Origin of the sequence: Bradyrhizobium sp. CCBAU 53351 (genome assembly GCF_015291745.1) — a bacterium.
Taxonomy (GTDB): domain Bacteria; phylum Pseudomonadota; class Alphaproteobacteria; order Rhizobiales; family Xanthobacteraceae; genus Bradyrhizobium.
Genome location: NZ_CP030059.1, coordinates 5,147,204 through 5,204,874, shown reverse-complemented (window position 1 = coordinate 5,204,874; position 57,671 = coordinate 5,147,204). Strand labels below are relative to the sequence as shown.

At 65.7% G+C, this 57,671-nt stretch carries 46 protein-coding genes and 1 pseudogene (2 of these 47 running past the window's edge); 29 read left to right on the top strand and 18 right to left on the bottom strand.

Annotated elements, in window-relative coordinates; genetic code table 11:
- The 7 genes from XH83_RS24730 to XH83_RS24700 all read left to right on the top strand — a co-directional run.
- On the top strand, positions 1–594 hold the 3' portion of the coding sequence (locus XH83_RS24730; protein ID WP_194403315.1) for a DegT/DnrJ/EryC1/StrS aminotransferase family protein. 558 nt of this gene lie to the left of the window's left edge; the window shows 594 of its 1,152 coding nt (coding positions 559–1,152); its start codon lies beyond the left edge, outside the window; it ends in the stop codon at positions 592–594.
- Between the two features lie 241 nt (positions 595–835).
- Positions 836–2,362, top strand: coding sequence for a murein biosynthesis integral membrane protein MurJ (gene murJ, locus XH83_RS24725; RefSeq protein WP_194403314.1), 1,527 nt, complete (start codon positions 836–838; stop codon positions 2,360–2,362).
- A 151-nt stretch (positions 2,363–2,513) separates the two neighbouring features.
- Entirely contained in the window at positions 2,514–2,963 is a 450-nt protein-coding gene (locus XH83_RS24720; protein WP_194403313.1) for a cytochrome c, read from the top strand.
- 347 nt (positions 2,964–3,310) lie between these two features.
- Positions 3,311–3,700 carry a DUF1127 domain-containing protein gene (locus XH83_RS24715; protein WP_194403312.1) on the top strand — a complete coding sequence of 130 codons (390 nt, stop codon included), beginning with the start codon at positions 3,311–3,313 and terminating at the stop codon, positions 3,698–3,700.
- Between the two features lie 283 nt (positions 3,701–3,983).
- Entirely contained in the window at positions 3,984–6,293 is a 2,310-nt protein-coding gene (locus tag XH83_RS24710) for a xanthine dehydrogenase family protein molybdopterin-binding subunit (RefSeq protein WP_194403311.1), read from the top strand.
- A 148-nt stretch (positions 6,294–6,441) separates the two neighbouring features.
- The gene (locus XH83_RS24705) at positions 6,442–6,888 is read left to right on the top strand and encodes a cytochrome c (protein WP_194403310.1); all 447 of its coding nucleotides are present in this window, start codon (positions 6,442–6,444) and stop codon (positions 6,886–6,888) included.
- Positions 6,889–7,187: 299 nt separating this feature from the next.
- Complete coding sequence (locus XH83_RS24700; protein WP_194403309.1) at positions 7,188–8,471, top strand: cystathionine gamma-synthase family protein; 1,284 nt, start codon at positions 7,188–7,190, stop codon at positions 8,469–8,471.
- 73 nt (positions 8,472–8,544) lie between these two features.
- On the opposite strand, the gene XH83_RS24695 is transcribed toward XH83_RS24700, so the two are convergent.
- Positions 8,545–8,961: a CHRD domain-containing protein gene (locus tag XH83_RS24695; RefSeq protein ID WP_194403308.1), complete on the bottom strand. Its 417-nt coding sequence runs from the start codon at positions 8,959–8,961 to the stop codon at positions 8,545–8,547.
- A gap of 155 nt (positions 8,962–9,116) precedes the next feature.
- Here XH83_RS24695 and XH83_RS24690 point away from each other — a divergent pair, with 155 nt between their 5' ends.
- Complete coding sequence (locus tag XH83_RS24690) at positions 9,117–10,055, top strand: cytochrome c (protein WP_194403307.1); 939 nt, start codon at positions 9,117–9,119, stop codon at positions 10,053–10,055.
- Positions 10,056–10,064: 9 nt separating this feature from the next.
- On the opposite strand, the gene XH83_RS24685 is transcribed toward XH83_RS24690, so the two are convergent.
- Both XH83_RS24685 and XH83_RS24680 read right to left on the bottom strand, forming a co-directional pair.
- Positions 10,065–10,310 (bottom strand): Lrp/AsnC family transcriptional regulator, encoded by a 246-nt coding sequence (locus XH83_RS24685; protein ID WP_018317369.1) that lies wholly within the window; start codon positions 10,308–10,310, stop codon positions 10,065–10,067.
- A gap of 96 nt (positions 10,311–10,406) precedes the next feature.
- A complete protein-coding gene (locus XH83_RS24680) occupies positions 10,407–12,350 on the bottom strand; it encodes a PAS domain-containing sensor histidine kinase (protein ID WP_246776316.1) in 1,944 nt (647 codons plus the stop codon).
- Between the two features lie 327 nt (positions 12,351–12,677).
- On the opposite strand from XH83_RS24680, the gene thiD reads away from it, so the two are divergent.
- The 4 genes from thiD (at position 12,678) to XH83_RS24660 (ending at position 16,740) form a co-directional block, all read left to right on the top strand.
- Positions 12,678–13,478, top strand: coding sequence for a bifunctional hydroxymethylpyrimidine kinase/phosphomethylpyrimidine kinase (thiD, locus tag XH83_RS24675; protein ID WP_194403305.1), 801 nt, complete (start codon positions 12,678–12,680; stop codon positions 13,476–13,478).
- Positions 13,479–13,823: 345 nt separating this feature from the next.
- On the top strand, positions 13,824–14,636 hold the full coding sequence (locus XH83_RS24670) for a UDP-2,3-diacylglucosamine diphosphatase (RefSeq protein WP_194403304.1): 813 nt from the start codon (positions 13,824–13,826) through the stop codon (positions 14,634–14,636).
- 13 nt (positions 14,637–14,649) lie between these two features.
- A complete protein-coding gene (locus XH83_RS24665; RefSeq protein ID WP_194403303.1) occupies positions 14,650–15,693 on the top strand; it encodes a glycosyltransferase family 1 protein in 1,044 nt (347 codons plus the stop codon).
- 63 nt (positions 15,694–15,756) lie between these two features.
- Positions 15,757–16,740: a threonine/serine dehydratase gene (locus XH83_RS24660; RefSeq protein ID WP_194403302.1), complete on the top strand. Its 984-nt coding sequence runs from the start codon at positions 15,757–15,759 to the stop codon at positions 16,738–16,740.
- 176 nt (positions 16,741–16,916) lie between these two features.
- On the opposite strand, the gene XH83_RS24655 is transcribed toward XH83_RS24660, so the two are convergent.
- Positions 16,917–18,719, bottom strand: coding sequence for a caspase family protein (locus tag XH83_RS24655; RefSeq protein ID WP_194403301.1), 1,803 nt, complete (start codon positions 18,717–18,719; stop codon positions 16,917–16,919).
- 164 nt (positions 18,720–18,883) lie between these two features.
- Here XH83_RS24655 and XH83_RS24650 point away from each other — a divergent pair, with 164 nt between their 5' ends.
- Positions 18,884–19,327, top strand: a complete 444-nt coding sequence (locus XH83_RS24650) for an RbsD/FucU family protein (RefSeq protein ID WP_194403300.1) — start codon at positions 18,884–18,886, stop codon at positions 19,325–19,327.
- On the opposite strand, the gene XH83_RS24645 is transcribed toward XH83_RS24650, so the two are convergent.
- A complete protein-coding gene (locus XH83_RS24645; RefSeq protein ID WP_194403299.1) occupies positions 19,324–19,707 on the bottom strand; it encodes a glyoxalase in 384 nt (127 codons plus the stop codon). The genes XH83_RS24650 and XH83_RS24645 overlap by 4 nt on opposite strands.
- A 149-nt stretch (positions 19,708–19,856) precedes the next feature.
- On the opposite strand from XH83_RS24645, the gene XH83_RS24640 reads away from it, so the two are divergent.
- Positions 19,857–20,216 carry a hypothetical protein gene (locus XH83_RS24640; protein ID WP_194403298.1) on the top strand — a complete coding sequence of 120 codons (360 nt, stop codon included), beginning with the start codon at positions 19,857–19,859 and terminating at the stop codon, positions 20,214–20,216.
- Between the two features lie 224 nt (positions 20,217–20,440).
- On the opposite strand, the gene XH83_RS24635 is transcribed toward XH83_RS24640, so the two are convergent.
- Positions 20,441–21,892, bottom strand: coding sequence for a hypothetical protein (locus tag XH83_RS24635; RefSeq protein ID WP_194403297.1), 1,452 nt, complete (start codon positions 21,890–21,892; stop codon positions 20,441–20,443).
- A 75-nt stretch (positions 21,893–21,967) separates the two neighbouring features.
- On the opposite strand from XH83_RS24635, the gene XH83_RS24630 reads away from it, so the two are divergent.
- A complete protein-coding gene (locus XH83_RS24630) occupies positions 21,968–23,164 on the top strand; it encodes a major facilitator superfamily domain-containing protein 6 (protein ID WP_194403296.1) in 1,197 nt (398 codons plus the stop codon).
- On the opposite strand, the gene dgcA is transcribed toward XH83_RS24630, so the two are convergent.
- Positions 23,134–24,129 (bottom strand): N-acetyl-D-Glu racemase DgcA, encoded by a 996-nt coding sequence (dgcA, locus tag XH83_RS24625; RefSeq protein ID WP_194403295.1) that lies wholly within the window; start codon positions 24,127–24,129, stop codon positions 23,134–23,136. The genes XH83_RS24630 and dgcA overlap by 31 nt on opposite strands.
- Before the next feature lie 134 nt (positions 24,130–24,263).
- Between dgcA and XH83_RS24620 the strand changes: the two genes are divergently transcribed.
- The 7 genes from XH83_RS24620 (at position 24,264) to XH83_RS24590 (ending at position 33,431) form a co-directional block, all read left to right on the top strand.
- The gene (locus XH83_RS24620) at positions 24,264–25,397 is read left to right on the top strand and encodes an ABC transporter permease (protein WP_194403294.1); all 1,134 of its coding nucleotides are present in this window, start codon (positions 24,264–24,266) and stop codon (positions 25,395–25,397) included.
- Between the two features lie 2 nt (positions 25,398–25,399).
- Entirely contained in the window at positions 25,400–26,182 is a 783-nt protein-coding gene (locus tag XH83_RS24615; RefSeq protein WP_194403293.1) for an ABC transporter ATP-binding protein, read from the top strand.
- Between the two features lie 56 nt (positions 26,183–26,238).
- Positions 26,239–27,111, top strand: coding sequence for an MlaD family protein (locus tag XH83_RS24610; protein ID WP_194403292.1), 873 nt, complete (start codon positions 26,239–26,241; stop codon positions 27,109–27,111).
- Between the two features lie 322 nt (positions 27,112–27,433).
- Positions 27,434–27,610, top strand: coding sequence for a DUF3311 domain-containing protein (locus tag XH83_RS24605; protein ID WP_194403291.1), 177 nt, complete (start codon positions 27,434–27,436; stop codon positions 27,608–27,610).
- Entirely contained in the window at positions 27,600–29,093 is a 1,494-nt protein-coding gene (gene mctP / locus XH83_RS24600) for a monocarboxylate uptake permease MctP (RefSeq protein WP_194403290.1), read from the top strand. The genes XH83_RS24605 and mctP overlap by 11 nt, the downstream gene beginning before the upstream one ends.
- Positions 29,094–29,235: 142 nt before the next feature.
- A complete protein-coding gene (locus XH83_RS24595) occupies positions 29,236–32,781 on the top strand; it encodes a NahK/ErcS family hybrid sensor histidine kinase/response regulator (RefSeq protein ID WP_194403289.1) in 3,546 nt (1,181 codons plus the stop codon).
- Positions 32,778–33,431 carry a response regulator transcription factor gene (locus XH83_RS24590; RefSeq protein ID WP_194408388.1) on the top strand — a complete coding sequence of 218 codons (654 nt, stop codon included), beginning with the start codon at positions 32,778–32,780 and terminating at the stop codon, positions 33,429–33,431. Before XH83_RS24595 ends, XH83_RS24590 begins: the two co-directional genes overlap by 4 nt.
- Positions 33,432–33,503: 72 nt before the next feature.
- Here XH83_RS24590 and XH83_RS24585 read toward each other — a convergent pair whose 3' ends face one another.
- Complete coding sequence (locus XH83_RS24585) at positions 33,504–39,212, bottom strand: negative regulator of septation ring formation (RefSeq protein ID WP_194403288.1); 5,709 nt, start codon at positions 39,210–39,212, stop codon at positions 33,504–33,506.
- Positions 39,213–39,610: 398 nt separating this feature from the next.
- Here XH83_RS24585 and XH83_RS24580 point away from each other — a divergent pair, with 398 nt between their 5' ends.
- Positions 39,611–39,985 carry an Hpt domain-containing protein gene (locus XH83_RS24580; protein ID WP_194403287.1) on the top strand — a complete coding sequence of 125 codons (375 nt, stop codon included), beginning with the start codon at positions 39,611–39,613 and terminating at the stop codon, positions 39,983–39,985.
- Positions 39,986–40,149: 164 nt separating this feature from the next.
- Positions 40,150–40,470, top strand: a complete 321-nt coding sequence (locus tag XH83_RS24575; RefSeq protein WP_194403286.1) for a 2Fe-2S iron-sulfur cluster-binding protein — start codon at positions 40,150–40,152, stop codon at positions 40,468–40,470.
- Between the two features lie 44 nt (positions 40,471–40,514).
- On the opposite strand, the gene XH83_RS24570 is transcribed toward XH83_RS24575, so the two are convergent.
- Complete coding sequence (locus XH83_RS24570) at positions 40,515–40,982, bottom strand: thioesterase family protein (RefSeq protein WP_194403285.1); 468 nt, start codon at positions 40,980–40,982, stop codon at positions 40,515–40,517.
- Positions 40,983–41,164: 182 nt separating this feature from the next.
- Here XH83_RS24570 and XH83_RS24565 point away from each other — a divergent pair, with 182 nt between their 5' ends.
- From XH83_RS24565 to XH83_RS24555, 3 genes are all read left to right on the top strand, one after another.
- A complete protein-coding gene (locus XH83_RS24565; protein WP_194403284.1) occupies positions 41,165–42,193 on the top strand; it encodes an NAD(P)/FAD-dependent oxidoreductase in 1,029 nt (342 codons plus the stop codon).
- A gap of 105 nt (positions 42,194–42,298) precedes the next feature.
- On the top strand, positions 42,299–42,892 hold the full coding sequence (locus XH83_RS24560) for a DUF2147 domain-containing protein (protein WP_194403283.1): 594 nt from the start codon (positions 42,299–42,301) through the stop codon (positions 42,890–42,892).
- A 249-nt stretch (positions 42,893–43,141) separates the two neighbouring features.
- Entirely contained in the window at positions 43,142–43,498 is a 357-nt protein-coding gene (locus XH83_RS24555) for a hypothetical protein (RefSeq protein ID WP_194403282.1), read from the top strand.
- Between the two features lie 53 nt (positions 43,499–43,551).
- On the opposite strand, the gene XH83_RS24550 is transcribed toward XH83_RS24555, so the two are convergent.
- From XH83_RS24550 to XH83_RS24510, 9 genes are all read right to left on the bottom strand, one after another.
- On the bottom strand, positions 43,552–43,821 hold the full coding sequence (locus XH83_RS24550) for a hypothetical protein (RefSeq protein ID WP_194403281.1): 270 nt from the start codon (positions 43,819–43,821) through the stop codon (positions 43,552–43,554).
- A 184-nt stretch (positions 43,822–44,005) separates the two neighbouring features.
- Positions 44,006–45,547: a galactarate dehydratase gene (garD, locus tag XH83_RS24545; RefSeq protein ID WP_194403280.1), complete on the bottom strand. Its 1,542-nt coding sequence runs from the start codon at positions 45,545–45,547 to the stop codon at positions 44,006–44,008.
- Between the two features lie 138 nt (positions 45,548–45,685).
- Positions 45,686–47,134: an aldehyde dehydrogenase family protein gene (locus XH83_RS24540; protein WP_194403279.1), complete on the bottom strand. Its 1,449-nt coding sequence runs from the start codon at positions 47,132–47,134 to the stop codon at positions 45,686–45,688.
- 77 nt (positions 47,135–47,211) lie between these two features.
- On the bottom strand, positions 47,212–48,555 hold the full coding sequence (gudD, locus tag XH83_RS24535; protein ID WP_194403278.1) for a glucarate dehydratase: 1,344 nt from the start codon (positions 48,553–48,555) through the stop codon (positions 47,212–47,214).
- A 24-nt stretch (positions 48,556–48,579) separates the two neighbouring features.
- Positions 48,580–49,524 carry a 5-dehydro-4-deoxyglucarate dehydratase gene (gene kdgD, locus XH83_RS24530; protein WP_194403277.1) on the bottom strand — a complete coding sequence of 315 codons (945 nt, stop codon included), beginning with the start codon at positions 49,522–49,524 and terminating at the stop codon, positions 48,580–48,582.
- A 131-nt stretch (positions 49,525–49,655) separates the two neighbouring features.
- On the bottom strand, positions 49,656–50,561 hold the full coding sequence (locus XH83_RS24525) for a LysR substrate-binding domain-containing protein (RefSeq protein ID WP_194403276.1): 906 nt from the start codon (positions 50,559–50,561) through the stop codon (positions 49,656–49,658).
- A 125-nt stretch (positions 50,562–50,686) separates the two neighbouring features.
- A complete protein-coding gene (locus XH83_RS24520) occupies positions 50,687–52,039 on the bottom strand; it encodes an MFS transporter (protein WP_194403275.1) in 1,353 nt (450 codons plus the stop codon).
- 297 nt (positions 52,040–52,336) lie between these two features.
- Positions 52,337–54,289 (bottom strand): hypothetical protein, encoded by a 1,953-nt coding sequence (locus tag XH83_RS24515; RefSeq protein WP_194403274.1) that lies wholly within the window; start codon positions 54,287–54,289, stop codon positions 52,337–52,339.
- An 86-nt stretch (positions 54,290–54,375) separates the two neighbouring features.
- Positions 54,376–55,458 (bottom strand): YbhN family protein, encoded by a 1,083-nt coding sequence (locus XH83_RS24510; RefSeq protein ID WP_194403273.1) that lies wholly within the window; start codon positions 55,456–55,458, stop codon positions 54,376–54,378.
- 439 nt (positions 55,459–55,897) lie between these two features.
- Here XH83_RS24510 and XH83_RS24505 point away from each other — a divergent pair, with 439 nt between their 5' ends.
- Positions 55,898–56,404, top strand: coding sequence for a ferritin-like domain-containing protein (locus XH83_RS24505; RefSeq protein WP_194403272.1), 507 nt, complete (start codon positions 55,898–55,900; stop codon positions 56,402–56,404).
- Between the two features lie 137 nt (positions 56,405–56,541).
- A pseudogene (locus tag XH83_RS24500) lies at positions 56,542–57,671 on the top strand (MFS transporter); it runs 279 nt beyond the window's last position.

Here is a 57,671-nt window from a genome sequence, read left to right as displayed (position 1 = left end):
TTCGGCCTCGCCACCGCGACCAGCTTCTTCCCGGCCAAGCCGCTCGGCTGCTTCGGCGACGGTGGCGCGATCTTCACCGATGACGACGAGCTCGCGGCGATCTTGCGCAGCATCCGCGTGCACGGGCAGGGCGTCGATAAATACGACAACGTCCGCCTCGGCCTGACCGGCCGGCTCGACACCATGCAGGCCGCGGTCCTGATCGAGAAGCTGAAGATCTTCGACGACGAGATCACCGCCCGCAACAAGGTTGCGGAGCGCTACGCGCGTGGCCTCTCCAACGTCGTCACCGTGCCGCGCCTCGCGCCCGGCAACACCTCGGTCTGGGCGCAGTACACGATCCGCCTGCCCAAGGGCACCGACCGCGACGGTTTTGCCGCCGCGTTGAAGGCCCAGGGTGTGCCGACCGCGATCTATTACGGCAAGTCGATGCACCAGCAGACCGCTTACAAGCAATATCCGGTCGCCGAGGGCGGCCTGCCGGGTTGCGAGAGCCTGTCGCAGGACGTCATCAGCCTGCCAATGCACGCCTATCTGACCGAAGCCGACCAGGAGCGCGTGATCGCCGCCGTCCGCGGCGCGCTGGCGGGCTGATTTCTTTCCCTCTCCCCTTGTGGGAGGGGGTGGATCGCCGCGTAGCGGCGAGACGGGTGAGGGGTCTCTCTCCGCACGGAATGCGCGGAGAGAGACCCCTCACCCGATTGAACTTGCGTCTACCCTCGGTGCTGCCCTCGCCCACAAGGGGAGAGGGCACAGCAACGGGCATCGTCGCTGCAATCGACCTCTCCGGCCGCTTCCACCTAGACCTAATCGCGCCATGCTCTAAAACAGACGCATGCTCGGACGCATCTTCACGGTCGGTGGTTACACGCTGCTCTCGCGGCTGACGGGATTTGCCCGCGACATCATGCTCGCGGCGATCCTCGGCGCCGGCCCGGTGGCCGATGCCTTCTTCGTGGCGCTGCGGCTGCCCAATCATTTCCGCGCGATCTTCGCCGAGGGCGCCTTCAACGCCGCCTGGGTGCCGGCCTATGCCCATGTCCATGGCGAGAAGGGGGAAGCGGCGGCACATCTGTTCGCCGACCGCATCTTCACGTTGCTGCTGGCCTCGCAAGTTCTGCTGCTGCTCGTCGCCTGGCTGTTCATGCCGCAGGCCATGAGCATCCTGGCGCCCGGCTTTTCCGAGGACGCCGAGCAGCGCAGGCTCGCGATCGAACTGACCCGGATCACCTTTCCCTATCTGCTCCTGATCACGCTGGTGACGCTCTATGGCGGCATGCTCAACGTGATGCAGCGCTTTGCCAGCGCAGCGGCGGCGTCGATCTTCCTCAACGTCGCGATGATGATGACGCTGGCGGTTGCGGTCTGGTTTCCGACCGCGGGCCACGCCGCCGCGTGGGGCGTCCTCATCTCGGGCTTCCTGCAATATTTCCTGCTTGCCGGCGATCTCGCCCACCATGGCGGCCTGCCGCGCTTTGCGCCATTGAAGCTCGACGAAGACGTCCGCGGCTTTTTCAAAGCGCTGGGACCTGCGACACTGGGCTCCATGGGCACCCAGGTCGCGCTGTTCGCCGACACCATCATCGCGACTTTCCTGCCCGCGGGCGCGCTGTCGGCGCTATACTATGCCGACAGGCTCAACCAGCTTCCGATCGGCGTGATCGGCATCGCCATCGGCACCGTGCTGCTGCCGGAGATGTCGCGGCGGATCACGGCCAACGACCTCGACGGCGCAATGAAGGCGCAGCGCCGCGCCTTCGATTTCACGCTGCTGTTCTCGATCCCGTTCGTCGCGGCCTTCCTTACCGTGCCCGACGAGATCATGCGCGCGCTGTTCGCCCGCGGCGCGTTCTCCAAGGCCGATGCGGTCGCCGCGGGCAGCACGCTCGCGGCTTATGCGATCGGCCTGATCCCGTTCGTGCTGATCCGTAGCGCGGTCGCGACCTTCTATGCGCGCAAGGACACCGCGACGCCGGTGCGGGCATCCCTGACCGGCATCGCCGTCAACGTTGCTCTCAAAGTCGCCTTGATGGGATCGCTCGCCCAGATCGGCCTTGCGCTCGCCACCGCCGTCGGCGTCTGGACCAATCTGTTGCTGGTGCTGTTCTTCGCCGTGCGGCGCGGTTTCCTCGTGCTGGATCGAGCCTGGCTGATGTCGCTCGGCAAATTCCTGCTGATTGGCATCATCCTTGCGGTGGCGTTCTGGCTGATCGCGCGCTTCAGCGGTCCCTCGTTAGGCTCGATGCATTTCCGTGACGAGGTGACGCTGGTGTTGCTCGCCGCCGGCGGCACCATCGTCTATGCGCTCGCGATCCTCGTTTTGTTCGGCCGCAGCTGGCTGGTCTCGCTGGTGCGCGGTTAGGCGCGGTCGCAAGCTTTTTCAAAATCCCGTCCGCGTCCGCCCGAACCCGGGTCGGATCGGAGCGCGCGTAAGCCAGTCTTGATGTGGGTCAAACTGCCGGCGGGCGAAGTGGCTAGGAGTAGGGGCTTACTGGCCAGCGTCGGAGCAGGACATGGTAAAATCTGCTGTGAAATGTTTGATCATTACCGGTCTTGCCGCTGGTTTCGCCGCAGCGGCTCAGGCCGAAGATTTCGACGTCGGCAAGTCGGAATTTCAGTCGTCGTGCGCGAGTTGCCACGGTGCGGATGCCAGAGGCAAGGGACCGGTGAGCGGCCAGTTGAAGACAGCGCCTGCCGATCTGACGATGCTGGCCAAGAACAACAACGGCGTGTTTCCCACGAACACCATCTATGAAGTCATCGATGGGATGAAGACAATTCCCGCTCACGGCACGCGTGAGATGCCAATTTGGGGAGAACGATTCAATCCCATCATCAACTTGCCTCACTATGTCGATCCGTCCTATTGGCAGAAGGCCGGACCGGAGCAGAGCCCGGAGGTCGTCGTGCGAAAACGTATCCTCTCCGTCGTCGATTATCTCGGCCGTATTCAGCAAAAGTAGCCGCCGGCACGTATCGAGTTCGCTTGCCTGTCCTGCAGCGGCGCCTCCCCGCGGAAGATGATCCGAGGGCCTTGCAGGTGCATCCGCCGAAACGAGGCGCTCGCCTGAAGGATGTAGGCAGCCCCTCCACATCTCTTGATTTTGCGCGATTGCCGTGCTATTCGCAGCTCATGACCAAATGCTCGCGCACCGTCAACCGCAACCACATGACCCGCTTCGGCTGGGCCGTGGGAGGAGTCGTGCGCTAGGAATTCGACGACGACATCTTTTCCACCAGGCCCCGCCGGCATCGGACGGGGCCTTTTTAGTGGCCACGCTTCCTGCCGGCTCAACAGCAGGAGCATCCGATGCCACCTCAACTGACGAACATATCACCCGGGATAGAGGGCGATGCCGCAAGGCGCGGCCTCAATCTCTCCATTGTGCAAGCGAAGAGCGCGGTCGACCAGGCGTTGGCATCACGGCTCAAGGCATCGGCCGCGGCTCTGGAAAACGCTTTGTACGACAAGAATGCCGCCGGATCCGCGACGCGAAGCGTTTTGGGTCTGCTTAATCAGTATTGGAGGGCGCTTTTGCAGAGGCGCGAGCGATCACAAGTCAGCCTCCATGATCTGAACGACCGGGAGCTGATGGATATCGGTTTGACGCGCGGTGAGATCGACTGCATCGCACCCGGACGCGCGATCGATGCGCTCAGGGATCGAACAAGGTATCTGTTGAACCGTGGTGGGATGTAGGCGATCAACCATCGGAGAGGGCATGCGCTTTGCGAACAAGCGGCGGTCAGCGTGGCCGCTTGTTCAAGCATGCATGCACGGCAGGTAAGTTTGGCAACTATCGTGCCTCGGTCGGGATCGATCTTCACCGAGAAATGACCGAGCTGCGACTTTTCCGTCTCATCGCCTCCGACAGGGGTAGCATGCCGACCTTTCGAGGGTGGGCGTGCCCAATCCCCGTTTGCCTTGCCGGTTTTTCCACGGCAATATGCCCGCAAAACAACCATGAGAACGGGAAGATAAAATGGCGGCTCCCATCAAGTTCGGCGTTGGCCAAAGCGTGCTGCGCAAGGAGGATGACGCGCTCATCCGCGGCAAGGGCCGCTATACCGACGATTACGCGCCGCAGGCCGCGCTGCGCTGCCTGATGCTGCGCTCGCCGCACGCGCATGCCAAATACACCATCGATGCAAGCCGAGCCCGCGGCCTGCCCGGCGTTGCGCTGATTTTGACCGCGGATGACGTCGCCGATCTCGGCAATCTGCCGTGCCTGTTCAATCTCGAGACCGATCCGTTCACCGGTCCGCCATACCCGATCCTTGCCAAGGACGAGGTTCGCCATGTCGGCGATTCCATCGCCTTCGTGGTCGCCGAGACCATCGACCAGGCCCGCGATGCGATCGAGGCGATCGAGGTCAAATGGTCGCCGCTGCCGGCGGTCACCGGCGTCGTCAACGCCGTGAAGAAGGGCGCGCCGCAAGTCTGGCCCGACAAGGCCGGCAACGTGCTGTTCGACGTCTCGATCGGCGACAAGGCGGCGACCGAAGCTGCCTTCGCCAAGGCGCATGCGGTCGCCGAGATCTCTATCGTCAATCCGCGCGTGGTCGCGAGCTTCATGGAGACGCGCGCCGCGGTCTGTGAATACGATTCCAAGCGCGACCATCTGACGCTGACGATCGGCAGCCAGGGCAGCCATCGCCTGCGCGACATCCTGTGCCAGAATGTGCTCAACATCCCCACCGACAAGATGCGGGTGATCTGCCCCGACGTCGGCGGCGGCTTCGGCACGAAATTGTTTCCGTATCGCGAATACGCCCTGATGGCGGTTGCGGCCAAGAAGCTCAAGAAGACGGTGAAATGGGCAGCCGACCGCACCGAGCATTTCATGGGTGACGCGCAGGGCCGCGACAACGTCACCACCGCCAAAATGGCGCTCGCCGAGGACGGCAAGTTCCTCGCGATGGATTGCGACCTCATGGGCGACATGGGCGCGTATCTGTCGACCTTCGGGCCCTACATTCCGCACGGTGGTGCCGGCATGCTGCCGGGGCTCTACGACATCCAGGCCTTCCATTGCCGGGTGCGCACCATCTTCACCCACAGCGTGCCGGTGGACGCCTATCGCGGCGCAGGCCGGCCCGAGGCGGCCTATGTCATCGAGCGCCTCGTCGATGCCTGCGCGCGAAAACTCGACATGACGCCGGATGCCATCCGCCGCAAGAATTTCATCCCGCCGAAGGCGCTGCCGTACAAGACGGCCACGGGCAAGGTCTATGATTCCGGCGACTTCGCCGCGCATCTCAAGCGCGCGATGGAGATCGCGGAGTGGAAGGAATTTCCAAAGCGCGCCAAGGCGGCCAAGAAGGGCGGCTTGATCCGCGGCATTGGGCTGGCGAGCTATGTCGAGATCTGCGGCGTGATGGGTGAGGAGACAGCCAATGTCCGTCTCGATCCCAACGGCGACGTCACCGTCCTGATCGGCACGCAGTCGAGCGGGCAGGGCCACCAGACCGCCTATGCCCAGATCGTCGCCGAGCAGCTCGGCGTCGCGCCGGAACGGGTCCACGTCCGCCAGGGCGACACCGACGAGATTGCCACGGGCCTCGGCACCGGCGGCTCGGCCTCGATCCCCTCCGGCGGCGTCAGCGTCGAGCGTGCGACGCGGGAGCTTGGGCAAAAGCTCAAGGAGATCGCGGCGCAGGCGCTGGAGGCAGGCGCCGGCGACCTCGAGATTTCCGAAGGCGTGGTGCGTATCGCCGGCACCGACCGTTCGATCTCGTTCGCCGATCTCGCCAAGCGGCCCGGCGTCGATCCCTCGAAGCTGAACGGCAGCGCGACCTTTGCCAGTGCCGACGGCACCTATCCCAACGGCACCCATGTCGCGGAGGTCGAGATCGATCCGGCCACCGGCATCATCAAGATCGTCAACTACGTGATCGTCGATGATTTCGGCAAGACGCTCAATCCGCTGCTGCTGGCCGGCCAGGTCCATGGCGGCGCCATGCAGGGCATCGGCCAGGCCCTGATGGAGCAGGTGGTCTATGGCGCAACCGACGGCCAGCTCATCACCGCGACCTACATGGACTACGCGCTGCCCCGGGCGGCGGATGGTCCCGCCTTCGTGTTCGAGACGGCCAACGTCCCCTGCAAGACCAATCCGATGGGCGTGAAGGGGGCGGGCGAGGCCGGCGCGATCGGCTCCTGTCCGGCCGTCGTCAACGCCATCGTCGATGGGCTCTGGCGCGAATACAAGATCGACCACATCGACATGCCGGCGACCCCGGAGCGGGTATGGATCGCGATCAGCGAACACCATCGCCGTCACAGCCTGTAATACCAGGCAGACGCGCACGCGTTTGCTTAACCCATCAGCCGCAGTGCGACGATTTATCGTCGCACTGCCCATGGAATGAAATCTGCCAATCGGTGTTGGCCCATTCAGGGGTCGGCACGATCCTGCATCAGGGAAAGGGATTTTGCGAATGAAGCGAATGTTGGTTGTCGGGGGCGCGCTGCTGCTCGGGATGGGTGCCGTCTGGGCGCAACAGGATTCCGCCAAGGAAGCTCAGATGCTCATGAAGGGCAACGGCAAGAATGCCGGCGCGATGTCGGCGATGGTCAAGGGCGAGAAGCCCTACGACCAGGCCACGGTGGACAGCGCGCTGGCGCAGTTCGAGGATACCGCCAAGAAGCTGCCGACCCTGTTTCCGGCCAGCGCCAAAGGCGTCAAGCTCGACGGCGACTACTCGACCTCGCCGAAGGTCTGGGAGGACAAGGCCGGCTTCGACGCGAAGATCGCAAGCTTCGCCAAGGTCGTCAGCGAGGCCAAGGGCAAGATCAAGGATCTGGACTCGCTCAAGGCGAACATGCCTGCCATCGGCAAGGAATGTGGCGGTTGCCACGAGACCTACCGCGTGAAGAACAGCTGAGGCGGTGCTTTCGTAGACCGGATGAGCGAAGCGATATCCGGGGCTTCCAGCCGAGCTCATAGTCTGTCCCGGATGTCGCTTCGCCCATCCGGGCTACAGACTCAATTTGAAAGATGAAGGGCGGTTGCGAAAGCAGCCGCCCTTTTTCCGTTTGCAAGGTCTGACGGATCGCCGTCCGAGCGGTTATGTTCGCAGCAACGGCCGTGGCGTTGATGTGAGTCGGCTCGTCTTTTTCGACTGCCTCATGACATCAGGAGTTCCAGCGCGCGGCGAGGATCTCAATCAAAGCGAGTCAGGCCATGGTCAAACCGTTTCCGTCGAAGACGCACATCGGCAATCACATGCTGCATCCTGAAACGCTGATGCTGACCTACGGCTATGATCCGCAGCTGTCGGAAGGCGCCATCAAGCCGCCGGTGTTCCTGACCTCCACCTTCGTATTCAAGACGGCCGATGACGGGCAGGACTTTTTCGACTTCGTCGCCGGCCGTCGCGAGCCGCCGGAAGGCATGGGCGCGGGGCTGGTCTATTCGCGTTTCAATCATCCCAACAGCGAGATCGTCGAGGACAGGCTCTCGATCTACGAGCGCACCGAGAGCTGCGCGCTGTTCTCGTCCGGCATGGCGGCGATCTCGACCACGATCCTGGCTTTCGTCCGCCCCGGCGACGTCATCCTGCACTCGCAGCCGCTCTATGGCGGGACCGAAACGCTGCTGACCAACACGCTGGCGCGTCTGTCGATCGGCGCCGTCGGCTTCGCCGACGGGATTGACGAAGCCACCGTCAAGCAGGCCTCGGAAGAGGCGATGGCCAAGGGGCGCGTCTCGATGATCCTGATCGAGACCCCGGCCAACCCGACCAACGGCCTGGTCGATGTCGCCATGATCCGCCGCATCGCCGATGCCATCGGAAAGGCGCAGGGACACACGCCGATCATCGCCTGCGACAACACGCTGCTCGGGCCGGTGTTTCAGCGGCCGATCGAGCACGGGGCGGACCTGTCGCTGTATTCGCTGACCAAATATGTCGGCGGTCACTCAGACCTGATCGCGGGGGCCGCGATGGGCTCGAAGGCGATCATGAAAGGCATCAAGGCGCTGCGCGGCGCCATCGGCACCCAGCTCGATCCACATTCCTGCTGGATGATCAACCGCTCGCTCGAGACGCTGAGCCTGCGCATGGAGAAGGCCAACGACAATGCGCGGCTCGTGGCGGATTATCTGCGCGATCATCCCAAGGTCGCCAAGGTCCACTATCTCGGCCACCACGAGGACTCCTCGCCGGCCGGGCGCGTGTTCGCGCGGCAATGCCTGGGTGCGGGGTCGACCTTCTCGTTCGACATTGTCGGCGGCAAGGAGGCCGCCGTGAAATTCCTCAACGCGCTGCAGATCCTCAAGCTGGCGGTGAGCCTCGGCGGCACCGAGTCGCTCGCGAGCCTGCCCGCGACGATGACGCATTCCGGCGTTCCCGCCGACATCCGCCGCAAGATCGGCGTGCTGGATTCCACGATCCGGCTGTCGATCGGCATCGAGAACCCCTCGGACCTGATCGCCGATCTCGCGCAGGCGCTGAACGCGGCCTAGAGTGCAACGGAATCGAAAAGGCCGGGCGCCCCCTCCTGCGCCCGGCCTTCGTGCAACGAAGCAACCTTGAGGCTTACTTCGTCACCTGACCGCGGATCTCGCCGCCCGGGTTCGCCGCGGTGTGGATGTTGACGTAGAGCTTGCCGCCGAGCAGATCGGCAGCCTGCGCGTCGGTGAGGGTCGCTTCGCCCTTCACGGGGCTGGCGGTCGCATTCGGAATCGCGATCGCCACGCCGGCATTCTTGCCGGCCTCGGCAGGTCCGTGGAAATGGGCGGCGGTGGCGGGGCCGGAGAGGCCGGAATAGGTGACGGTCCAGGACAGCTTCTTGCTGGCGGCATCATAGTTCAGGTCCGCTGTTCCGGTGCCGCTGCTGGTGGTTGCCGGCACCTCGGACTTGCCGTCGAGCGTTGCTTTGAGCTTTTCGGCGCTGGCCGGGCCTGCGAAGCTGATGGCACCGAGCGCTAAGGCGGCAATGATGGTCTTGTTCATGACACTCTCCCTGCTGAACCCATTCGGGCTGCCAAACTTCCAACAGCCGGCATTTCAGTTTATTCCCGTTTCCGGTCAGGGCGGGCTAAATTCTTCGTGGTTGGAGCCGCGACGACATCGGTCATAGATTCGCCGCGACGAGTGAATGGATGGGCATGTTGCAACGAACAATTCTCGCAGGCCTGCTCGCCGCGGTCATTGCCGCGGGCGTCTATTGGTGGCTCAGCGCGCCGAAGGTGGCGGCCGCGGGCCATGCGCCGGCCCGTGCGGCAAACCTTGCCAATGGCGAGGTGATGTTCAACGCCGGGGGCTGCGCGTCCTGCCATGCGACGCCGGACCAGCCCGATCGTGGCAGGCTCGGCGGCGGCGTCGCGATCAAGTCGCCGTTCGGAACGTTCTACGCGCCGAACATCTCGCCCGATCCGAACGACGGCATCGGCAAATGGACGGACACCGACTTCGTCAACGCGGTGATGCACGGCGTCTCGCCGGGCGGGCAGCATTATTTTCCCGCCTTTCCCTACACCTCCTACCAACACGCCAGGCGCGAGGACGTGGTCGATCTCTTTGCCTATCTGAAGACGCTGCCGCCCGTGACTGGCAAGGTGCGCGACCATGACATGCGCTTTCCGTTCAACATCCGGCGCAATGTCGGCATCTGGAAATTCCTGTTCCTGGACGACAAGCCGCTCATCGCCGACGCCGGCAAGTCACCGCAATTCAATCGCGGCGCCTATCTCGTCAACAGCTTTGGCCATTGCGCGGAATGCCACAGCCCGCGCAACGCGCTGGGCGGGATCATCGCGGGCCAGCGCTTTGCCGGCGGGCCCAATCCGGAAGGCGAGGGCTGGGTGCCCAACATCACCCAGAAGCGCCTCGGCGAGTGGAGCGTGAAAGATATCGCCTATTTCCTCAAGAACGGCGAATTGCCCGACGGCGACAGTGTCGGCGGCGCGATGACGCGCGTGATCAAGAACACCTCGCAATTGCCCGAGGAAGACATTGCGGCGATGGCAGACTACCTCAAATCGCTGCCGCCTGTGGAAGGCCCGCCGCGGCCCAAGCGCAAGGAAGCCGGCAAGGACGCCGGCTAACTGCGCGCCCTAGCTGGCGCCAAACGCCTTGAAGGTGATGATGGTGAGGGTGTCCTGGATGCCCGGCAGCACCTGCACCTTCTCGTTGACGAAATGGCCGATGTCGGTGTCCTTGTCGACGTAGAACTTCACGAGAAGGTCGTATTGGCCGGCCGTGGAGTAGATCTCGGAGGCGATCTCGGCTTCGGCAAGCGCATTGGCCACCGTGTAGGACTGGCCGAGCTTGCATTTGATCTGGACGAAAAAAGGAACCATCGCGGGCACTCCGAAAGCGTATCTGGCGGCTAATAGGCCAAAACCGGCACGGTTTAGCAAGCGAACTTGCCGGCCGCCAGATGCCGGCCCGAAGCTTTAGGAGGCCACGGCCGCCGCGGCGAAGGCGTCCCTGAGCCGCTGGGCGAGCTCGACCTTGCGATAGGGCTTGGTCAGCACGATGGCCTGCGCGTGCGCGCGGCCTTGCTCGACCAGGGTCTCCAGCGCGTAGCCCGAGGTGAACAGGACCGGCAGCGAGGGGCGAATCCGCCGCGCCTGATCGGCGAGCTCCCAGCCGCTCATGCCGCCTGGCATCACGATGTCGGTGAACAGCATGTCGATGCTGGGGTCGGTGCGCAGCTGCTGCAACGCCTCCTTGCCGTTGACCGCGGCGACGACGCGATATCCGAGCGCCTCAACCCTGCGAATGACGGATGAGCGGACGAACGGATCGTCCTCCGCGATCAGGATCGTCTCGTATCCGCGCGGCGCCGCGTCCTCGCCGTCGGACAGGTCGGTCTGTGATTGTCCGGTGTCCGCGCGCGGCAGGTAGATCCGGACCGTCGTCCCAAGGCCTTTCTCGCTGTAGATCGAGACATGGCCGCCTGATTGCTTGGCGAAGCCATAGACCATGCTGAGGCCGAGACCGGAGCCCTTGCCGACCTCCTTGGTCGTGAAGAACGGCTCGAAGGCGCGCTGGGTGACCTCCGGCGTCATGCCTTCGCCGTCGTCGCTGATCGAGATCAACGCATAGGCCCCGGATGCGACTTCGGGGTGAGCGGCGCGATAATCGTCGTCGAGCGCAGTCAACTCCGTACTCAGGGTCAGGTGACCGCCGGCCGGCATCGCATCCTGCGCGTTGAGCGCAAGGTTCAGCACGGCGGATTCGAGCTGGGCGCGATCTGCGAAGGCCAGGATCGTGCCGGGCCGGGAGGCCGTCTTGATCTCGATGTCTTCGCGCAAGGTGCGCTTGAGCAGCTTGAACATGGACTCGAGCAGGCCCCGGCAATCGATCGTCTGGGGCTGCAGCAGCTGGCGGCGGCTGAACGCGAGCAGGCGCTGCGTCAGCTCGGCACCGCGCTCGCCCGACTGGGAGATGTCGTCGGCAAAGCGCCGCAGGTCGGGCCTCGCCTTGAGCTGCTCGCTCAGATGCTCGGCGTTGCCGATGATGACGGTCAGGAGATTGTTGAAGTCGTGAGCGATGCCGCCCGAGAGCTGGCCGACCGTCTCCATCTTCTGCGCCTGCTGCAGCTGCCGCTCGGTCAGCTTGCGCGCGGTCAAATCGTGGACGATGCCGACGAAGATCAATTCGCCGTCCTGCCGCGCCTGGCCGACCGACACGTCCATCGGGAAGGTCGATCCGTCCTTGCGCAGACCGGTGGCTTCGCCGGCGGTCACGAATTGCCTCGCCTGGCCGTCGGGCGCAGCGCCGGCCTCGGGCATCAGCATCGTGACGTTCCGGCCCATCACCTCGTCGGCGGAGTAGCCGAACAAGCGCTCGCAGGCCGGATTGAACAGCAGGACACGGTCCTGCGCGTCGAACAGGATGACGCCGTCGACCGCGGTCTCGACGATGGCGGTGAGGCGCGTCACGCTCTCGCGCATCGCGCGCTGGGCGTCGCTGACCTGCTGGAGCAGCAGCGTGGCGTCGCGGCTCTTGATCTCCTCCTCCTCGAGCGCGGCCTGGACCTGGCGCAGCTCGAACGGCGAGGGGATCGTCAGGATCTTCGGCAGCAGCGGCCACAGCGCGCCCGCCGTGACCACGGATGCCACCGCGGTCGCCGCCTTGACGATGCCCTCGATGCCGTAGATCGGGACCCACAGCGTGTAGATCGACAGCACATGGGTCAGGCCGCACGCCATGATGAAGATCGCGAAGGCCCAGTAGACCCAGCCGAATTTGAGGTCGCGCCGCTTGGTAACCAGAATTGCCAGGGCAAAGGGAATCGAAAAATAGGCGGCGGCGATGCAGGCGTCGGCCACGACGTGAAGCCAGATCAGCTCGGGTTCCCACAACAGGCAGATGCCGTGCGGCGAAAGCATGGACGAGTCGAGGAGACGTTCAAAAAAGGCCCACATCGTTCCACCCAAAGATTCCGTTCCGGACGGCTTGCGGGCCAGGGCGACCCGCGACATCGGTGTCGCCGGACAGTTCCACCATTGACGTCTCACGCATCGGCGAAGCAGTTCGAGACTATACCAAGGGTTCGCCGCGGGCGCATTTCCATGCCGCACGATTGCGGCGCCGAGGCCCCCATATCCGCCGGCGCGCCGCGAATCACGGCCGGCCGCGGCCGGCGCTTGCCGGTGTTCCACGGTCGCGCTAGGACAGGCCATGGCGGTGTCACTATCCAGCAAATGTGTCCGGCGATGACGACCCCGGTCGCACTCACCATCGCGGGTTCCGACTCGGGCGGCGGCGCCGGGATCCAGGCTGACCTGAAGACCTTCGCCGCGCTCGGCGTCTACGGCGCGTCCGTCATCACGGCCTTGACCGCGCAGAATACGCGCGGCGTCACCGGCATCCACGCCGTGCCGGCGGCGTTCGTCACCGAGCAGATCGATGCGGTGTTCTCCGATCTCGACGTCGGCGCGGTGAAGATCGGCATGGTGGCCCAAGCCGCCAGCATCGATGCGATCGCGGCCGCGCTGTCGCGCTGGTCGCCGAGGCATGTCGTGCTCGATCCCGTGATGGTCGCGACGTCAGGGGACCGGCTGCTCGCCGCGGAAGCCGTCGATGCGCTGCGCACGAAACTGATGCCGTTGGCGTCGGTGATCACGCCAAACCTGCCGGAAGCCGCGGCCCTGCTCAACGAGCCGGTCGCGGCAAGCGAAGCGGAGATCGAAAGCCAGGGACGGCGCCTGCTGGCGCTCGGCTGCCGTGCGGTCCTGATCAAGGGCGGGCACGGCGAGGGCGCCGAAAGCATCGACTACCTCGTCAGGGGCGAAGCAACGATCGCGCTCGCCGCACCGCGCGTCGCCACCCGCAACACCCATGGCACCGGCTGCTCGCTATCCTCGGCGGTCGCGGCGGGGCTCGCCAAGGGCGAGGATCTGGAAACCGCCGTCCGCAACGCCAAGATCTGGATCAGCGCCGCGATCGCCGCCGCCGACCGCTTCAGCGTCGGCCACGGCCATGGGCCGGTCCATCATTTCCACGGATTCTACTGAGGCGGGCTTGCTGAACCTCTCCCGGTTGCGGGAGAGGTTGCGCCCAACGGGTCGCGCCGAGGGCGCGCCCCGTTGACAGGCTCCGCCGCGGGTGAGAGCTCCCTCCTCTTGGGAAATCCCACTGGGGAAACACCCTCTCCCGCAAGCGGGGTGGGAGCGCACTTAACTAGGTGCTTCCAACGGCAATCTGATCTCTCAGTCCCCCCTGCGGCGCCATGTCGCCTGATTGTCGCATGCGACTGATATTCGCGGGGAGGGCGAGGCAAGGCGTGATTCGTATCTGAAGGTGCCTCAAAAGTTCAATCGGTCATCCCCCTGTCACGGGACATTGTTACAGGCTGGCGCATGGGAAGTTACGATGTGAGTGACGAGAGCCCGGAGCGGCGCTTTCGCACGTTGTTCATCTCCGACGTTCATCTCGGAGCCCGCGGTTCTCAAGCCGATCTTCTGCTCGACTTCCTGCGCTACCATGATGCCGACACGATCTATCTGGTCGGCGACATCGTCGACGGCTGGGCGCTGAAATCGAGCTGGCACTGGCCGCAATCCCACAACGACCTCGTCCAGAAGCTTTTGCGCAAGGCGCGCAAGGGCGCCAAGGTCATCTACATCCCCGGCAATCACGACGAGTTCCTGCGCAATTATTACGGCACGCATTTCGGCGGCATCGACGTGGTCGAGAACACCGTCCACACCGGCGCCGACGGCAAGCGCTACCTCGTCATCCACGGCGACATCTTCGATCTCGTGGTGCAGAACGCGCGATGGCTCGCCCATCTCGGCGACAAGGCCTACGATTTCGCGATCCAGATGAATCGCTTCGTCAACTTCTTCCGCCGCCTATTCAAGGTGCCCTATTGGTCGCTGTCGCAATGGGCCAAGCAGAAGGTCAAGAACGCGGTGAATTATATCGGCGCGTTCGAGCAGGCGCTCGCCGCCGAGGCGCGGCGTCACGACGCCGACGGCGTGATCTGCGGCCACATCCACTACGCCGTGATCCGCGACGAGGGCGGCATTCGCTACATGAATTGCGGCGACTGGGTCGAGAGCTGCACGGCGCTCGTCGAGCATGACGACGGTCATTTCGAGATCATCACTTGGGCGGATCATCTGCAGAAGCCGGCAGACGTCCCTCAGGTTGCAGCCAGAGCTGCATGACAGAGGCCGCCTGATGCGTATCCTGGTCGCGACCGACGCCTGGCACCCGCAAGTCAATGGTGTGGTTCGGACGCTGACCAAACTCGCTGACGCCGCGGAGGCGCTCGGCGTCCAGTTCACGTTCCTGACGCCGCAATCGTTCCGCACCTTTGCGATGCCGAGCTATCGCGACGTGCGGCTGGCCATGCCGCGCCCGGCACGGATTGCAAAGCTGATCGAGGAGGCGCGTCCGGACAGTATCCACATTGCGACGGAGGGGCCGATCGGCCTGATGGTCCGCCGCTATTGCCGCCAGCGCAGGCTGCCGTTCACGACCAGCTTCCACACCCGCTTTCCCGAATATGTCCGCGCCCGCGTGCCGGTGCCGGGCTCGCTGATCTGGCGCGCGCTGCGCCGTTTCCATGCGCCCAGCCGCGCCGTGATGGCGGCAACGCCGGCGCTCGCCCGCGAGCTGACCGAGCGCGGCTTCGACAATGTCGTGCTGTGGCCCCGCGGCGTCGACACCCATGTGTTCCATCCGCGCGCCATCGACCTCTGCCTGCCGGCACCGGTGTTCCTGTCGGTCGGCCGCGTCGCGGTGGAGAAGAATCTCGAAGCGTTCCTCGAGCTCGATCTGCCCGGCACCAAGGTGATCGTCGGCGACGGCCCGGCCCGCGCCGCGCTGGAAGAGGCCTATCCCGATGCGATCTTCCTCGGCGAGAAGCACGGCGAGGCCCTGGCGGAGATCTATGCGGCCGCCGATGTGTTCGTCTTCCCGAGCAAGACCGACACGTTCGGCCTGGTCCTGCTGGAGGCGCTGGCGAGCGGCCTGCCGGTCGCGGCCTTCCCGGTGAAGGGACCCCGCGACGTGATCGGTGACGCCCCGGTCGGCGCGCTCGATCACGACCTGCGCAGCGCCTGCTTCGCGGCGCTCGATGTCTCCCGGCAGGACTGTGTCGAATTCGCCGCCAACTACACCTGGGAAGCCTCGGCGAGGGCCTTTGTCGACAGTATCCAGGCGGTAGGGGCTGTGCTGCCGGGCCGGAACGATGCGGAACAGCCGCGTTTCGTCGCCTAAGGGGGAGATTTCCTCGCGCGGAGGTGTCTTGCCCGCGGCTCGATGGCCGCGATAAGGTCAGCCATGACCGAACAACTTCTCCCGATCGGCCCTGCCGACATTGATGCCGCCGCGCGTGTGATCGCGCCTTACGCCATCCGCACCCCGCTGCTGTCCTTTCCGGTGCTCAACGAGCGCGTTGGTGCGAAAGTGTTTTTGAAGCCGGAGATGCTCCAGCGCACCGGCTCCTTCAAGTTCCGCGGCGCCTTCAACAAGGTGTTCTCGATCCCGCAGGACAAGCGCGCCGGCGGCGTCGTCGCGTTCTCCTCCGGCAACCACGCCCAGGGCGTGGCGGCGGCGGCAAAAATCCTCGACATGCAGGCGACCATCGTGATGCCCGCGGATGCGCCGCTGTCCAAGCGCGAGCGCACCAAATCCTACGGCGCCGAAGTCGTGCTCTATGATCGCGACAAGGACGACCGCGAGGCGATCTCGCGCGGCATCGCCGAGAAGCGCGGCGCGACGCTGGTCAGGCCCTATGACGATCCCTTCGTGATCGCGGGGCAGGGCACCGCCGGCCGCGAGATCGCCGAGGACATGGCGGCTCTCGGCCTCAGCCCTGACATCGTGGTGGCGCCGGCCTCCGGCGGCGGCCTGATCGCGGGCGTCGCGACGGCCGTGAAGGCGCTCTATCCCCAAGCCGAGATCGTGGTGGCCGAGCCCGAGGCGTTCGACGATCACGGCATTTCACTGACCGCCGGCCATCGCGAGCCGCATGGGCCCGCGGGCCGCACCATTTGCGATGCGCTGATGGCGCTGATCCCCGGCGAGATGACCTTTGCGATCAACAGCAAGCTGCTCGCGCGTGGCGTCACGGCGTCGGACAAGGAAGTCGGCGCTGCCGTCGCCTTCGCCTATCGCGAGCTGAAGCTGGTGGTCGAGCCCGGCGGAGCCGTCGGTCTTGCCGCACTGCTCGCCGGCCGCCTCGACGTCGCCGGCAAGAACGTCGTCATCGTGCTGTCCGGCGGCAATGTCGACGCGGATCTGTTTGCCGAACTGGTGGCTTAGTCGTCATTCCGGGGCGCGTGAGCGCGAACCCGGAATCCATTTCCCTACCGACTCCGCTGCACAATGGATTCCGGGTCCGCGCCTTCGCGCATCCCGAAATGACGACCTCCAAGAGCCGACATGAAGAAGGGGCAGAGCGCTTGCGCTCTGCCCCCTTGTCGTCTCGCCTGCGGCGATCAGCGCATGAAACCGCGGTGGTTGTTGCCGCCGCCCATGCTTGGGGCCTGGTTCATCGACTGGCGGAAATTGTTGCCACCGTTGTTGACCATGCGGTTGGTCGCATTGAACTGCAGGCGGTTGTTGTTCTGCACCTGCACCTTGTTCACCGGAGTGTTGTTGATCTTCACACCGTTGTTGACGCGGATCGGGTTGTTCTGGGTCTGAACGACCGGTTTGGTCTCGACATTCGTGCCGCCCTTGCCGACATTCACCGGCATGCTCACGATCTTGCCAGGCTTGCCGTTGATGTTGCCGTTGACGTTGCCGACGTCCGGCTTGTTGTTGGTCGCAGGCAAGGTGACTATCTTGCCCGTACCGCCATTGTTGGGCGTGTTGGTCGGCGCAGGCATGGTGACGATCTTGCCCGGGGTCTGCGTCGGCGTGCCGTTCTGCTGGTTCGGCTGGTTGTTGTTGCCCGCCGGCAGGTTGACGATCTGGCCGCCATTGCCGGGCTTGCCGATGACATTTCCATCGACCGGCTTCTGCACGATGGGAAGGTTGCCATTGCTCTGGCCACCACCATTACCCTGCTGCAGCGGCATGTATTTGGGCTGGCCGAGATTGCCGATCTTGAAGGTCGGGGCAATGTTCTGCGGAGCCAGGAACTTGGTCGCCTGCATCAGGGGGATCTGCTTCGGCTGCACCTGCAGCTTCAGCGCCATTTGCGCATAGGGGCTGTTGCCGTAGCTGTCGTAGAAGCTCTTGTAGCCGAGCGGTGAGTTCACGAGCACCGCCTTGTGCCAGGCCTGCGAGAGCAGGATGTTGTTGAGCAGCCAGCGGACGTGGTCGCACAGCGGGTCGTGCGGATACATCTGGATGAACTCCTGATAATATTCCGGCCGGCCCTCGGACACGACGTAGTCATAGGCCTGGCGCGTCGAGCGGCTCGGCAGGTTGGCGGCCATCTGCACGACGGGCGCTTTGACCGGCGCGCGGTTGGCGGCGACCACGGTGTCACCGAAGAAGGTGAAGTCCGAGGTGAGCGAGGAGCTCTCCCACGGGATCTGCGCGCCGCTGGTGGTCTGGTTCACCTGCAGGCGGACGCGCTTGAACAGCTGCTCGATCGGCACGTTAGGCTCGCGCGCGACGTTCAGGAAGGCCTGCGTGTACGGGCTGTGGCCACCGGTGCCGTCGAGCGCTTCGGCGCCCGGCGCGGTCGAGTAGCCGACGATCGAGCCGTTCGGCGCATCGACGATGGCAAGGCCGCGGCCGGCATCATTGACGGTCGGGAACGGGTTGTTGCGGCAGGCATCGAGGATGACGATGCGCATGCGGCTCGGGATCGTCTCCAGCGTCGACATCACGTCGACGAGGCGCACCGAATTGTTGACGAGCTCAGTAGGGTTGGACACCTTCGCATCGACGGGAACGAGATAGTTCTCGCCGGCGAGCTGCACGCCGTGGCCGGCGTAGTAGACCATCGCCACCGTGTTCGGGCCGCGCGCGGAGACTTTTGCGGAGAAGTCCTGCACCACGCGCAGCATGTCGTTCTGGGTCAGGTCGGTTGCGGCAACCACCTCGAAGCCGGCGGAGTTCAGGAACTGCGCCATGGACTGCGCATCATTGTCAGGATTTTGCAGCTGCGGGGCGTTCTGGTAGTTCGAATTGCCGATCACCAGGGCAACCCGCTGCTCCGGGCCCTGCAGCGCGGTGGGGGCCGGCTCGACAGGGGCAACTTGCGCGGAAACAGGGCCGCAGGCGAAGCCGAACAGGCTTCCAACAAGGCTGGCTGTCATCAGCAGAGGCTTTAGGCGGAACATGGCGTGCTCCTTTGGCACTGATCTCGATACGAGATTGGTTGCGACGAAGCCTGACCGCGTTCGAGCTTGAGGTCCGTGATCCCAGTCACCATGATGGCCTCCGTGATCTGAATCACGTTTGGAACCTGCTATGGTGAACGATCGCTAAGAGGAACCGCCGTCACATGCTGAAATCGATCGATCCGATCCTGACGCCCGACCTGCTCTGGCTGCTGGCCTCCATGGGCCACGGCGACGATCTCGTGGTCGTCGATGCCAACCACCCGGCCACGCACATCGCCCGCTCGACATCGTCGCAGCGCCTGATCCAGCTCCCGGGCATGACGATGGAGACGGCCGTCCGCGCCATCATGTCGGTCTATCCGCTCGATGATTTCGATCCAGATCCGGTACGCGTGATGATGCCGGTCGACGATCCCGATCGCGTGCCCGACGTGCAGCGCGCGGTGCTGGCGGAGATCGAACGCGCCTGCGGCGGCGCCATTGCTCCCGGCAAGCTCTCACGGGCGGATTTCTATCGCGCGGCGGCGGCGGGCTTCGGCGTCGTGCAGGTCGGCGACAGCAGGGGTTACGGCTGCTTCCTGATCAGGAAGGGCGTGATCAGCTAGCCGGCTTGGCGCATCAGCTCCGAGGGCCAGCCGATGCGGACGAGGAGACCGTCGGGGCCGTTGATGCCGACCTCATACATGCCCCATTCACGGTGACGCAGCACGCCGCCGGGCCGGATGATGAGATCGTCCACGCGCGCGGCAATGGCCTCGACATCGGGCGTGCGAATGAACACGCCGAAGGGATTGTGTTCCGGCACGCGCCACGGGCCGTCGCCTGCTTGCGTGAGATGCACCTCGCAACCCCAGCCCCTCACGATGACGTAACCGGCATCGCCGCCCGTGCGCGCGAAGCCGAGACGTTCCCAGAAGGGAATCGCAGCGGGAAGATCGTTGCTGGGAACGATCGCAAATGCGCCGACGTGCGGGCTCTCAGGCATTCGGTCACTCCGGAACATTCAAGCTGTCCGCACAGCGTTCATGCTGCGCGTTGCAAGTCTATCCGCAGCGGCTGATCGGCAGAAGCGGCGAAACGTCCCGCACTCGAATTTGAATGGCGCGCTTGCACCTGACTGTCTATGTTCGCGCCATGTCTCGCCTTATGTCTCTATTTGTTGCCATCGTCCTGTCGCTACTGCCGGTCGTCGCGTCCGCTGCGTCAACGCAAAAGCGCCCAAAGCAGGCCTGGCAGGGCTACGGCTTCCTGCCGGGCTATCGCCAGCCCTTGAGCAACAGCATTCCGCTCTACAAGCAGAAGGACGCGATGCGCCGAATGTCGCGCGCCGATCGGCGTCACTGGTACATCGATCCGGTTCCGCAATATTACCGCTGGGACGGCGAGTGGCACTATTTCGGCCGCCCCGGCTTCAACGGAGGCCGCTACAACGGCGGCAGCTTCGGCCCGTGCTGGACGCGCACGCCGATCGGAGCGGTGTGGAATTGCGGGTGATTGAGTAACCCTCGCTACGCTCGCAATGACGATGCGGAAAGAGCGCGCATCAATACTCACTCCTGTGCCCCGGACGCAGCACAGCGCTAACCCGGCGATGTGAAACATCGTCCGGTCAGCGGTGCGCTGCGGAGCCGGGGCCTATGCTGCCGAGAAGTTCGTGGCCTCTGGGTCCCGGATCTGCGCTTCGCTTGTCCGGGACACGAAAGTGAGCGGCCGGCCCTTTACGAGAAAAACGCGATCTTCTCGGCCTGGGTCATGCGGCGGATCGGAGCGAGCGGGTCATTTGCCGGCGCGCGGGGCTTTTGCAGGATGCCGCTGGCGAGGATGGTGGCGCCGAGCGAGGGCTCCGGGGCCGGCGAGGGCGTCGGCAGTGATGTGGCCGGCGCCGCGGCGAAGATGGCGGTGGCTGCCATCGCCGGGGCCTGCTGCTCCATCACTTCAGCGGCGGCCTCCGCAATGGCGTCGGTGAGGCGCGCGAGCGAGTCCAACGCGATCGGTGCGTCCGCCGGGTGTTCTTCCACGACAGGGGCGGCGACAGGCTCCGGTGCGATCGGCTCGGCAAGCTCGGCGGCGACGGGTGCTGCGGTTTCCGCTTGCACCGGCTCCGGAACAGCCGCGTCCATCTCGACCGGGGCGATGATCTCGTCGAACTCCGGATCGGGCGCGGCCATCTCGAGCGCAATGGCCTCGAGCACGGCGTCGTCCTCGGCCTGCGCGGCCGCATCGAGCGCGAAGGCGTCAGCGGGATCGACGGCAGGCTCGGTCGCCGGCGCCTCAAACGAGATCTCTTCATGCGCGGCAGCTTCGGGCGCGACGGTCTCCGGCGCGACCTGGTCGAGCGCGATGTCTTGAACGGCGATCTGGCTTTCGGCCGCAATCGTCGTCGCGGCGGCCGTATCCACTGCCTGCTCGTCGAGTGCCTGCTCGTGCAGTGCCTGCTCAGCCGCGGCGGATGCTTCTGCGGTGCCGGCCGCTGCGATGGCGGCTTCGGGCTCGACACGTGCTGCGACGTCCTGCGGCGGCTCCGTAACAGCCACGGGTGCTTCGCTGGTCATCGCTGCAGGTGCGGTCTCGACGGGTGCTTCGGCGACGGATGACGGCACGTCCTGCACCGGAGCCGGGGGCGCCGCCTGCGGCGTTGCGCCGCCCTGGTCGACCCGATCCTTGAGGAGATCGAAGGCGATCTTGAGCTCGACCCGGGGATCGATGGTCGAGGCCTGTCCGCAAGCGGACTCGATCGAGGCGAGCTGCGAATCAATGAGGTCGCAGATTCGCCCGTCGGCGCCGATCTCGCGCCAGCGCCAGGAGATCTCCTTGATGATGCGCACCCCGCGCGGGATCGGCGCGAGGCTCGCCTCGATCGCTGCGGGGTCGAAGGCAGCAAGCGCAATGGTCTCGGCCTCGCGGATCGCGCGGCGGATCTCGATCAGCGCCTCGGGCAGGCGGTCCTCGACGACGGGTTGCCGCTGCGCCGCAAGGGTTTCCTCGATCTTCGCGACCGCGTCGAGCACCATGCGCGTGTCGGCATTGCGGTTGCGCTTGGCGTATTCGCCGAGGAACCAGCGGCCGCGCGCCGTCTCCATGAAGGCTTCGCGGATCGCGTCGTAATCCTGCTCGTTCGGCTCCGCTGCGCGGGCAGACATAGGCGAGAGTGCGAATGCTTCGTTGGCCATGGCGATCTCGTCGCGCAAATCAGTGCGCGTTAATGTAACGATCACCACGATATCGACCGAATCGCAATTGGTTTGATGCAGTCCGAATCACAAATCCCCATCGCGGCAGCCAGGAAGCGGCGATTCGCCGTCAGTCTCGCCCTGTTCTATTCGGCCGTCTTCGCGGTCTCGGGCACGCATCTGCCGTTCTTCCCGGTGTGGCTGAAGGCGATCGGCATCGACGCGGCCTGGATCGGGCTCATCAACGCGCTGCCGGCGATCACGCGTTTCACCACCTTGCCGCAGGTGACCGCCTTTGCCGAAAAGCGACACGCCATCCGCGCCGCCATGATGCTGTCGGTGCTGGCGACCGCGATCGGATTTGCGGCGGTCGGCCTGCAGCAGCAGCCGCTGGCGCTGTTCCTGATCTACGCGCTGACCTGCATGATGTGGACGCCGACGATGCCGCTGACCGATGCCTATGCATTGCGCGGCGTCGCTCGCTACGGGCTCGATTACGGACCGTTGCGGCTGTGGGGCTCGGCGGCCTTCGCCGCCGGCTCGCTCGCCTGCGGCTATCTCATCGACGTCATCGCGCCGCGCGACCTGATCTGGATCATCGTCGCCTGGGCCGTCGTCGCGGTCGCAGCCAGCCTGCTGCTGCAGCCGCTCGACGATGTCAGGCGCAAGACGGCGGAGAGGCATGTCGGCAAGGCGCTGCTGCGCGATGCCGGCTTCTGGGCGATCATCGTCTCGGCGGCGCTGATCCAGGGCAGCCACGTCGCCTATTACACCTTCTCGGCCATCAACTGGCAGCTCCATGGCATCAGCGGGCTGACGATCGCGGGCCTGTGGACGCTGGGCGTGATCGCGGAGATCGTCGTCTTCGCACTGTCGCCGCGCTTCTCGCTGCATCCCTCCACCATGATCGCGATCGGAGGCCTGAGCGCAGTGGTGCGCTGGATCGTCACCGCGAGCGAGCCGCCGCTGGCGCTGCTCGCGATCGTGCAGCTCGGCCATGGCCTCACCTTCGGCATGACCATCGTCGGCACGATGAACCTCCTGGTGCAGCGCGTGCCCTCGCATCAGATCGCGCGCGGTCAGGGCTATTATGCCGCGTGCAACGGTCTCCTGGGCGCCATGACCTCGATCGCGTCAGGCGCGATCTACGCTCGCATCGGCGACGGCCTGTATTACGTCATGGCGGCGATGGCCGTTGGTGGCGCGGTCCTGATCTGGTCGGCGCGGCATCGGCTCACGGCTCAGCCCCAGAGCGAGACGTCCGGCGGATAGACCAGGCTGTCGTCGTAACGCAGCCCATGGTCGCGGTCGCGGGTCAGCAGCAGCGGGCCGTCCAAATCGACGAAGCGTGCCTGCGGCGTCACCAGCATGGCGGGGGCCATCGACAGCGACGTCGCGACCATGCAGCCGATCATGATCTCGAAGCCGAGCGCCTGCGCCGCATCGGCCATCGCCAGCGCCTCGGTGAGGCCGCCGGTCTTGTCGAGCTTGATGTTCACGGCGTCGTAGCGGTCGCGCAAGGGCGCAAGCGAGGAGCGGTCGTGCACGCTCTCGTCGGCGCAGACCGCGAGCGGCCGCTTGATCCGTGCCAGCACCGCGTCGTTGCCCGCCGGCAGCGGTTGCTCCACCAGCGTGACGCCGACGGCGGCGCAGGCGGCGAGGTTGGCTTCCAGATTGGCCTCGGTCCAGGCCTCGTTGGCATCGACGATCAGCTCGGATTCGGGCGCGGCTTTGCGCACCGCCGCGATCCGCTCCGGATCGCCGTCGCCGCCGAGCTTGATCTTGAGCAGCGGCCGGTGCGCCGCCTTGGCGGTCGCGGCGGCCATGGCCTCGGGGGTCCCTAACGAGATCGTGTACGCCGTGGTGCGCTCGCCCGGCACCGGGCGCTCGAGCAGGTTCCAGGCCCGCTGGCCCGCCGCCTTGGCCTCGAGGTCGATCAGGGCGCAATCCAGGGCGTTGCGGGCCGCACCCGGCGCCATGGCGGCCTGCAGGGCCTGCCGCGAGATACCATCGGCAACGGCCTGCTGCATGGCCTGGATGGCCGCCAGCGTCGCCTCGGGCGTCTCGCCATAGCGGGGGTAGGGTACGCACTCGCCGCGGCCGGTCAGCCCGTCCCGGCTGACCTCGGCCATGACGGTCACGGCCTCGGTCTTGGCCCCGCGGCTGATGGTAAAGCTGCCCGCGATCGGGAAGCGCTCGATTCGCGCCGCCAGGGACGCAAATTTCATGGAAGTCATTTTGAACTCTGGCGAAATCTGAACCTGCTAGTTACCTGTAGCAACTAACATTAACCACTTGGGGATACCTTCTCTGGGTAAGGGCGCGTGCGCAACTCTCTGATTTTCTCCGCCCCGGTACGGGAGCGGACATCTTGAACAGCGATCCGAAGCTGGAACGGATTGCCAAGGGCAACGCGCTGGCACTTTGCGCCACTGGGACCTGGACTGCGAGCTTCGCGCCGGTCCTGGAACGGATGGTGGCCGACGCCGAGAAGCTCGCCGGCACCCCCCAAAGCATCTTCATCGACGTGTCCGAAGTCGCCAAGCTCGACACCTTCGGGGCCTGGCTGATCGAGCGGCTGCGCCGCAGCCTCACCAAGGGGCCGGTCGAGGCGCAGATCGCCGGGCTGTCCGCCAATTATTCCAGCCTCGTGGACGAGGTGCGGCGGGTCCGGGCGGGCGCCGTAATCGACAACAGTCCGATCACCATCGCCGGCATGCTGGAGCAGATCGGCCGGGCCGTGGCCGGCGTCGGCGGGACGATCGCGGGGCTCGTCGACATGCTGGGCGCCGTGCTCGCGGCATGGTTTCGCGTCCTGATCCATCCGCGCTCGTTCCGCCTGACCTCGACCGTGCATCACATGGAGCAGGTCTGCTGGCGCGCGGTGCCAATCATCGTGCTGATCACCTTCCTGATCGGCTGCATCATCGCGCAACAAGGCATCTTCCATTTCCGAAGATTCGGCGCCGACATCTTCGTGGTCGACATGCTCGGCGTGCTGGTGCTGCGCGAGATCGGCGTGCTCCTGGTCGCGATCATGGTCGCGGGGCGCTCGGGCAGCGCCTACACCGCCGAGCTCGGCTCGATGAAGATGCGCGAGGAGATCGACGCGCTGCGCACCATGGGCTTCGATCCGATCGAGGTGCTGGTGCTGCCGCGCATGATGGCGCTGGTGCTGGCGCTGCCGATCCTGGCTTTCCTCGGCGCGATGGCCGCGCTCTATGGCGGCGGGCTCGTGGCCTGGCTCTATGGCGGGGTCGAGCCCGAGGCCTTCCTGCTGCGCTTGCGCGACGCCATCTCGATCGACCATTTCATCGTCGGCATCGTCAAGGCCCCGGTCATGGCCGCCGTGATCGGCATCGTCGCTTGCGTCGAAGGGCTTGCCGTGCAGGGTAGTGCGGAATCGCTGGGCCAGCACACGACGTCGTCCGTCGTCAAAGGCATCTTCTTCGTCATCGTCATGGACGGCGTGTTCGCCATCTTCTTCGCCGCGATCGGAATGTGACGATGGCGACAGAAGCTCAAAGCGAAATCCAAAACCCCATCATCCGCGTCCGTGACGTCACCGTGCAGTTCGGCTCAACGCGCGTGCTCGACGGCCTCGACCTCGACGTCAAGCGCGGCGAGATCCTTGGCTTCGTCGGTCCGTCAGGCGCAGGCAAATCGGTGCTGACGCGAACCATCATCGGCCTCGTGCCGAAGGTCGCAGGCTCCATCGAGGTGTTCGGGGTCGATCTGGATTCCTCCAACACCGCGCAGCGCCGCAACGTCGAACGGCGCTGGGGCGTCCTGTTCCAGCAGGGCGCGCTGTTCTCCTCGCTGACCGTGCGGCAGAACATCCAGTTTCCGATGCGCGAATATCTTCGCGTCTCGCAGCGGCTGATGGACGAGATCACCATGGCCAAGCTGGCCATGGTCGGCCTCAAGCCGGAGGTCGCCGAGCGATTTCCCTCGGAGCTGTCGGGCGGCATGATCAAGCGCGTGGCGCTGGCGCGCGCACTGTCTCTCGATCCCGACCTCGTCTTCCTGGATGAGCCGACCTCGGGCCTCGATCCGATCGGCGCCGGCGATTTCGACGAGCTGGTCAGGACGCTCCAGCGCACTTTGGGGCTGACGGTTTTCATGGTAACCCACGATCTCGACAGCCTTTACACCGCATGCGACCGCATCGCCGTTTTAGGGAACGGTAAGATCATTGCGGCAGGGTCGATCGCCGACATGCAGGCCTCGCAGCATCCCTGGTTGAGGCAGTATTTCCATGGCAAGCGCGCCCGCGCGGTCATGGGTTGAGTGCCTTGGGTTGAGTGGCTGGGTTGAGTAGCTGGGATGAGTAGCCGGAGCACCTGATGGAAACGCGGGCGAACTACGTCTTGATTGGGTCGTTCACGCTGGCGGTGATCGCCGCGGCGATCGGCTTCGTGCTCTGGTTCCAGTCGTTGCATACCACCAAGCAGCGCAGCCCCTTGCGCGTCGTGTTCGAAGGCCCGGCGGCGGGCCTGCGCAATGGCGGAAGCGTCAACTTCAACGGTATCCGGGTGGGCGAGGTGGTCTCGGTGAAGCTCGACAACCCGCGGCGGGTTGTCGCACTCGCCATGATCGAGAACAATGCCCCGATCCGCAAGGACACGCTGGTCGGCCTCGAATTCCAGGGCCTCACCGGCGTTGCCGCGATCTCGCTCAAGGGTGGCGACGAAGCCGCGGCCCCGCCGCCGCTCGACCAGGACGGCATCCCGACGCTGACGGCCGACCCCAACAAGCTGCAGGACGTCACCGAGGCGATCCGCGGCACGCTGCAGAACATCAACAAGATCGTCGCCGACAACCAGGAGTCCGTGAAGAACTCGCTGAAGAATCTCGAGACCTTCACCAACTCGCTCGCGCGCAATTCCGAGAAGATCGACGGCGTGATGGCCAAGGTCGACGGCGTCATGCTCAAGGCCGACAATCTCATGCTCGGCCTCAACACGCTCGCCGGCGGCAAGGACGGCGGCGAGCTGTTCCAGGCGGTGAAGTCGATCCGCGAGCTCGCCGACGATTTCGACAAGCGCTCCGGCGCATTGATGGCCGACGGCCGCCGTACCCTCGGCGACATCAGCCGCGCCGTGAACAATTTCGACCGCAACCCGACCCGCGTGCTGTTCGGCGCCAGCAACAGCGCGCCGGCCGCCCCGCCGCCCGAACCGCCCAAGCCGGCCGCAGCGCCGAGCGGCAGGCGATAGCGCCGCAAGTTCGCGCGAGACGAGGGAGGCGTGCTCTCCCAGCCGACATTGCGAGCGTAGCGACTTGTCCGCCGTAGCCTTGGCGAAGGCGGAAGCAATCCAGGCTGTCTCTGCGAAAGGCAGTCTGGATTGCTTCGTCGCCAGCGCAAAATTGCTTCGCAATTTTGTCGCGGGCTCCGCGCAATGACGGGACGATACGAAAGTATGGGGGTCTGGCCGAGCCAAGGTAGGGGGAGGGGCTGCCGGTCGTTGTCAGCTATATCGCGCTCAAGGCGTGCCCACGACAAGGCGCGTCGACTTCACTCACAGGGGAGGAGAGCGCATGGTACGCCTGCTGCTGTTGTTGCCGTTCATCGGCCTGATGATCGTGCCGTTCTATAATATCCGGGAGCCCTATCTGTTCGGCTTCCCGTTCTTCTACTGGTACCAGCTCGCCTGGGTGCCGCTGACCTCGCTGCTTACCTGGATCGTCTACAGGAGCGTGCGTCGTGCTGGCTGATGTCGATAGCGCGGCGTTCGCCGTATTCCTCGCACTGTTCATCCTCGTCACCGGCATGGGCTTCGTCGCCTCGCGCTGGCGCAAGCCGGAGACGCTCGCCCATCTCGACGAGTGGGGCCTCGGCGGCCGCAAGTTCGGAACCTGGATCACCTGGTTCCTGGTCGGCGGCGACTTCTACACCGCCTACACCGTGATCGCCGTTCCGGCACTGGTCTATGCGGTCGGCGCCTACGGCTTCTTCGCGCTGCCCTACACCATCATCGTCTATCCCTTCGTGTTCGCGGTGATGCCGGTGCTGTGGAAGGTCGCCAAGGAGCGTGGCTATGTCACCGCCGGCGACGTGGTGCGCGGCGCCTACGGCTCGCGCGGGCTCGAGCTTGCGGTCGCGGCCACCGGCGTGCTGGCGACGATGCCCTACATCGCGCTCCAGCTCATCGGCATGGAGGTCGCGATCAAGGCGCTCGGCCTGCACGGCGAGGTGCCGCTCGTGCTCGCCTTCCTGGTGCTGGCGCTCTACACCTATTCGTCGGGCCTGCGCGCGCCGGCGCTGATCGCCTTCGTCAAGGACATCATGATCTACATCGTGGTGATCGCAGCGATCGCGATCGTACCCTCGAAGCTCGGCGGCTACGGTGCGATCTTCACCGCGGCGGACGCGGCGTTCGCGGCGAAAGGCGCAGGCGGCACCTTGCTGTCGCCGGCGCAGATCGTGCCCTACGCCTCGCTGGCGCTCGGCTCGGCGCTCGCTGCCTTCATGTACCCGCATACGCTGACCGGCATCTTCGCGTCTTCGGGCGGCAACACCATTCGCAAGAATGCGATGCTGCTGCCGGCCTACACGCTGCTGCTCGGCCTGCTCGCGCTGCTGGGCTACATGGGCCACGCGGCGGGATTGAAGCTCGCGAGCAACAACGACGTCGTGCCCGAGCTGTTCAAGCTGCTGTTCCCGAGCTGGTTCGCGGGCTTCGCCTTCGCCGCGATCGCGATCGGCGCGCTGGTGCCGGCCGCCGTCATGAGCATCGGCGCGGCCAACCTGTTCACCCGCAACTTCTGGAAGGTGTGGGTCGATCCGAAGGTGACGCCGGCCGGCGAGGCGAAGGTCGCCAAGATCACCTCCATGCTGGTGAAGGTCGGCGCGCTGCTCGCGATCCTGCTGATGCCGACCCAGTTCGCGCTCGACCTGCAACTGCTCGGAGGCCTCTGGATCCTGCAGACGCTGCCGGCGCTGGTGTTCGGTCTCTACCTGAACTGGTTCTCGAGCACGGCATTGCTTGCCGGCTGGGCCGTCGGTCTCGTCGGAGGATCTTGGCTGGCCTGGTCCGACGGGCTGAAGCCGCTGCACAGCATCGACTTCGGCGCCGGCAAGTTTGCGATCTACACCGGTCTGCTCGCGCTCGCGCTCAACATCGCGGTGGCCGTCGCGGTCAACCTGGCGCTCAAGCGCGTACCGCAGCAACGGCTGTCCCGCGAGGCAGCTGAATGACTGCCGTCGGCGGCCGGAGATCTTCCGGCCGCCGCTCTCTCCGGCATGAATAGCCTTCCATGCGATTGAAAACGCCTTAGTATCCGCCGGCGATCCGGCCCCGCTCGTCGCCGGCGGATCGGAGGTCTCGGGTGAGGATGTCGTGCAGGCGTGGTTCGTTCTTGCGGTCGCTGCCGGCTATGTGACCACGCTGTTCCTGGTGGCCTGGTGGGGCGACCGGCGGAGCGCCGCTGGGCCGCTGGTGTCGCCAAACTCCTGGGCCGCCGCAATCAGCTATTGCCTGACGCTCGCGGTCTACAATACGTCGTGGAGCTTCTACGGATCGGTCGGGCGCGCCGCCACCAGCGGGCTGGACTTCGCCACGATCTATATCGGCCCGACCCTGGTGCTGCTGTTCGGCCAGAGGTTGCTGTCCAAGGTGATTGCGATCGCCAAGGCGCAGAACGTCACCTCGATCGCGGACTTCATCGCCGCACGCTACGGCAAGAGCCAGGTGCTCGCGGCCTTCGTGACGCTCGCATCGCTGCTGGGCGTGCTTCCCTACATTGCGCTCCAGCTCAAGGCCGTGGGCAAGAGCTTCGACTACCTCATCCTCCAGCCCGAGCGGGCCGGCGGCGAGGGCTTGCGTTTCTGGCAGGATTCCGCGTTCGGCGTGGCCGCGTCGATGGCGCTGTTCGCGATCGTGTTCGGCGTCCGGCACGTCCACGCCAGCGAGCATCATCGCGGCCTGATGCTCGCGATCGCCTTTGAGAGCGTCGTCAAGTTGCTCGCATTCCTGATCGTCGCGCTGTTCGTGCTGTTCGGACTATCAGGCGGGCCGGCCGCTCTGCTGTCGCAATTCCAGTCGGAGCCGCAGCTCGCGGGAATCCTGAGCTTCGATCCGACGCAGCCGGTGTGGCCCGCGACCATCATCATCTCAGGAATCGCCTTCCTGTGCCTGCCGCAGGCCTTCCATGTCGCGGTCGTCGAGAATGAAAGTCCGAGCCACACGCGCACCGCGGCCTGGCTTTACCCGGCCTACCTTGCGCTGTTCAGCCTGCTGATCCTGCCGATCGCCGCGGCCGGGCTCAACCGGTTCGGTGCGATGATGGACCCCGACACCTATGTCATCTCGCTGCCCATCGCGGCGGATGCGGGCACCATCAGCCTGATCGCGTTCCTGGGCGGACTGTCGGCCGCGACCGGCATGGTGATCATGACGTCGGTCGCACTCAGCACCATGCTCTGCAACGACGTCATCATGCCGCTGCTGCTGCGCTCGCGCGTCTTCGGCCTGCGCGCGCAGAGCCGGCCGATGACCTCGGTGCTGGTGACGGTGCGCCGGCTGTCGATTCTCGGCATTCTGCTGCTCGCCTATCTGATGCACCGCCTGGTCAATCAGTCCTATCCGCTCACCGTGATTGGCCTCTTGTCGTTCGTCGCGGTCGCGCAATTCGGTCCGGCGTTCGTCGGCGGGCTGTTCTGGCCGCGGGCCAACAAGGCCGGCGCCTCGCTCGGGATCGCGGTCGGCTTCTTCATCTGGGCTTATACGCTGCTGCTGCCCTCGGCCGCGCCTCTGTGGCCTGGGATCGAGGAGATCGTCCGCCACGGCCCGTGGCAACTCGCCTGGCTCAAGCCCAATGCGCTGTTCGGCCTCGAAGGCGTCGATCCGATTTCGCACGCCACGCTATGGAGCCTTGGCGCGAATCTCGTCTGCTTTCTCATCGTCTCGGCGCTCGGACGGCAATCGACCGTCGAGCGCAACCAGGCGGCCGCGTTCGCCGACGGTGTCGTTCGTGAGTCCATCCCGAAATTGTCGTCGCGCGTGCTGGTCCGGCTCGACGATCTCCGCGCGCTGGCGCTGCGTTTCGTCGGTGTCGAGCGCGGCGCGGCAGCTTTTGACGCTTATCTGGCGGCCCGTGTTGCGGGGATGGGATCGCGCCTCGATCCGTCGGGACTGGTCGATCTCGACTCGATCCGATTCACCGAGAACCTGCTTGCCGGCGCGATCGGCGCGGCATCGGCGCGCGTGGTGATTGCAGCGTCGCTGGAAGGCCACTCGCTCTCGCGGCGGGAGGCGATGGCGATGCTCGACGAGGCCTCGGAGGCGTTGCGCTTCAACCGCAGCCTGTTGCAAAGCACGCTGGAGAGCGTGCCGCAGGGCATCTGCGCCTTCGATGCCGATTTCAACATCACGGCCTGGAACGGACGTTTCATCGCGCTGTTGGACCTGCCGCCGGATTTCGTGCGCGTCGGGCTTCCATTGGCGGACCTCATCGCCTTCAATGTCGAGCGTGGCGAATATGCCGCCTCCGAATTCGCGGCGCTCCTGGTCAACCGTGACGTCGCCACGCAAAGCTGGCCCTATCTCTACGAGCGCAAGCGGCCGGACGGCACGGTGCTCGAGATCGTCTACGACCGCGCCGCCGAGGGCGGCTACGTCTCGACCTACACCGACGTCACCGAGCGTCATCGGGCCGCGGAAGCGTTGCGACGCGCCAATGAAGGACTCGAGCTGCGCGTCCGCGAGCGCACCGAGGCGCTCGAGCAGGCCAAGGCGGAGGCCGAGCAGGCCAATCTCGGCAAGACCCGTTTCCTGGCGGCGGCGAGCCATGATCTGCTGCAGCCGCTGAACGCGGCGCGTCTGTTTCTGTCCGCGCTCGACGAAAGCCTGCATGCCGCGTCGCGATCCGGCGCGGCCGAGAAGGAGCGAACCCTCACCGGCAGCGCCATCACGGCGCTGCGCTCGACCGAGCATGTGCTCGACCGGCTGCTCGACATCTCCTCCTACGATGCCGGCGCCGTTCGGGCCGAGATATCCGACTTTCCGATCGCTGATCTCTTCGTGCAGTTGAACGTCGAATTCTCCGCGATGGCGCGCGAACGCGGCCTGGTCCTCCGCGTCGTCGATTGCCGCCACGCCGTGCGCAGCGATCCGCATCTGCTGCGCCGGATCCTGCAGAACCTGCTGTCCAATGCGCTTCGCTACACACCGAGGGGACGCATCCTGCTCGGCTGCCGGCGGCGCGGCAACGCACTGCGCATCGAAGTCTGGGACACCGGCGTCGGCATCGCCGCGGCGGACCAGAAGCGCATCTTCGAAGAGTTCCAGCGTCTGGCGCAAGGATCGGAGAAGGGGCTGGGCCTCGGGCTCGCGATCGTCGATCGCGTCTCGCGGCTGCTGGGTCATCCCGTCGATGTTCGTTCGCGGCCGGGTCACGGTTCGTGCTTTGCCGTCACGGTGCCGCTCGCCGAGGGGCCGGGAATGCCGCTCCAGCGCCAGGTTGCGACTGCGGCTCCAGCGGTGGCGGAGCGGCCGCTGACGATCCTGTGCCTCGACAATGATGCGACGATCCTGGAAGGCCTCTCCGCGCTGCTCGGCGGCTGGGGTCATCGCGTGCTGGTCGCAACCGACGCGGCCGCGGCGAAGGAGACGGCCGCGGCCGTCCCGCCCGACATCGTGCTGCTCGATTACCATCTCGACGGCGGCCGCAACGGCTTGGACTTTCTTGACGATCTCAGGCAGAAGTCGGGCCGCGCCGTCCGCGCGCTAGTCGTCACCGGGGATCGCAGCGAGGCGGTGCGCAACGAGGCGAGGGCGCGCGGCTGCGAGATCCTGTCGAAGCCGGTCAAGCCGGCGGCCCTTCGGCGCTTTCTCGGTGGTGAGGCATTGAGCCGACAGTTCGGGACGGAACCGGAGACTCCCTGACGATGCGCATCCTGATCGGCGACGACCATCCGCTGGTGCAGGCTGCGCTACGCAGCGCGCTGTCGAGCGTGCTGCCCGATCTCGACATCGTCGCCTGCCAATCGCTGGATGAGGCGATCGGCGTGCTGACGGTCCAGTCCGGCGACATCGACCTGATCCTCTGGGATCTGACGATGCCGGGTATCCAGGGTTTTGCCGCGCTGTTCATCCTGTCGGCGCAATTCCCGACCGTGCCGGTGGCGATCATCTCCGCGCGGCAGGACGCGGCCACGATCCGCCGCGCCATCGCCTATGGCGCATCCGGCTACATCCCGAAATCGCTCGGCCTGCCCGAGATGGCCGAGGCGATCACGAAGATCCTCGCCGGCGAGATCTGGATGCCGCCCAATGTCGGCGGCCGCGGCTCGATCCAGAGCGCCGATGTGGAGCTGGCTGCGCGCATGGCCACCCTTTCGGCGCAGCAGCTGCGCATTCTCGCGATGATCGTGGAGGGCAAGCTCAACAAGCAGATCGCGGGCGAGCTCGACATCGCCGAGCAGACGGTCAAGGGCCACGTCTCGACCATCCTGCGCAAGCTCGGCGTCGGCTCGCGCACCCAGGCCGCCGTGCTCGCCGAGCGGCTGTCGTTCGGCCAGCCCGGTGGCAATTGAGCTTCAGGACATCCCTAAAACAAAAACGGAGGCCGTGTGGCCTCCGTTTTCTCATTCGCGCTTGGTTGCCAATTACCCCAGCCGGCCCGCCGCATGCGCCAGCAGCGTGTACACCAGACCCGTCTCCGAGGTCAGGTGGCTGCGCAGCTCCTGCGGGCCGCGGCCATCGCGGGCGACTTCGTCGAGCAGGCGCTCGAATTCGGCGACGTAGCGGTCGACCGTGCCCTTGAAGTTGCGGTCGGCGCGGTACTTGCGGGCGACCTCGTCGAAGGCCTTCTGGCCGGCGGGCGTGTAGAGGCGCTTGGTGAACGCCTTGTTCTCGCCGCGCTGGTAGCGGTCCCACATCTCGGCCGCGAGGTTGCGGTCCATCAGCCGGCCGATGTCGAGCGACAACGATTCCAGCGGATTGCTGCTGGCCTGTGGGGCCTGCGGCTGCGGCGCGGTTGCGGCGCGGCCACGGGGAGCCTCACGTCCGGTCGGAGCGCCCTGGTTGGCGTCGGTCCGGTTGAGCAGGTCCGACAGCCAGCCGTCACGGCCCTGGTCGTTGCCAACAGGGGCGACCGGCGGCGCTTCGGTGCGGCGCGAGGGCGCCGGCATGCCGAGGTCCGGCGGCGGCAGCGTAGACGCGCTGCCGGTGTCGCGCATGCGGGTCTCGGCGGCGCGAGCGCCCGCAACGGCCATCATCGGCTCTTCCTGGCGCTGGACGGCGACGGAGGCGCGGCCCGCCGTGGTGACGTCGAGGCCACGGCCGTGCTGGGCCACGATGCGGTTGAGCTCGGCGAGCGCCTCGATCTGGTCGACGATCACCTTGCGCATCTGCGCCGTGCTCTCGGCGGCCTCCTGCGGCATCTCGAGCACGCCGCGGCGCAGCTCGTTGCGGGTGGCTTCGAGCTCGTTGTGCATCTCGAAGGCCATCTGCTTCATGCTGGACACGAGGTTGGTGAACTTCTCGGTCGACTGCTTGAACATCGCATCCGCCTCGTCGGTGGTCTGGCGGTAGATGTCGTGCATGGCATCGATGGTCTGCCGGTGCTCCTCTTCCGACGCCGCGCGCACCGCCTCGAACTGGCGGGTGATCGCGGCCGAGCCGGCGCCGGCGGTCTCGGCGACGACGCGGGCGATGTCGCGGGCACGCTCTTCGGCCGCGGCCAGCGATTCATCGAGCAGGCCGGTGAAGCGCGACAGTCGCTGGTCGAGATCGGCGGTGCGCAGGTCGATCGTGGTGACCAGCGATTCCAGCGCCTGCTTGCGCTCGGCGAGCGAGGCGGTGGTGTTCTTGTTGCTCTGCTCGACGACCTGCGCGGCGTCGACCAGCGCCTTGCCGTGCGCGTCGAACTGGGTCGACAGCTCGCCGAGGTCCTGCAGTGCCTTGGTGGTCTTGCTGTTGAAGACGTTGAGCTGCTCTTCCAGGTTCTGCGTCGCCGCGCCGTTGCGCGAGGTGACGTCGTTCATCGCCGAGACGAAGTCGGCGACGCGCGTCACCAGCGCCCGCTCGAGCGAGTTGAGGTTGTCGTGCGCACCGGTCAACACCTCCTGGAGCAGGATGTTGCCTTCGCGCAGACGTTCGAACAGCGCCACCGTGTCGGTGCGCAGGATCTTGCTGGTCTCCTGCATCTCGGTGACGGCCGCGATCGAGACCTGGCGCGACTGGTCGATCGCCGAACGCGAGGCCTGCTCGAGGTCCTTGAGCGACTTGCCGACCGCGCTGGTGGCGATCTCGCTCGCCGCGTTGATGGTGCGGGCGACTTCCGAGCCGTTGCCCATCATGGTCTGCGAGAAGGCCTGGCCGCGCGTCTCGATCGACTTCAGCGCGTCCGAGGTGACGCGGTCGATGTCGAGGGTGAGCTGGCTGGTCTTCGAGCCGATCGCGTCGACCAGCGCGCCGCGCTTGGCGTCGATCATGTTCGACAGGCGGTCGGCCTGCTGCTGCACGTAGGTGACGATCTCGTCGGTCTTGCCGGTCATGGCCTGGCCGAAGCTCGAGCTGGCGGCGAGCACGGAACGCTCGACGTCGGACGAACTCGACTTGACCCGCGAGCTCGCCTCGTTGGAGGCCGAGATCAGCGCGTTCTGGGCGTTGAGCGCGCTGGTCTGGATGTCGTTGGTCGCATTCGCGGTGGCCGAGCTCAGCGTACGCTCGATCTCGGTCGAGATCGCGCGGATCTGGCTTGCGGCGTCCGCCGAGGTCGAGGTCAGCGAGGTCTGGGCCTCGCGGGCGCTGTTGAGGATGGTCGAGGCGGTGTCGGCGCCGACCGCGGTCAGCGTACGCTCGATGTCCGTAGTCAGCGACTTGATCTGGCTCGCCGCGTCGGTCGACGCGGAGATCAGCGAGCCCTGGGCCTCGCGCACGCCGCTGGTGAGCGCCTCGATGGTGGCGCCGCCGGCGGTCGCCAGCGCGCGCTGCATCTCGGCCGCGAGCGAACGGACCTGGCTGGTCTGCTCGGCCGAGACCGTGAGCAGGGTGCTCTGGGCGTCACGGGCGCTGGTGGTGATCGTCTCGGCGGTGGACTGGCCGACCTGCGAGAGCGAACGATGTACTTCGGCCGCGAGCGACTTGACCTGGCTCGCCGCATCCGAGGATGCCGTGACCAGTGTGCTCTGGGCTTCGCGGGCGCCGCTCATGATGGTTTCGGCGGTCGAGGTGCCGGCCATGGTGAGCGAGCGCTGCACGTCCGAGGACAGCGCCTTGATCTGGTTGGCGGTCTCGGCCGAGGCCGCGATCAGCGCGCTCTGAGCGTCGCGGGCACCGGCGGTGATCGAGTCCGCCGTGGCGGTGCCGGCCAGCGACAGCGAGCGCTGCACGTCGGCGGTGAGCGTCTTGACGTGGTTGGCCGCGTCCGAGGATGCCGTGACGAGCGTGGTCTGCACCTCGCGGGCGCCGGCCAGGATCGAGGCTGCGGTGGCCGAGCCTGCCGCCGACAGCGTGCGCTCGACGTCGGCCGCGAGCCCCTTGATCTGGTTGGAAGCTTCGCCCGACGCTGCGACCAGCGTCGACTGCGCCTCGCGGGCGCTGCTCAGGATCGAGTTCGCAGAGCCGGTGCCGACCGCGGTCAGCGCGCGCTCGACCTCGGCGGAGGTCATCTTGAGCTGGGCGTTGACGTCGGAGGAGACCGTCATCAGCGACTGCTGGGCGGTGCGCGCGCCGGTCTGGATCGTCTCGCTGGTGTTGACGACGAGGTTGGTGAGCGAGCGCTCGGCGTCCTCGACATGCGAGCGGATCGCGGTCGAGATCATCTCGGCGCGGGACATCATGTCCTCGCTGGCCTGGCGGCCGCTGCTCTCGATGCGGCCGGCGACGGCCTCGACGCGCGAGCCGAGCAGGTCCTCGAACTGCGCCACGCGCACGTCGATGTCGCTCGCGACCGAGCCGACCTTGGTCTCGATGGCGTGCTGGATCTCCTGGAAGCGCGCGCTGACCGTGTCGGTCAGATGCGTGCTGCGGCCGTCGATCATGTCGGCGACGCCGGTGATGCGGCGGTCCACGGCCTCGATCGCCTGCGCTGTGCCGTCGGTGAGCGTCGAGGTCAGCAGCGTCAGACGCGTGTCGATCGACTGCACGGCCTGCGAGGCGCCGTTGGTCACCGTGGTGGTGAGGTAGGTGAGGCGGCTATCGATGGATTCGAGCGCCTGCGAGGCGCCGCCGGTGAGCGTCGTCGTGAGGTGGGTCAGACGGGTGTCGATCGACTGGATGGTCTGCGAGGCGCCGTCGGTCAGCGTGCTCGTGAGGTGGTTGAGGCGCGCGTCGATGGTTTCGACTGCCTGCGATGCACCTGAGGTCAGCGAGGTCGTGAGGTGGGTGAGGCGGCTGTCGATCGACTGGATCGCCTGCGCGGCGCCGTCGGTCAGCGACGAGGCGAGCGTGTCGATGCGCCCGTCGATCGTCTCGGTCATCGACTTCGCACGGCTGTCGAACGACTGTTCGAGCGCGGTGACGCGGCCGCCGAGTTGCTCGTCGAAAGTCTTGATGTGGCCTTCGATCGTGGAGTCGAGGCCGGCGATCTTGCCGTTCAGCGAAGCGTCGAAATTGCTGACGCGGTCGCCGATGGTGGTCTCGAACTGCATCAGGCGCTGGTCGAGGATCGCGGTGATCTCGCCGCCGTTGGCGGTGAAGCGGGTGTCGAAATTCTCGACATAGGTCTTCAGCGATTCATGGATGTCCTGCGTGCGCTGGCCCATGCGCTCGACGATCTCGCCGCCGAAGGTCTTCACGGTGCGGTCGAACTCGGAGATGTGGCGCGTGATCAGGGCGCCCAGCGTGCCGGAGTCGCGGGCGAACTTCTCGACCAGCTCGGTGCCCTGGTTCCTGACCAGCTCGTCGAACGCGCTCATCTGCAGCGACAGCGAGTCGTGCGCGGTCTCGGTCTGGCTGACGACCTTGGCGACGAGGGTGTTGACGGTGGCGTCGAGCGCCTCGCTCGCCTTGTCGCCGCTCGTCATGATCTGGCCGGCGAGGCGGTTGCCGGCGTCGTCGATCTTGGCGGAAAGGTCGTTGGAGCGCAGCTCGAGCTCGAGCAGCAGCGAGTCCGAGGAATTCTTCAGGCTGTCGTGCACCTGTTCGGTGCGCTCGGAGATGCCGTCGACGATCGCGGCGGAGCGCTGCTCGAATTCGCCGGTGATGCGGTCGATGCGCTCGTTCAGCATCTCGTGGACGCGGTCGGCGAGGTCGACGAACTCGTCGTGGACGTGGCCGGTCTTGAAGTTGAGGCTGGTGGTCAGCCGCTCGCTGGCATCGAGCACGGCGCGCGTGGTCTCGTTGCTGGCCTCCTCGAGGCGGTCGAGCAGGTCGCCGCCGCGCTCGCCGAGTGCCAGGATCATGTTGTCGCCGGCATTGCTCAGCGCGCTGGTGATGTGGGCGCCGCGCTCCTCGAGCGCGCCGGTGATGGACTTGGCGACCTCGTCGACGCGCGAGGCGATCGCGTCGGAGATCAGTGCGATGTCGTGGCGCAGATCGATCTGCACGCCGGAGATGGCGCTGCGGACCTGCTCGGCCTGGCCGACCAGATTGTCGCGCTGATGTGCGATATCCTGGAGCAGCGCGCGGATGCGCACTTCGTTGTCGGAATAGGCGCGCTCCAGCGCTGCGACCTCGTTGGCCACCAGCGTCTCGAGTTCGCCGGCGCGCGCGATCGCGCGCTCGATGCCGTCGCCCATCGCCGCCACTTCGCGGCGGATGGCCTGGCCGACGGTGACCATGGAATCGGAGGCCGAGCCCTCGGGCTCGGAGAAGCGGATCGCGACCTGCGCCATCGCTTGCGCGATCATGCGCATTTCCTGGCCGCGCCAGACGAGGCTGGCGAGGAAGTAGAACAGCATGATCGGCGCAAAGAACATCGCGATCAGGCCGGCAATGACGAGCACGCCGCCGCTCTGGCCCATGGCGGCCTGGATCGAGGGCAGGAAGCCGAACGTCAGCGCGGCGCAGGCCGCGAGCCAGACGCCGGCGAAGACGGTGGCGAAAGTATAGACGCTGCGGGCAGGGCGGCCCTTCTGAAGCGCCTGGAGCAGCTGGCCGATGGTCTCGCGGTCGTCATTGGCGGCGCGGCGCGAAGAGCGGGGCTCCTCGACCGGGTCGAACACGGTCGACCGCTCGTTGGCGGCAGGGCGGGGCTCGAAGCTCGGCTCGTCGAAGATCGGGGGCGGCGCCACCGAGGGCGTGGTCTCGTTGCGCATCGAGGCGTTGCGGCTGGTGTCCGCGGCCGTGTCGCTGATGTTCAGGGCTTCCTGGATCGCAGAAAGCGCAACTTCTGTCGGGTCTTTGACCTTTTTCGGAGTGTTCGCCATGTTCAGTCCGAGCCCTCGTTACTTGTACGCGTCCCCCCGCGAGCCCTGCGCGCGACGCAAGCCCACAGACCGGATCATGCCGCTTACGCGGATCTCCGAGCCGTCGCCACCCGGACGGCTTGTCCGCCAATTTCTGCAACATCCTATTGGCAGAGCGTCGCGAATGAAATGCCCGCGATTAAGACAATCTTAATCATCGTTAACAGGATCGCGCCGTAACGCCTTAGCAATAAATGCAATTCTCCACCGAACTTGGCCGATTGCGGCAACTTTTCGTCAATAAACTGGCAGAACTGCGTCGCCGGCCCCCAACATTTCGTTAACCATTTCCATGCTTGGGTGAGGCGACCGCACCGCCGGACCGGCGGAACCGTCGCGCGATGCCGGGGCCTTTCGCCATGACGCCTGAACTGCAACGGATGGACTGGATGCCCTCGCCCCCGCTTGCACCCATCGACAGCCCGCTCGACCTCGACCACCTCTCCCGGATGACGCTCGGCGATGCGGAGCTGGAGCAGGAAGTGCTGGCCATGTTCGCCGAGCAGGCGGTCCGCCTGATGGCGGCGATGGCGGGACTGCCGGCCGAGGCCGGCGCACTTGCCCACAAGCTCAAGGGGTCGGCCCGCGGGATCGGCGCCTTTGCGGTAGCCGATGCCGCAGCGAGCCTGGAGACCGCGATCCAGGCCGGCCATAACGAGCGCCACGCCTTCGCGGCGTTGAAGGAGGCGGTGACCGAGGCCCGCGCCGCCATCGAGGTGATCCTGAAGCCTTGAGGCCACGCGGCCGAGCCGGATTCTAGTCTCTTGTTTTGACGCAATTTCTTGCCGCAAAGCGGCATTTACTTCGTCGCAAAACCCTATGGCGCCGGGCTGATCGACCCGTTATAGGACAGCCCGGACCCTCCTTCATTCCCAGCACCGCGGCAGCACGAGCACACATGGCCAAGATTCACTTTGTCGACCACAAGGGCGAAACCCGCACGGTGGAAATCGAGAACGGCGCAACCGTGATGGAAGCCGCGATCCGCAACAGCATTCCCGGCGTCGAGGCCGAATGCGGCGGCGCCTGCGCCTGCGCGACCTGCCATGTCTATGTCGACGAAGCCTGGCGCGAGAAGGTCGGCAGCCCGACGCCGATGGAAGAGGACATGCTCGACTTCGGCTTCGACGTGCGCCCGAATTCGCGCCTGTCCTGCCAGATCAAGGTCAGCGACGATCTCGACGGTCTCGTCGTGTCGACGCCGGAACGTCAGGCCTGATTGGGTCGGCCTGACAGGCCTGATCCCGCCCTTTCTGAGTTGAACTAGAGGGTCGGCGGCGCGACCTCGATGCCGCGCTTGTGCCAGGGTCTGAGCTTCTCGACGATCTCCGCGCTGAGCGGCGCGGGCCGCCGTGTCGCCTCGTCGAGCATGACGCCGACCGACATCGCCGAGGCGATGCATCTGCCTTCCGAGAACACGACCTGTTCGAAGGTCACGGACGTCCGTCCCAGCTTCACGACGCCGAGGCCGAGCTCGATCGTGTTCGGCCAGTGCAGTTCGGCGCGGAAATGGATGTCGAGCCGCACCATGATCCAGGCGAGCCCCGGCGGCGTCAGCCCATATTCGGGGCTCTTCATCAGCGTGACACGGCCGGTCTCGAAATAGGTGGCGTAGACGGCGTTGTTGACGTGCTGGTTGGGATCAAGATCGCCGAAGCGGACGTTGTCGCTGAGGCGGTAGGGAAAGTCCTCCAGGCGCGGCGTCGTATCGAGGCGACTAGGTGCGTTCACCGATTGATCTCCGTCATATCCTTGCTGGTTACAGCCCAGTTATCCTGCCCCGGCAAGTGGGCGCGGCCGCGGGGCGCTCCCGCTTTTATGCCTTCCCTGATCCATCCCCGTTGGCTAGACAGGCGGGGTCACCTCTGCCCAAAGGGCGCCGTCCAACAGATAACGACAGACAAAGAGACGACATGAGCGACGCGATCAAAACCGATGTGCTGATTATTGGCGCCGGCCCCTGCGGTCTGTTCGCCGCCTTCGAGCTTGGCCTTCTCGACATGAAGACGCATTTCGTCGACATCCTCGACAAGGTCGGCGGCCAGTGCGCCGAGCTCTATCCGGAAAAGCCGATCTACGACATTCCCGGCATTCCGCAGGTTTCGGGGCAGGGCCTCACGGAAGCGCTGATGGAGCAGATCAAGCCGTTCCATCCGACCTTCCATCTCGGCGAGATGGTCGAGACCGTGGAGAAGATCGGCGATCCCTTGTTTCGCTGCACCACGGATGCGGGCAAGGTGTTCGAATGCAAGGTGCTGGTGATCGCTGCCGGCGGCGGCTCGTTCCAGCCCAAGCGTCCGCCGGTGCCGGGCATCGAGGCCTATGAAGGCACTTCGGTGCATTACGCCGTGCGCAAGATGGAAACGTTCCGCGACAAGAACGTGCTGATCGTCGGCGGCGGCGATTCCGCGCTCGACTGGACTCTCAATCTGCATCCGATCGCCAAGCGCATCACGCTGCTGCACCGGCGCGACGAGTTTCGCGCCGCGCCCCACAGCGTCGAGCAGATGCGGGCGCTGGTTGCCGGCGACAAGATGGATCTGCGGCTCGGCCAGGTCACCGCGCTCTCCGGTGCCGACGGCAAGCTCAGCGGTGCTACCGTCAAGGGTAACGACAACAGCATCAGCGAAGTCGCCTGCGACACCATGCTGCCGTTCTTCGGACTGACCATGAAGCTCGGTCCGGTCGCGAATTGGGGCATTGCGCTGGAGAACAATCTGGTGCCGGTCGAGACCTCCGCGTTCGAGACCAACGTGCCCGGCATCTTCGCGATCGGCGACATCAACACCTATCCCGGCAAGATCAAGCTGATCCTGTGCGGCTTCCACGAGGGCGCGCTGATGTCGCAAAAAGCCCATCGCTACGTCTATCCGGAGAAGCGGCTCGTGTTCCAGTACACGACCTCGTCCTCCAGCCTGCAAAAGAAGCTCGGTGTCAACTGACGGCAACGGGCGGCAAGAGGTTGCCCCATGTTTCTGGTGCTGGAACCGTTCGCGAAATCGCCGTAGTCTGCGGCCATTCCGGTCGTGGACTAACAAGGTGATCTAATGCGGAATTTTTCCAGCTTTCGGCTGCTCCCCTTCCTCGCGCTCGCATTGTCGCTCGCGACGGTGACACCGTCTGCCGCGCAGACCGCCGAGCCCACGGCGGCGGGCCTGTGGCAGAAGGTCGAAGACGGCAAGACGGTCGGATGGTTTCTCTTCATCGACCGCAACGGCATCTTCGAAGGCGTGATCGCCAAGACCTTCCCGCGCCCCGGCGACGATCCGAACGAGATCTGCAGCAAGTGCACCGACGATCGCAAGAACGCGCCTGTGCTCGGCATCTCCTTCGTCCGCAACATGAAGCGCGAAGGCTTGAAGTACGAAGGCGGCAACGTGCTCAATCCACGCGATGGCCAGATCTGGAAGGCCAACATGAAGGTCAGTCCCGACGGCCAGACCCTGACGCTGCGCGGCTATCTCGGGATTTCGCTGCTCGGCAAGGACGAGGCCTGGACACGCCTGCCTGACGCCAACATCGCCCAGGTCGATCCCGCCATCGTGGCAAAATATCTGCCCGCGCAGGCGGCGGCCACCAAGCCGCCGGCACCCGCACCGAAGAAGGGCGGCGGCATGATGATGGCACCGGCGAAGCAGTAGGCCGGTTGCGGTCTTCTTGAGCGTCGTCGTCTCGGCGTCGGATTTTGATCCTAGGCCGCATCCGTCGAAAGGCGGATGCCTTTGCGCCCTGCGGCAGTAGTTCCCCGGAATGCGCGCTGGCAGCGGATTTGCATAGTTGTCGTCAGCTGCTGGGGGAACGAGTCGCCGGTGCCGCGCCTGATTCAAGGCGCGGACAACGGATGGCGTTGTCGTCCCCCGCACGGATCATTTTGATCGCGGGACGACGAGATGAGATTTTCAAGCTTGTGCGCGGCGACGCTGCTGGGCGTGACGTCGCTTCTGACATTCCCGGCCCAGGCGCGTGACGACGGGCGCTACGCCAACTCGCCGTTGAAACCCTGGTTCGAAAGCCTGCACAGCGAATTCGGCCAGTGCTGCACCGACGCCGACGGCTACGTCATTGCCGACGTCGATTGGGAATCCGATCGCGGCCGCTACCGCGTCCGCATCGACGACGAATGGGTCGTGGTGCCCGACGGTGCCGTGATCACCGTCCCGAACAAGATCGGCCGCACCATGGTGTGGAAGCACTATATCGACGGTCATCCGCGCGTGCGCTGCTTCATGCCGGGCAGCATGACCTGAAAACGCTGACGGCGCCCGCACCGGATGCAGGCGCCGCAAGCGATGCGGTAGGTTTAGCGCGCCTCGCTTTGCGAATTTGCACTCGCAAGCCGCTTGACGCGCGGCGACAACACCGAGACCTGTGCGGGCGAGGCGGGCATGCCGGCGACGATCATGGTGGGCGCGGTCGACTGCTCCTCAACGCCGGCACCGCCGAGCACCTGCACCTGGGTCGCCGAGATCGGCAACGACTTCACTTCGTAAGAGGGAAGCTCTCCGGCGAACGCGCTAGCCGAGCTCGCAATCATGGCGCCGGCGAGGGCAATCATTGTGAGAACACGCATTGGAAAATCTCCGTTGAAGATGTCAATCGGAGGTTTGGTCGTGACGATGCCGGAACAGGTTCGCTCCTGTTCGAACATTCATGTGTCCATTGACGAACTTCTTGATTGCGTCAGGCGACAGCACGAGACGAAGTTTTCCGCGCCAATGTTTCCGGACGGTTTCGCGGAGACCCAAGTCGGCGCTTCAGGTCACCGGCGCCGGATTGAACAGCGTGAGATCGTTGTGGATGCCCCAGCGGTCCGACCATGGCTTGGTGCGGCCGGAGGCGACATCGAGGATCAGGCGGAACAGGTCCCAGCCGCATTCCTCAATGGTCTTCTCGCCGGTGGCGATGCTGCCTGAATCGAAGTCGATCAGGTCCTTCCAGCGCCGCGCGAGCTCGCTGCGGGTCGCGACCTTGATCACGGGTGCCGCTGCAAGGCCGTAAGGCGTGCCGCGGCCGGTGGTGAACACCTGCAGCGTCATGCCGGAGGCGAGCTGGAGCGTGCCGCAGATGAAGTCGCTTGCCGGCGTTGCCGCGAACAGCATGCCCTTCTGCGTGGCCTTCTCGCCCGGCGAGAGCACGCCGGTGATCGCGGATGATCCGCACTTGACGATCGAGCCGAGCGACTTCTCGACGATGTTGGCGAGGCCGCCCTTCTTGTTGCCGGGCGTGGTGTTGGCGCTGCGGTCGGCGCCGCCGCGGGCCAGATAAGAATCGTACCAGGCCATCTCGCGCACCAGCGCGCGGCCGACATCCTCGTTGATCGCGCGTCGCGTGAGGAGCTGGATGGCGTCGCGCACCTCGGTGACCTCCGAGAACATCACGGTCGCGCCGGCGCGCACCAGGAGGTCCGCGGCAAAGCCGACGGCGGGATTGGCGGTGACGCCGGAGAAGGCGTCGCTGCCGCCGCATTGCAGGCCGATGACGAGATCGGAGGCCGGGCAGGTCTCGCGTGTGCGCTTGTTGAGGATCTTCAGGCGGGCTTCCGCCTGGGTCATGATGGCATCGACGATCGCGCCAAAGCCGTCGAAGGCTTCGTCCTGCATCCGCACGATGGCATCGCTGACGCCCTCCGGCACCAGCCGCTCGGGCGCGAGTTTTTCGCAGCCGAGGCCGACCACCAGAATCTCGCCGCCGAAATTCGGGTTGAGCGCGAGGTTCTGCAGCGTGCGGATCGGCACCACGGCGTCGGGCGCGGTGATCGCGACGCCGCAGCCATAGGCGTGGGTCAGCGGCACGACGTCGTCGACGTTGGGGTACTTCGGCAGCAGCTCGGCGCGGATGCGCTTCACCGCATATTCCATCGTGCCCTTGACGCATTGCACGGAGGAGGAGATGCCCAAAATGTTCTTCGTGCCGACCGAGCCGTCCGGATTGCGGTAGCCCTCGAACGTAAAACCTTCGAGCGGCGGCAGCGGGGCGGGGACGGCGGTGGAGATCTCGAGCTTGTCGAGGTCGGGGGCCTCCGGCATGCGGATGCGTGCCTCGTCCACCCATTCGCCGGCCAGGATCGGCGACAACGCATAGCCGATGATCTCGCCGTAGCGGATGATCGGTGCGCCTTCCGCGATGTCGACCAGCGCCGTCTTGTGCCCCTGCGGCACGAAGGCGCGTAGCGTCAGCCCGCTGGCGAAGCGGGAGCCGGCGGGAAGCCCGAAATCATTGACCACGATCGCGACATTGTCGCGCTCGTTGAGCTTGATGTAGCGGGGCTGCTCTTTCGCTGCGACGTCCTGGTCCATGGGAGGACTCCGTCTTGTAGGGCGGGTTAGCCGAAGGCGTAACCCGCCACTTCTCTCGATGCTGGAAGATAGGAGGCGGGTTACGCCAGCGCACTGCGCTTTGCGCAGCCGCCGGCTGACCCGCCCTACGAACGTGCATCAGCCCGGGAACGTATAGGCCGTCTTCACCGTGGTGTAGAACTCGCGGGCGTAGGAGCCCTGCTCGCGGGCGCCGTAGCTCGAGCCCTTCCGGCCGCCGAACGGCACGTGATAGTCGACTCCGGCGGTCGGCAGATTGACCATCACCATGCCGGACTCGCTGTTGCGCTTGTAATGCGAGGCGTATTTCAGGCTGGTGGTGCAGATGCCGGAGGCAAGGCCGAACTCGGTGTCGTTGGAGATGGCGAGGGCCTCTTCGTAGTTCTTGGCGCGGATGACGGCGGCGACCGGGCCGAAGATCTCCTCACGCGCGATACGCATGTTGTTGTTGGCTTCGGTGAACAGGGCCGGCGCGAGATAATGGCCGGGGTTCTCGCGCTTGAGCAGCTCGCCGCCGAAGGCGAGCTTGGCGCCCTCGTCCTGGCCGATCTTGATGTAGCGCAGGTCCTGGTCGAGCTGGCTCTGGTCGACCACGGGGCCGATATGCACGCCGGCCTTGAGCGCGTCGTCGACCGACAGGCTGTTCAGGCGCTCAGCCACCGCAGCGACGAAGCGGTCGTGGATGCCTTCGGTGACGATCAGGCGGGAGGAGGCGGTGCAGCGCTGACCGGTCGAGAAATAGGCGCCGTTGACGGCGACCTCGACGGCGGTCTTGAGGTCGGCGTCGTCGAGCACGACCAGCGGATTCTTGCCGCCCATCTCGAGCTGGAATTTCTTCATGGGGTTCGAGAGCACGCAGGCCTGCGCGATCTTGCGCCCCGTCTGCACCGAGCCGGTGAAGGAGATCGCGGCGACGTCCGGGTGCTCGAGCAGGGTCTGGCCGACCACCGAGCCGGAGCCGACCACGAGGTTGAACACGCCGGCGGGAATGCCGGAGCGGGTGATGATCTCGGCGAGCGCGTGCCCGGAGCCGGGCACCAGCTCGGCCGGCTTGAACACGACGGTGTTGCCGTAGCAGAGCGCCGGCGCGATCTTCCAGGCGGGGATCGCAATCGGGAAATTCCAGGGCGTGATCATGCCGACGACGCCGACGGGCTCACGCGTGAGCTCGACGTCGAGGCCGGGGCGAACCGAGGCGCCCTTCTCGCCGATCAGGCGCAGCGCCTCGCCGGCGAAAAACGCGAAGATCTGGCCGGCGCGGGCGACTTCGCCGATGCCCTCGGGGAGGGTCTTGCCTTCCTCGCGGGCGAGCAGGCGGCCGAGCTCTTCCTTGCGGGCGAGGATTTCGAGGGAAATCTTGTTCAGCGCGTCGAAGCGCGCCTGCGGCGTCGACTGCGCCCAGGCAGGGAAAGCGGCCTTGGCGGCGGCGATCGCCTTCTCGGTCTGCGCCTTGTCGGCCTTGGCGTATTCGCCGACAACGTCGTTGGTGTTGGAGGGGTTGATGTTCCTGGTGACGCCCGAGCCGTCGACCCATTCGCCGCCGATGAAGTTCTTAAGGATCGCAGTCATCGTTTCCTCCATATTCAAGGGGGCATGATCCTGGTCGGAAAACCGGTGTCCACTTTTCCGGGATCATGCCTGAGTGTTTACCGTACCAGGCACGGACGCTTGTCGTCGAAAGTCCAGCCGGGGATCAGGTCCTGCATGGCAATAGCGTCATCCCGGGCGCCAAGTCCATGCTGCTTGTAGAGGTCATGCGCGGCGTCGATAGCGGCCCTGTCGATTTCGACGCCCAGGCCTGGCCTGTCAGGCACGGCGATCTTGCCACCCTTGATTTGAAGCGGCTCCCTGGTCAGCGCCTGGCCGTCCTGCCAGATCCAGTGGGTGTCGATCGCGGTGACCTTGCCGGGGGCGGCGGCGCCGACATGGGTGAACATGGCCAGCGAAATGTCGAAATGGTTGTTGGAATGCGAGCCCCAGGTCAGGCCGTTGTCGCGGCAGGTCTGGGCGACGCGCACCGAGCCCTGCATGGTCCAGAAATGGGGATCGGCCAGCGGGATGTCTACCGCCCCCAGGCGCAGCGCATGGGAGAGCTGCCGCCAGTCGGTCGCGATCATGTTGGTCGCGGTGGGCAGCCCGGTGGCACGGCGGAACTCGGCCATGATCTCGCGGCCGGAGAAGCCGGCCTCCGCGCCGCAGGGGTCCTCGGCATAGGCGAGGATGCCGTGCATGCCCTTGCAAAGCTTGATCGCCTCGTCGAGCGACCAGGCGCCGTTGGGGTCGAGCGTCACGCGTGCGTTGGGAAAACGCTTTGCGATGGCGGTGACGGCCTCGATCTCACGCTCGCCGCGCAGCACGCCGCCCTTCAGCTTGAAGTCGGCGAAGCCGTAATGGTCGTGGGTGGCTTCCGCGAGCCGCACCACGGCCTCCGGCGTCATCGCCTCCTGGTGGCGGAGGTTGAACCATTCGGGTTTGCCGGTCTCGCCGTTGACGTAGCTGAGCTTGCTCTTGCGCCGATCGCCGACGAAGAAGAGATAACCGAGCGTCTCGACGCTGCTGCGCTGCTGGCCTTCGCCGAGCAGGGCGGCGACCGGCAGGTTGAGGTGTTGACCCAGCAGATCAAGCAGCGCGGATTCGATCGCGGTGACCGCGTGGATCATCACGCGCAGATCGAAGGTCTGCTTGCCGCGGCCGCCGGCATCGCGGTCGGCGAAAGCCGTGCGGACGTCGGCGAGGATGTTGTTCATCGCGCCGACGGTCTTGCCGATCACGAGGTCGCGCGCGTCCTGCAGGGTCTGCCAGATTTTCTGCCCGCCCGGCACCTCGCCGACGCCGGTGTGGCCGGCATTGTCGGTGAGGATGACGATGTTGCGGGTGAAGAACGGCGCGTGCGCGCCGCTTAGATTGAGGAGCATGCTGTCGCGGCCGGCGACCGGGATCACCTGCATCGCCGTGACGATTGGTGCGCCGGAAATCTCGGTCAGGGCCATCGCTCGCTCCTTGTTGTGGTCGGCCTATTCTGCCGCCTGTTGTGTCGATCGGATGGCGGGCAGATTCTTCACCAGCGCGGTCACTTCCGCGATCTCCTGCTCGGTGAGGTCGGTGAGCGGCGGGCGGACCGGGCCGGAGTCGCGGCCGATCACCTTCATGCCGGCCTTGATGATCGAGACCGCATAGCCCTTCTTGCGGTTGCGGATCGCGATCAGCGGCAGGATGAAATCCTTCAAGCCGGCCTGGATTGTGGCGTGGTCGCGCTTGCGCACGGCGGCGTAGAAATTGGTGGCGAATTCCGGCACGAAGTTGAACACGGCGGAGGAATAGGTCGTCACGCCCATGTCGAGATAGGGCAGCGCGAAGGTCTCCGCGGTCGGCAGGCCGCCGACATAGGTCAGGCGGTCGCCGAGCTTGGTGTAGACGCGGGTCATCAGCTCGATGTCGCCGATGCCGTCCTTGTAGCCGACGAGGTTCGGGCAGCGCTCGGCAAGGCGGGCGAGCGTGTCGGGCTGCAGGATGGCGTTGTCGCGGTTGTAGACGATGACGCCGATCTTCACGGCCGCGCAGACTGCCTCGACATGGGCGGCAAGGCCCTCCTGCTCGGCATGGGTGAGATAGGGCGGCAGCAGCAACAGACCGTCGGCGCCGGCCTTTTCCGCACCAATGGCGATCTCGCGCGCGATCGCGGTGCCGTAGCCGGTGCCGGCGAGCACGGGCACGCGGCCCTTGGTCTCGTCGACGGCAGCCTTCACGACTTCAGGAACTTCGGTCGGCGTCAGCGAGAAGAACTCGCCGGTGCCGCCGGCGGCGAACAGGCCCGCGACGTCGTAGCCGCACAGCCAGTCCATGTTGGCGCGGTAGGTCGCCTCGTCGAAGGAGTAGTCAGCCTTGAACGGCGTGACGGGAAAGGACAGGAGGCCGGATCCGATCTTCTGGGCCATTTCCTGCGGGGTCATCTTGCTCACGGGCGCTGTTCCCTTCGTGCGTGTTGTGGAGGACGCGGGCCTCGATGCCTGCGCGTCCATGCGCCGTGGTTTAGGAGACCGTTCGATGCGGGTCCAAGCTAAAGCCTATATCGACCGATGCGGATTGAGCATTAATCCTCCGCCACCTCCGCGGAGGACAATTCACCGGCGATTTTGACCAGTGCCGAGAGCAGCGGATTCTCGTCGTCGCGGCGCCAGACCATGAACAACTCGACCGGCACGCGGCCCCGCAGCTTGAGCGGGCGCAGCCGGACGTCGGAGATCTTCAGGCCCGCAGCCGCGGCCGGCACGATGGCAAGGCCGAGGCCGGCGCGCACCATGGCCAGGATCGAGTGGATCTGGCTGAGATGCTGGACATAGCGCGGCAGCACGTCGGCGCGGGTGAATTGCGCCACCAGGAGATCGTGGAAGTAGCGGCTCTCATAGGGCGAATACATCACGAAGGGCTGGTCGTCGAAATCCTTGATGGTGATGCTGTCGGCGCTCGCCAGCGGATGCTTCTTCGGGATCGCGGCGAGCAGGGGCTCGGCGACGACGCGGCGGCTGGTGAGCTCGGGCCGCGCAATCGGCGGCCGGAGCAGGCCGGCGTCGATCTGGCCCGAAGTCAGCGCCTCGAACTGGTCGCCCGACACCATCTCCTTCAGCGAGAAATCCACCTCGGGCAGTTTTGCACGGCAGGCTGCGACCAGTTCCGGCAGGAAGCCGTAGGCGGCGGCCGCGGTGAAGCCGATCTTCAGCGAGCCGGTCTTGCCGAGCGCGATGCGGCGGGCGACCTGCGAGGCGCTTTCCGCCAGCTTCAGGATACGCCGCGCCTCCGGCAGGAAGCTGCGCCCGGCAGGGGTGAGGCGGACCGAGCGGCTGGTGCGCTCCAGCAGCGGCGCATCGATGATGTGCTCGAGCACCTGGATCTGCCGGGACAGCGGCGGCTGGGTCATGTTCAGCCGCGCGGCGGCGCGGCCGAAATGCAGTTCTTCGGCCACCGTGACGAAACAGCGGAGCTGGTTGAGGTCGAACATCGATACATGCCTTAGATGAATAAGGCGTTTCCCCGGCACTTCTAGCATCGATCACCCCCAAAAACAAAGACGGCGGCTTCTGAGGGCCGCCGTTGAGTTGCCTGGTCAAGCTCCCATGGGAGCCCTCAGGAGGAACGTTTGAGCGTCACCCGCTCGATCTCGCCGACGATGACGAGGTAGGCGAACGCCGCCACCAGCGCGTTGAGGCCGACGAACACCAGTGCGCCGTTGAACGAGCCGGTCGAGGCCAGGATGTAGCCGATCACGATCGGCGTGGTGATCGAGGAGAGGTTGCCGAAGGTGTTGAACAGGCCGCCGGAGACGCCGCCGGCTTCCTTCGGCGAGGTGTCGGAGACGACGGCCCAGCCGAGCGCACCGATGCCCTTGCCGAAGAAGGCAAGCGCCATGAAACCGACCACCAGCGCCTGTCCGTCGACATAGTTGCAGGCGATGATCGACATCGACAGCAGCATGCCGCCGACGATCGGGATCTTGCGCGCCATGGTCAGCGAGCCGGTCCGGCGCAGGATCGCGTCCGAGATGATGCCGCCGAGCACGCCGCCGATGAAGCCGCACAGCGCCGGCAGGGTCGCGACAAAGCCGGCCTGCAGGATCGACAGGCCGCGCTCCTTGACGAGGTAGACCGGAAACCAGGTCAGGAAGAAATAGGTCAGCGTGTTGATGCAGTACTGGCCGAGATAGACGCCGAGCATCATGCGGTTGGAGAGCAGCTGGCGGATGTGGTCCCAGCCGGAGCCGGCCTCGGGCGACCGCGCGCGCGGCAGGTCGTCCTTGGGCGCGTCGAGATCGACCAGCGCGCCGCCGTTCTTGATGTAGTCGAACTCGGCCTCGTTGATCGAAGGGTGCTCCTTCGGGCCGTAGATGGTCTTGAGCCAGGCGAAGCCCATGACGATTCCGAGCGCGCCCATCACGAAGAACACGAAGCGCCAGCCGTACGAGTGGGCGATCCAGCCCATCAGCGGCGCGAAGATCACGGTCGCGAAATATTGTCCGGAGTTGAAGAAGGCCGACGCTGTGCCGCGCTCATTGCCCGGAAACCAAGCGGCGACGATGCGGGCATTGGCGGGAAAGGACGGCGCTTCCGCGACGCCGACCAGGAGACGGAGCGCGAACAGCACCACGACGGCCGTGCCGGCGCTGAGGAAGCCGACCCAGCCCTGCATCAGCGTGAACAGCGACCAGATGATGATGCTGAAGGCATAGACGAGGCGCGAGCCGTAGCGGTCGAGCAGCCAGCCGCCCGGCACCTGCGCCACGACATAGGACCAGCCGAACGCCGAGAAGATCCAGCCCATGGCGACGGGATCGAGATGCAGCTCCTTGGAGAGCGCGGGACCTGCGATCGACAGCGTGGCGCGGTCGGCATAATTCACTGTCGTGACCAGGAACAACATGGTCACGATGAACAGCCTGACGCGAGATCGCCTCGCGTCCGCTGCGGACACCACTGCGCTCATCAGGCGCCTCCTTGAAACTCGAACATTTCCTCCAGGCGACTCCTAGAGGCGCGTGCGGCGGAGTGTCCAAGTTCAAGGCAGTATCGATCGATGCCGTTTTTGGATTGATGGAACGGCAGGTGAGGGGAACGATTGCGTGGAGATGGCGAATGCGCTCACAGCGCACTCCATGGTCATTCCCCGCGCAGGCGCGAAATCCAGCATGCCGCAGCGTCTCGATTCAATTGCAGCTGTCACGGATTACTGGATCGTCCGCCTGCGCGGACGATGACATTGAGTTTGCGAAGGCAGCGCTGCTTACTGCTGCGCACTCGGCAGCAGCTGCGGCAGCACCCCCCGCGTCACGCCCGGCGGCACGGCATCCAGCCCGAGCACGGCACTCGCGGCCGGCAATGCCGCATCCGCCATCGCCGCATGCCCCTCGGCGCTCGGGTGCACCGCGCCGCCATAGACGGCGGAGAGCACGCCCCATGTGGCGTCGTGGATATCGGTCGGCTGGCTCGCCGCCGGAAGGCCTTGCGGATAGGTCATCGCGGCGAAGTAGCTGTCGTTGGCGTCGCGGATCCAGCGCCCGCGGGGCAGGTAGGCGCGGTATTCCGAGGCGCCACGGCCGCACAGCATCGGCTGGCTCGCTGCGCTCACGATATCAGGATTGAAGCTCTGGCCGTTCTCGGCAAAGCAGGCGCGGTCGAATTCGGGATCGTTGCCCGAATGCGCGCAAAAGCCGTGATCGGCGAAGGCGGCCTGATGCGCATCGACGAAGGTCATGCGGTCGGCCTCGGGATCGCGGCACAGCGCGCCGCGGGTGCAGGTGGCGAGCGCCTTCAATTGCGGCAAGAACTCGGTGTCGACGAAGGTCGAGACGCGGGCGAGGCGCTGCGGGTCGGCGTTGAAGGACGGATGGATGTCGAACCCGGCGCGGCCGCCACGGCAGGGCACGCCGCCATCGGCAAGCGCGGGATTGGCGTAGGAGACATAGACGACGTGGGAGAGATCGCCGCCGACGAGCGGCTTCAAGGCCTCGCGCAGCTTGACGAAATTCTGCGGCAGCTCGCGGGCCAGCGCATCGCGGGAATCGTCGACGCTCGCCATCACGCCGGAGCGGCGGAACAGCGCCCGCTCGGTCGCGGTGTCGACGATGACGTCGGCGACCAGGCCGGAAAAATAGACGTCGTTGGCGCCGGCCGAGATCAGCACGAGGTCGAGCGTGCGATCGGGCTGGCGCTTCTTCGCCGCGGTCAGCGCCTCGCGCAGCTCGGCGACCTGGGCGTTCACGCTGGTGTTGCAGACCCCGGTCTTGCCGGGCGGGCATTCGCGGGCGCGCTGCGAGCCGAGCAGCCCGTCGCTGATGCTGGCACCGGTGCAGGCGAGCGGCAGATAGGTCACGGCAATGTGGGTGTAGCGCACCGCGAGGGCCAGCGCGGTGCGCGTCTGGTAGCTGTACAGCGAGCGGTGGCAGGGCGCGTTGAACCAGAGCGCACTGTAGCGTTGCCAGTTGGCGAGCGTATCCGGCGCCTCGCAGGCGCGGCCGCCCTTGTAGCCGTGGCGGCTCGGCCGATAGTACTGCCCGCCGGCGGTGCCGAGATAGGAGCGGAAGCAGAAACCTTCGTCGGACAGCGCCAGCGGCCGGTCCGGATTGCCCTCGCCCGAGGCGATGCTGTCGCCGAGGCCGGCGACGAAGACGTCGCGGACCTGGATCTCGGTCTGGACCTTCTGAGTCGGATCGGAGCCGGAGGAGACATCGACGGTCGCGACCGTCGGCTTGCCGTAGCGGACACGCAAATTGATCGGCTCGGCGCAATCGAAGGTCGATTGTTGCGGGCCGTCGCCGTCGTCGAACGACCAGGCGCAGATGGCGCCGACCGGCACCGCGCCGACGAGGCGTACGGTGACGGGATGGTCGATCGGGGTGAGGTAGTTTTCCTTGGTGTTGTCGCGGGTGCAGGGCTGGTTGACGCGGCCCTGGAGGTCGATGCAGAGGCGGTTGACCATGTTGCGGGCCCAGCCGCGGCCTTCGCTCTGCTGCTCCAGCGATTGTTCTGCGGCGAGGATGTTGCGGTTACGCGCATTCTCGACATGGAGCAGGAAGTCGCGCTCCTCGCGGAACAGCCGGAAGCGATTACGTACCTCCCAACTGATCTGCAGCGTGCCGGCATCCTGGGCGGCGGCGCGTTCGGCCGGCAAAACGGTCAAAAGCCCGGCCAGCAGCAGGGCGCCGGCGGAGAGGGTACGAAGGAATACAGGGATCATGGCCCGCGTCTTCAACGGCAAAGTTGAGGCGGAAATAAGAGAGCATTGCGCCGCCGCCCGCAACCCTTTGGTCCGGGCCGACCATTTCAGCGCTTATTGGCCTGCCGCAGCAACCGCTCGCGCTCCATGGGCGTCACCTCCTTGGGCAGATTGGCCTGGGCACAGGCCTCCGCCAGCCGCCGCCGCTCCTGCCAGGGCTCCACCACGTTCATCCAGAGCTCGCGGGTGCCCATGATGGAGATGGCAAGGCCGAACGGGATCACGAAATAGAGAATGCGAAACACCAGGAGCGTCGCCAGGAGCTGCTCGCGGCCGAATTCGGGCAGCGCCAGCAGCATGGCGGCGTCGAACACCCCGATCGAGCCGGGCGCATGGCTGGCGAAGCCGAGCAGCGTCGCCAGGATGAACACCACGGCGAGCGACATGAAGTCGATCGGCGGGTTGGCCGGCATCAGGAGGTACATCGCCGTGGCGCAGAAGCCGAGATCGACCACCCCGATCAGGATCTGCACCAGGGTCAGCGGCGCGGAAGGCAGCACCACCTTCCAGCCCTTCTGGCCGAGCTCGCGTCGCTTCTCGCCCATGCAGAGCCAGACCAGATAGGCGCCGATCGAGGCGAGGCCGCCAAGCGCGATCAGCCGGTTGATCGACGACGGCAGCTGATCCATCGAGGACGCCGCATCCGGATGGATCGCCATGCCGATCGAGAGCACGAAGATGTTACCTAGCCAGAAGGTCAGGCCCGACAGGAAGCAGATCTTGGCGACGTCGATCGCGTTCAAGCCGTAGTCCGAATAGATCCGGAAGCGGATCGCGCCCCCGGTGAACACGGTGGCGCCGATGTTGTGGCCGATCGAATAGGACGTGAAGCTGGAGAGCGCCGCGATGCGATAGGGCACGTGCTTCTTGCCGATCGTTCGCAGTGCAAAAAAATCGTAGAAGGTCAGCGTACAGAACGCGAAAAACACGCAGATCGCCGCCAGCCCGATGCTCCCGCGGGGGATCTCGGTTAACGCAGTCAGGATGACCCCGGTATCGATGCCCTTGAGGGTCCGCACCAGCGTGGTGATCGCGAAAGCGATGATGAAGATGCTCGCGGCAACGCCAAGGCGTCGCCAGCCGATCCATCTCTTGAAGCCGCGTTTCAGCGCGGGCAGCAGTCCGTGCATTCATCCTCCCGGCGGGGGGCAAGACCGACCGGGCCAGGCATTGGCCAGTCGGGTGTGATCATGGCCAAAGGCGGGCATCGATCGCTCGGCATGATCCAGCTCATTTAAGGCAAAAACAGCGGCTTGTGCAGCCCTTGACAACAAGAGGTTCTGCGCTGGACCGGCCACTTTGTCATACGTGGTTCACATCGGAGGCGCGTTAAGCAGGCGCGTTAAGCATATGAGTCGTGAAACCGGCCCGGCTCGTGCGTTCGTATGGGCCCCATGATCTCAGGTCCCGGCGCCGGCCGCATTGTTCCAGCGCAAGCCTTACGGGTCTTTTTTGGAACGTCGATGCCGGGCGCTCGTTGGGCCCCATCAGCAACCGAGCATGGCGGAATAAGCGGCTTTTCGTGCAAGCCGCGGCCTTCGTGTTCCAAAAACCGGAAGAGGACGGACGATGGGACTGTTCACAAAAGACATCAAGACCATGAATGACCTGTTCGTGCACCAGCTTCAGGACATCTATTACGCCGAGCAGCAATTGACCAAGGCGCTGCCGAAGATGGCGAGCAAGGCCACGGATCCACAGCTGAAACAGGGCTTTTTGACGCACCTCGAGGAGACCAAGGAGCACGTCAAGCGGCTCGAGGAAGTGTTCAAGATGCATGGCGTCCCCGTGAAGGCGGTCGACTGTCCGGCGATCGACGGCATCATCGAGGAAGCCGACGAGACCGCCGGCGAAGTCGCCGACAAGGCGGTGCTCGATGCCGCGCTGATCAACGCGGCACAGGCCGCCGAACATTACGAGATCGTGCGCTACGGCAGCCTGATCGCCTGGGCCAAGCAGCTCGGCCGCAACGATTGCGCCAGCGTGCTCGCCAAGACGCTCGAGGAGGAAAAGGCGACCGACAAGAAGCTGACGACGCTCGCCGAGAGCAAGGTGAATTTGCGCGCGGCGAGCTGATGCAAGGCCAACCATGATTGGCGCCGCGCGGTGGTCCGCGCGGCGCTTCACGTTTAACATCATTATTCGGTCGGTCTCGAAGCATGACCGCGGGCTAAAGGCGTATATGTCGCAGGGGGCTGCAATCGAGGTGCAGCATGCGAGCCAACACCATCAAATATGAAACCTTCGACGGCAGGGCCGACACGCCACGCGCGGGCTCGGCTCTTGCGACTTCTCTCACGCTGGCTGCAATGAGCCTCGGCTATGGCGTGGTGCAGCTCGACGTCACCATCGTCAACACGGCACTCGATGCGATGGGCCGGGCGCTCGGCGGCGGCGTCCCCGAACTGCAATGGGTGGTCAGCGCCTACACTATCGCGTTTGCCGCCTTCATCCTGACGGCTGGCGCTCTCGGCGACCGGATCGGCGCCAAGCGCGTCTTCATGGCGGGGTTCGCCATCTTCACCGCGGCCTCGCTCGCCTGCGCGCTGTCACCCAATGCGGCCGTGCTGATCGGCGCCCGGCTGGTTCAAGGGCTGGCGGCGGCCATCCTGGTGCCGAACTCGCTTGCGCTGCTCAATCATGCCTATGCGGACGACCGTGCGCGCGGCCGCGCCGTTGCGGTCTGGGCCGCCGGAGCGAGCCTTGCGCTCACCGCCGGCCCCTTCGTCGGCGGCGCGCTGATCACGCTGGTCGGATGGCGCGCCATCTTCCTGGTCAATCTGCCGATCGGGCTCGCCGGCCTGTGGCTGAGCTGGCGCTATGCCAGCGAGACCACACGGGCGCGCTCGCGCGAGATCGATCTGCCCGGCCAGCTTGCCGCGATCGGCGCGCTGGGGGCGCTGGCCGGCGCCATTATCGAAGGCGGTGCGTTGGGTTGGGGACATCCGGCGGTGATCGCAGGCTTTGCCGGCTCGGCCATTCTCGCTGCGCTGTTCATCTGGCGCGAGAGTCGCGCGGCCCAGCCGATGCTGCCGTTGTCGCTGTTCGCCCACAGGCTGTTCGCGCTCACCTCGCTCGTCGGCCTGCTCGTCAACATCGCCATCTACGGCCTGATCTTCGTGCTCAGCCTGTACTTCCAGCGGATCAACGGGCTGTCGGCGTGGTGGACCGGGCTTGCTTTCGTGCCGATGATGGCGGCGGTGCTGCCGATCAATCTGCTGGCGCCGCGCCTCGCCGAGCGCATCGGCGCGTGCCCGACATCGTCGTCGGCGCCTGCGTGTCTGCGCTCGGCTGTCTCGGTCTGCTGTGGATCGCGGCCGACACGAGCTATTGGATGATCTGC

Coding starts and splice junctions, on each gene's coding strand:
- murJ (WP_194403314.1), top strand. CDS start 836: ATGCTCGGACGCATCTTCACGGTCGGTGGTTACACGCTGCTCTCGCGG.
- XH83_RS24720 (WP_194403313.1), top strand. CDS start 2,514: ATGGTAAAATCTGCTGTGAAATGTTTGATCATTACCGGTCTTGCCGCT.
- XH83_RS24715 (WP_194403312.1), top strand. CDS start 3,311: ATGCCACCTCAACTGACGAACATATCACCCGGGATAGAGGGCGATGCC.
- XH83_RS24710 (WP_194403311.1), top strand. CDS start 3,984: ATGGCGGCTCCCATCAAGTTCGGCGTTGGCCAAAGCGTGCTGCGCAAG.
- XH83_RS24705 (WP_194403310.1), top strand. CDS start 6,442: ATGAAGCGAATGTTGGTTGTCGGGGGCGCGCTGCTGCTCGGGATGGGT.
- XH83_RS24700 (WP_194403309.1), top strand. CDS start 7,188: ATGGTCAAACCGTTTCCGTCGAAGACGCACATCGGCAATCACATGCTG.
- XH83_RS24695 (WP_194403308.1), bottom strand. CDS start 8,961: ATGAACAAGACCATCATTGCCGCCTTAGCGCTCGGTGCCATCAGCTTC.
- XH83_RS24690 (WP_194403307.1), top strand. CDS start 9,117: ATGTTGCAACGAACAATTCTCGCAGGCCTGCTCGCCGCGGTCATTGCC.
- XH83_RS24685 (WP_018317369.1), bottom strand. CDS start 10,310: ATGGTTCCTTTTTTCGTCCAGATCAAATGCAAGCTCGGCCAGTCCTAC.
- XH83_RS24680 (WP_246776316.1), bottom strand. CDS start 12,350: ATGCTTTCGCCGCACGGCATCTGCCTGTTGTGGGAACCCGAGCTGATC.
- thiD (WP_194403305.1), top strand. CDS start 12,678: ATGACGACCCCGGTCGCACTCACCATCGCGGGTTCCGACTCGGGCGGC.
- XH83_RS24670 (WP_194403304.1), top strand. CDS start 13,824: ATGGGAAGTTACGATGTGAGTGACGAGAGCCCGGAGCGGCGCTTTCGC.
- XH83_RS24665 (WP_194403303.1), top strand. CDS start 14,650: ATGCGTATCCTGGTCGCGACCGACGCCTGGCACCCGCAAGTCAATGGT.
- XH83_RS24660 (WP_194403302.1), top strand. CDS start 15,757: ATGACCGAACAACTTCTCCCGATCGGCCCTGCCGACATTGATGCCGCC.
- XH83_RS24655 (WP_194403301.1), bottom strand. CDS start 18,719: ATGTTCCGCCTAAAGCCTCTGCTGATGACAGCCAGCCTTGTTGGAAGC.
- XH83_RS24650 (WP_194403300.1), top strand. CDS start 18,884: ATGCTGAAATCGATCGATCCGATCCTGACGCCCGACCTGCTCTGGCTG.
- XH83_RS24645 (WP_194403299.1), bottom strand. CDS start 19,707: ATGCCTGAGAGCCCGCACGTCGGCGCATTTGCGATCGTTCCCAGCAAC.
- XH83_RS24640 (WP_194403298.1), top strand. CDS start 19,857: ATGTCTCGCCTTATGTCTCTATTTGTTGCCATCGTCCTGTCGCTACTG.
- XH83_RS24635 (WP_194403297.1), bottom strand. CDS start 21,892: ATGGCCAACGAAGCATTCGCACTCTCGCCTATGTCTGCCCGCGCAGCG.
- XH83_RS24630 (WP_194403296.1), top strand. CDS start 21,968: ATGCAGTCCGAATCACAAATCCCCATCGCGGCAGCCAGGAAGCGGCGA.
- dgcA (WP_194403295.1), bottom strand. CDS start 24,129: ATGACTTCCATGAAATTTGCGTCCCTGGCGGCGCGAATCGAGCGCTTC.
- XH83_RS24615 (WP_194403293.1), top strand. CDS start 25,400: ATGGCGACAGAAGCTCAAAGCGAAATCCAAAACCCCATCATCCGCGTC.
- XH83_RS24610 (WP_194403292.1), top strand. CDS start 26,239: ATGGAAACGCGGGCGAACTACGTCTTGATTGGGTCGTTCACGCTGGCG.
- XH83_RS24605 (WP_194403291.1), top strand. CDS start 27,434: ATGGTACGCCTGCTGCTGTTGTTGCCGTTCATCGGCCTGATGATCGTG.
- XH83_RS24585 (WP_194403288.1), bottom strand. CDS start 39,212: ATGGCGAACACTCCGAAAAAGGTCAAAGACCCGACAGAAGTTGCGCTT.
- XH83_RS24580 (WP_194403287.1), top strand. CDS start 39,611: ATGACGCCTGAACTGCAACGGATGGACTGGATGCCCTCGCCCCCGCTT.
- XH83_RS24575 (WP_194403286.1), top strand. CDS start 40,150: ATGGCCAAGATTCACTTTGTCGACCACAAGGGCGAAACCCGCACGGTG.
- XH83_RS24565 (WP_194403284.1), top strand. CDS start 41,165: ATGAGCGACGCGATCAAAACCGATGTGCTGATTATTGGCGCCGGCCCC.
- XH83_RS24560 (WP_194403283.1), top strand. CDS start 42,299: ATGCGGAATTTTTCCAGCTTTCGGCTGCTCCCCTTCCTCGCGCTCGCA.
- XH83_RS24555 (WP_194403282.1), top strand. CDS start 43,142: ATGAGATTTTCAAGCTTGTGCGCGGCGACGCTGCTGGGCGTGACGTCG.
- XH83_RS24550 (WP_194403281.1), bottom strand. CDS start 43,821: ATGCGTGTTCTCACAATGATTGCCCTCGCCGGCGCCATGATTGCGAGC.
- garD (WP_194403280.1), bottom strand. CDS start 45,547: ATGGACCAGGACGTCGCAGCGAAAGAGCAGCCCCGCTACATCAAGCTC.
- XH83_RS24540 (WP_194403279.1), bottom strand. CDS start 47,134: ATGACTGCGATCCTTAAGAACTTCATCGGCGGCGAATGGGTCGACGGC.
- gudD (WP_194403278.1), bottom strand. CDS start 48,555: ATGGCCCTGACCGAGATTTCCGGCGCACCAATCGTCACGGCGATGCAG.
- XH83_RS24525 (WP_194403276.1), bottom strand. CDS start 50,561: ATGTTCGACCTCAACCAGCTCCGCTGTTTCGTCACGGTGGCCGAAGAA.
- XH83_RS24520 (WP_194403275.1), bottom strand. CDS start 52,039: ATGAGCGCAGTGGTGTCCGCAGCGGACGCGAGGCGATCTCGCGTCAGG.
- XH83_RS24515 (WP_194403274.1), bottom strand. CDS start 54,289: ATGATCCCTGTATTCCTTCGTACCCTCTCCGCCGGCGCCCTGCTGCTG.
- XH83_RS24510 (WP_194403273.1), bottom strand. CDS start 55,458: ATGCACGGACTGCTGCCCGCGCTGAAACGCGGCTTCAAGAGATGGATC.
- XH83_RS24505 (WP_194403272.1), top strand. CDS start 55,898: ATGGGACTGTTCACAAAAGACATCAAGACCATGAATGACCTGTTCGTG.